This window comes from Limibacillus halophilus (genome assembly GCF_014191775.1).
GTDB lineage: Bacteria > Pseudomonadota > Alphaproteobacteria > Kiloniellales > CECT-8803 > Limibacillus > Limibacillus halophilus.
Map to the genome: position 1 here is coordinate 1 of NZ_JACHXA010000004.1, position 57402 is coordinate 57402.

Genomic DNA, 57402 nt, shown 5'->3' on the forward strand with positions numbered 1-57402 from the left:
GGTGAAACACCCGATCCCATCCCGAACTCGGACGTGAAACCCTTCAGCGCCAATGGTACTGCGTCTTAAGGCGTGGGAGAGTCGGTCGCCGCCAAGCCTTCCAAGAACAGGCTCAAAGCAAAACAACAACACAACCGCCACAAAGACAGCACAATAAACAAGCAAACCCTTTAAACCTCTGACGCGGGCTGAGCCAAGCGAAGAAAGCTCCGGAGCTCTCTCGCCTCGCCGAAGAGTTCAAAGCCTCCGGCCCAACGGCCGGACCAAAGCATTAACGCGGGGTGGAGCAGCCCGGTAGCTCGTCAGGCTCATAACCTGATAGGCTGAGGCGACCAAGAGACTTCCAGTGGAAGTCTCGCCTCGCCGAAGAGTTCAAATCCTCCGGCCCAACGGCCGGACCAAAGCATTAACGCGGGGTGGAGCAGCCCGGTAGCTCGTCAGGCTCATAACCTGAAGGTCGTAGGTTCAAATCCTACCCCCGCAACCAATTATATCAAGGGCTTAGCCAAACAAGGCTAAGCCCTCTTTGCATGTCCGGAAGCATACTGGAAGCAGGCGGGGAGGAAAATAAACAGGAGCGGAGCTAGACAATACCCACCAGTGCGTCAAAGCGGGCATGGGTTAGTGTTACGCTGTCCGGAAATGATCCGCTGCAGAATTTCGGCGATCGAAGTTGTTGTGTGGTAAGGCATCAGAGACACTTGAGCTAGCAATGAGGCCAAAGCATGGTCCTACTAGGAGCTAGAGGGGGATAGCGGCAAGGCAAATAGCCTGGTTGTAACTTTCCGATTATTCGCTGATCAGCCACTTGCCAGTGGCCGCGCCACCGCGCAGTACATAGTCGAGACTAAATGCCATGAGATCAGCCAGGTGGTCATTGATTGCAGCCTTAGAAATGCCAGGTTGCACACCAAACACTGAAAATACGAGCTGGTTTGCCGGAGTATTGAGTAATAGCGATTTTGCTCTATCAAGATCGCCGACTATGAAGGTCGAAGGCTTTTTGTGCCGCTTTGGATTAATCCGATGTTCAATGTGGTCTGCAAGGATTGCAGCGTCGCAATAAACTACAGACTTGAGTAGTTGGCATGTAACTTCATAGACATCGTTTACTCGCCCACCGCTCGGCAAACCGCCTGCACCCTTGCAATGATAGAGAGATACAACTACGCGATTATCAGCTTCTAGAGTTATAGCTATAAAGTCTGCTGCTTCCCCGCTCCGATGATCATAAATCAGCGCTTCGGTGTTGGGTTGATCCCGAAGGCGATTGGCAAGGAACTCGTGAACGGTTGGGCGGCCATTAGCATTTTTAGTTTCAAACTCAACGGTGATGGCACAACCATTCCAGTCTGCGGTCTCCACATTCTCATCTGCCAGTGTCGAAGCAACGATCAGCGGCGGAGGGAACAAATTGATTCCCTGGAACGACGATTTGTCTGAAGCATAAAATACTGGTGGGTGAACCGAGAGCCAGATCGCCAAGTCATCCCAATCGTCTTGATGGGTCATCACTTCGCTTTCCCAGCTCGGTTCAGCAGAACGAAAAAGCGGGCCACCACCAAGTGAGAATATGAAGGGCAGGCTGTCATCATCGTTTTCGATGTTAAAAGACAACTCTTGTCCGGCAGTCGCAAATGCTCCTAGCTCGAGATCGGTAATTTGCGTGAACCTCCATTCAGACTGCCCGGCTCGCCGATATCTGACACGCAGTGCATGTCGATAGGCTGTCTTATGCCAACTCCCGCCGATGATGGCAGGTGGAATCGCTTTCAATGAACGAGAGTGCTGAACGAGATCAAGTTGAGAAGCCGAAATTCCGACCGTGCTGTTAAGCCGCCCGTTGATTTTAGTAATCCAATCCAAATATTCAGACACAGTTAGCCGCTTATTGCTCCAGACGCGGGAACTGCTGCTTGCACCAATTGTCTCTCGGTCGCCTTCATCCAACCCGCTTCCAAAAAAATGGCCTTGAACAAATGCCCGACTGTCACCTTCGGTGACCGCACGCTCTGCACGCGGTCCAGTGAGAACGCGATAGGATTCAGCCTGAGCGTTTAAGGCAGTGTTCTTGAGCCCCACATTGTAGAATCTGAGATCGCCTAAACCAGCAACCGCACGCCGAGTGGTCTCGAAGCTAATCGGCCGATGCTGGTTTTTGCATACTGTTTGCATCAAATCGATGTAAAGGCGGTCGGTCCTCCGCGTTGACCCGATAAAGCAGAGCTGGGTTGTCGCGTTGAAAGCGAGCAAGAATGCATCATGACGAACGTTGACCAGAACGTCAGATGTCGCCCAATTTGGCGGTTCGTGATCTACTGTGAGAAGAAGGGAGATTAGTCCATCATCGGAAATCCACTGTTTCGCCAGTTTGAGCTTGCGGCCAATGATAGCGCTAAACTGGTTAAAGTTCGGGGGAGTAGCGCACTCAAATATCCGAGTATGGGCATAAAGCTTTAGCGACAGAGGAGACACCGCATCGTAGTCCGACTCTGCCTGAATTTTGGTTTTCAGGACTTCCAAAATCTTACGATCTATCGCACCTTCGGCAATCTTTTGCTGGGCGGCATCATCGATGAGCGTCGCTATATCGACACCATCTTCGAAAAGCTTGGATGTTGCATCTCGCAACCTACTTGTTGGCGCAATTAGTGTTGCGTCACCCGTTGCAACATCGGTTGTCCTGGCAAATCTACCAATAAATTGCAGTGTCGGAACGAGAGAACGATGTGGCGAGTGGAGCGCTGCAATCTTTAATTTTGGGAAGTCATAGCCTTCGCCAAACATATCGACACAAACAATGCCATCCAGATCGCCTGCGAGAAGGTCAGCTTCGATTTGATCCTGGCGACGTTTTGCAGTCTGGCTGTCGATTGCCGCAACTTTAGCGCCTTCTTCTGTATAAATATCGACCAATTTTCGAGCTGACTTGATTGAGGATGCACGTGCAAAAAGGCGATGGTCGTAGCTCGCTTGGCGATCGTCACGAAGTTGTTGTATGGCAGCACGCGCAATTGCCCTGTCAACTCCATCCTCGTCTTGATCGTTTTCTACAATTGCTGGTCGGAAACTTACGCGGCCGAAAGCTTTTTCCCGTGATGCTCGCGATACCGGGTAGGAATAAGCGAGCCGGCCGGGAATCGTTTTCTTGTCACGGCGGAAGGGTGTCGCTGTAACAAATACGAAACGTGCGTCCCGATAATGATCGATGTATGCAGCCCATGTATTGGCAGGAGCGTGGTGCGCCTCGTCGAAGACTATCAGGTCGAAAAGATTGTTTGTGCTACGTGGCTCGTTCACCGGCGACGTGCTAGCTGGCGTCGAAACAACGACATCTTTGGACTCAAGTCGCTTCCACTCGGCCGCCGTGGTAGGTCGCCCTTTCTGGCCTAATACTGCCGGGTTTGGGAAAGCGTCATTGATGATCCTAAGTTTGCGCAGTGTGGAAAGAGTGGTGAAATGTGCGGCCGTCTGACGACGCAACACATCGGACGGTTCGACGACCAGAAGCTGACGCGCTCCGAGTACAAATGGCAGAGCCATGATGACAGCTGTTTTTCCATAACCAGTTGGGAGGGACACAATGGCGGGTTCATCATAGACAGAGAAGTGGGAAACAACCGAATGAAGGGCACCAAGTTGCCCCGGTCGAAATCCAGTATTTGGAGCCGTCAACCGACGCAACGGCAAGTCTACGGAGTGGTCCAAAAAATAATTAGTCATTACTCCTTTTTCTCCCAAATGCTGGCGATCCAGTGAAATTCACTAGTTATGAGAAAGTAACAAGAGATGAAAAAATACTTAAGAGGGTATGACTGTTCAAGAGCTGAGGAGCCAATGTAGGGGTAGAGCTTCAACTCGGACAGGTTGCTATGGCTTAGCGTTCGTCACTCTAAAAACACCAAGCGATCACGAGTGCGCTTGATGGCGGCTCGGAGCTCCTCGCCCTTCGCTCGAAAGTGGCGTGCAATAGATTCTCTTAGAAGTATTGGCAGCTGAGTCTGTATTTCATTGTCGCTCAAGCCTTTAGAGACCCCAAGGCCGATAGCGTTTCCTATGCAAAGAGCCAGATAGGTTTCCTGAGCTGCTGCCCGTTCAACCTTCTTTATCTGCCCTGGCGTGAGACCGGCGCGCAAAGCCAGTAGATTACGATTGGCGACCTCCTGGGCTGCGGTCCAGAGTGGGTGTAGGGCTTGCCGCGTCACATTGCTGTCTGATTGCCAATCATCCAGATAGCGCACCTCATCCAGCGCGTTGACGATTACATCGCCTATGGCCGTCTCGAAGTCATGGAAGGTGCGTATCTGGTACTTGTCTTTGAGCTCTTTCTTACCGGCGCGCGCCTCGACACGCCAAACTTCCAAGTCCGGGTTGTGGCGGTCTTCGCCCCAAGCTTTAAACCAGAAGTGCTTTTGCTTCTCGGTGGCTTCGCGCCGCTTGTCATAGACGATAATTTGACGGCCTGGCTGTTTGCCAACGGTCATGGATTCCAGACGGCGGCCGCGTAGGACAGCGCTCGGTTGCGAGCGATCTTTGTGGTCTTGCTTTTCTCCCCAATGGGGCGAGACCTTGGTGTGAGAATGGGCGACAAACTGATCTTGATGCAGTTCAAAGCCTTTGGTGCGGAAGTCCATGGCGAAATCGACACGGTTGATGCTGTGATTCGTGACCTTCGCGCCCATCGCTTCTAGCTCAGCATAGAGCTTATCGCGGGTGCCTTGATAACCATGACTGAGGAGCAACGTTGCGCGGGGAGAGGCAAAAAGGTTCCACTGCTGGATATCGTTGTTCTTCTTCACCTTCCAGATGATACCAGTGGGGCCAGTGTCCATCACATAGGCATAGCCACCCTTGGAGCCATAGCCCTTTACATGCATGTCGAGCTTACCGGGGCCAAGCCTTAGCAAGCTGTCTTCTTGGCTCTCCTGGGCTTTCAGGCGGGCTTGCTCCAGTTCTTCCAGGGCTTCTATCGGCAGGGCTCCGGCAAAGGCCACATCGAGGCTGTCAAACCCGGCATAGAGAAGATGATACATTTCGTACGCTCCACTACGTTGGAGTAATTGAAGGGAGGGGTGTTACAAGGACCCCTCCTTACAGGCTTCGCCTGTCGTGCTGGTCTAGCTTTTTGGTAAGAGACGCGCCCTTGCGGGCGCTTTATTCCGGCCCTAGCGGGCCGGGGCCGCATTATGTTTTAGGGGTGGGTAGGAAAGGACGAGGGCGGGTACATCCCCGCCCTCGCTTTTGAGTGAGTTTGGAACGGTTGGAGCAAGCTGCAAGCTTTTTCTTCCCGATCCGTTCTCCCACCCCCAAAATCCCTGGCAGCGCGGCCAGCCCTGCCAGGGCAAAAGCTGTCGGGGCGCTCACACATCAGAGGTCGAGAGACGGCTGCGCTCATCGGCCCAGGTGATGAGGTCACGCCGGCGATAGCGAATGGAGCGGCTGGAAATCCGAATGAACTTCGGCCCGCCACCGCGTACGCGCCAATTCTGCAAGGCGCGGGTTGTGTAAGAGAGGAAGTCTGCCGCCTCGCTCTCAGTCATCAGGCGGTCGAGATAATCCGGGTCGTGCTGTTCTATGGTCATTTTTGTATCCTTGTTGCTTTGGAGTGATTGATGACAACAAGGTGACGGCAGGAATGAGGGCTTAATAGCCTGCACAGAAAAGAATAATCGGCACGCAAAATCGGCGCTCGGCGTTACGGTTTAATGCAAGGAAAAACAACAGGTTAGAAGGTTGGCGTCAGAACCGTAACGCATTGCTGCGATGGGTGTGACGGTTTTGAGGCGCGCTACTTCTTGCGGCGGCCGCCCTGTTTCCAGCTGTCCGGTACGATCTCGGTCCAGAGCTGGCGGAAAAGCCGGATGGAAAGTCCCTCGATCAGGGATAGGGCTTCTTCCTGGTAGTCGTCCCGGCTTTTGGTTTTGCCCTTGGAAACCTCTTCTTTCAGGTAAGCCCGGCAGCGCATCTCAGGTGTCATCTCTTCTAGGCGCTCCAGCGTCTTGGGCTCGATGCCGTCAAGCCAGGTCTGGAAAGTTGCTCGTGGCAGGAAGACCGGCGCCCGCCGCAGGTTGCTGAGCTCTGGTGAGACCGTGGCAAGGGATAGCGCTATGTCGAGCCGGAACCAGGGTTGGTTCTTCCAGTCTTGCCAGGCGAAAGGCTGATTAGGGCCATAGATTGCTGTGAGCTCGCCCTTATCCAATGCACCTTTGATGAGACCTTCTGCCACCGCGCGGCGCTCATAGGCGGCACTGTCGCGGATATGGCTACCGGTTAGGCTCGGTAGGTCACGCAGACGATTGCGCGTCTCATTGAGCGCTTGGCGCGTGGCGGTGATCTCCGCATCAAGGGCGCGCTGCTCGTCGTGGTCGAGGACGGCATTATAGCGGCGGGTGAGGGCGTCCAGGGCGATCGTGCTTTTCTCAATCTCTGCCAAGAGCGCCTCACGCTCTTGGCGTATCTCCCGAGTAGAGCGTTGCGGCCGCGCCCAGGCTTCCAAGCCCGTCCAGTCATCGCCGTAGAGGTGCCGCCCGAGCAGGTCAAAAGCCTCTAACAGAAGGTAGTTTTGTGCCAGGTCCAGTTGCCGTCCCACCTATTATACCTCGCTCGCGAATCGTCCGTGCCCGTCAGCGTAGAGCGAGCCTAATAGCCCGAGAGTTACTTGTGACCCCCTGGGAGTCGCATGGCAGGTTTTCGCTATTATAGATGGTGACAAAACGGCGCTATGACACGGATGAGCTAAGCACCGCATTGGGTTCGGCGAGAGCTCAACCAGAGCAAGCGGTATTATCAATTGAGGCTATCGATCGCTGCATCCTGCTCCAAGACTTGCGCGAAGTGCTCAAACATGCGGCGCGTTGCCTTATCAGAGAGGTCCACGACTCCCTTTTGGCCTTCGGCCGTTATGCTAACCTTTGAGGTGGCAACAAAGACCGCCACCTGGGCGCCGGCGTGCAGCTGTTCAGTGAGAAACTTGTTGATGCGCAGAGAGGTGACTTGTGACTTTCCAGGCGTGCGATAGCCATGGAAGCGCGATCGCAGGCTCGCCGCTTCCCCAATGTAGCGTGCCTCTGTGCCTTCGTGAGTGATGCAAAAGCGATAGATGCCTAGCTCGATCGGCATGGTTAGGAAAACGAGCCGGCCATCTTGCCCAAGCCTGACGGCTCCTGATGCTTCCCATTCCAAGCTGAGAGAGGCAACGAGGGGAGCCGTCCCAAATAGCATTCGTGGTCGGTGAGCTTAAATAATAAATTTTTATACGCTAGTAGAAGATAAGTATAAAATTGCTATTCTTGTTTACACAATAAAAATATTTCAACATTTTGATTTTTATACTCTGCATTTACACTAGATAATGTAATAACACATTTAAGATTATTCTCTTTAAAGGGAAATTGTTCTCCTACGTCCAGAGTAACATCTTCATTTTTTACTTTTAAATTTGCCCAGCCATTAAAAACATTAAGAACGCCAACTGTCAATAATCCATCCATAAAAGTGTATGAGTTCCCAGCGTCAATCTTAACGATTTTATCTGGTGTATATTTTATCAAAAGCTTTTCTTTTAGTAGTTTAATATCATTTCTCAGGGCAGTATTTTCTTCCAATGTAATTTTTATTTTTAACTGAGAGTTAGTTACGTTGTAATTTAATTTTTTTATTTCTTCTTCTAGTTTGCTATTCTCTTTTTCCAGTTGAGATATCTGATCTGCAAGAGATCCGAACTGAAACAGCGTCTCATTGTAGGTTTTTAGGTCAGACAGGAACGAAATTAGCCCTTCTGTATTGACTGCTGCTTTAAGAACATCAAGCTCTCGCTCCAGCTGTTTTGTTTCTGATGAAGCGCTGTCGCGACCGTAATAGTACCCCGCAACCGCGAACGCAGCCACGGCGGTCAAGCAAACTGCGATGCAGGACAGGATTCTTAGCCACATCCACATGACATTTACCTCCGCAGCCTAGTCAACTGCTATCAATGGGTTGCGATTACTATAAGTAGAGTATGAACTTGCGAATTTGTCCAATTCTTGTTGGTGGCCGCAAGTTAGGGCGCCGCAGGTGGTGATGTAGAGGGCGTTTACCGATGCCGTCGTGGTGTCATTGATATTGATATCTTGGCTGATACACGATCCGCGGCCGCCTTCATAGGATCATCTGCTAGGTGCGCATAGCGGGCCGTGGTCTGGACTTGAGAGTGGCCTAGGAGCTTCCCGATCATTGGCAGGCTTTCGCCCATGCCAACGGCGCTTGATGCGAACGAGTGTCGCAGATCATGGATACGGAGGTCCGGTAGGCCCGCTTTAGCTCTGATGCGTCGCCAGGGCTTTTGCATGTCGGTTAGGTGCGCGCCGGGTTTAGTTCCGGCAATGACATAGGGATTATCGGGCAGGCGCTTGATGGCCCCCAGGACTTCCAGGGCGGCTCCGCCAAGATAGACCCGCTTGGCTCCGGTCTTTGAATCTGGGAGCCAGATAGAGTCGCCCTGTATGTACTCCCATTTGAGGGTTTGTATCTCACCCAGGCGGCAACCGGTGAGGATCAAGAGCCGGATAGCATCGATCGCCGCTTGTGATTCCTCGCCGCTCGCTTCCAGTTCGGTGAGTGTTGCACCCAGGCGCTCTAGCTCATTGCTGTTCAGGAAACGCTCGCGTTTCTTCTCAGCGTACTTGCGAACATGGCGGCAGGGGTTGGAGCCATCCGGGCGCAAGCCCCATACCTCGGCTAGATTGAACATGATGGAGAGCACGCCCAGGGTCCGGTTAGCCTGATAGGGTTTATCGTGGTAGCGGGCATGGAGGGCTGCGACCTGAGCCCTGGTTACGTCCTCGACTTTGCAACGTCCCAGGGCAGGAATGATGAAAAGATCAATGTTGCGCCGGTATTCCTTCTGCGTGCTCGGCTTGCAGCGGTGGGTTACGTGATCGCGCATGAAGAGCTCGCACAAGGTATCGACAGTGGAGGCCATTGCTCTACGGCGTTTTTCTTCAGCCGGGTTACTGCCTTGCGAGATAGCAGCCAATTGCAGCCGCGCTTCTGTCCTGGCCTCGTCAGCCGTCACCACGCCATGCTTGCCAAGTCCCTTGCGTCGGGTCCGCCGTCCATCGTCACGGTATTGTATGAGGTAGCCTTTACGGCCCGAGGGCATCACCCGAACGCCAAAGCCCGGCAGTTCGCTATCCCATAAGAAGTAGTCTTTATCTTTGACCTGGAGGGCATCGACGGTACGCTTAGTGAGCTTCGGCATATTGCTTCCTAGATTCGATTCTGGAAGCATATTGGAAGCAACAGACGGCGAAATGCAAGGCCCAATGATGATAGGTGAGCGGAGTAGAGTATCAGAATCATCAAATAATATGAGCATGTTAGAACATATCAGCGCCTTACAGCGTTCTCGGTGATAAGCCCCAGAAGCTATCTCATAACCTGAAGGTCGTAGGTTCAAATCCTACCCCCGCAACCAAATACAAAAGCCCCCGGGAAGAACCCCGGGGGCTTTTTTTCGTCGTCGATCGGCTGCGAGAGAGGGCGTCAGATGCCTTTGATGCTGCCACCGTCGACAGCGATAAGTGACCCGGTCACATAACTGGCTTTCTCGCTGACCAGGAAGGCGGCGACGGCTGCAAACTCCTCGACGCGGCCATAGCGACCAGCGGGGATGGCGTTGCGGGAGGCCGTGGCGACCTCTTCCACCGTCTTGCCGGTTCGGGCGGCGGCGGCGGCGTCGAGTTCGTCGACCCGCTCGGTATGGATACGGCCTGGCAGGATGGTGTTGACGGTCACGCCATCGCCTGCGACCTCCGCTGAAAGAGTCTTCGCCCAGCCGACAATCGAGGCACGGAGGGCGTTGGAAATCCCCAGGTTGGGGATCGGCTGGCGGACGCCGGAGGAGGCGGTGTTGAGGATGCGGCCCCAGCCTTGCGCGCGCATGTCGGGCAGGACCAGTGCCGTCAGGTCGAACACACGACCGACCATGCTGTCGAACTGCTGGCGCCAGACCTCGGCGGGTACGGCGGCAATGCTGCCCGGCGGCGGACCGCCGGTGTTATTCACCACGATATCAATCGAGCCCCCCAGCGCCTCCTTTGCTGCGCGGTAAAGCTCCTCGGCGCTATTGTCCGCCGAAAGGTCGATGACCACAGGGTAGGCGGTGCCCTCATAAGCGTCGTTGAGCCGCCGTGCGGCAGCGTCGAGCTTGTCCTGGGAGCGCCCGCAGATGACAACCTTCGAGCCTTCCGCGCAAAGCGCTTCGGCAATTCCGAGGCCGAGGCCGCGACTCGACGCCAAGACGAGCGCGCGCTTTCCCTTCAATCCAAGATCCAATGTATTTCCTCCAAACGGTTGGGTGTTGTGACGGTTTACTCTCCGTCAGGTGGCTTGCGGTCGGATGCCGCAATTCGCGTCGCGGTGATGCGTGCGTGATCAAGATGCTCGTGCATCAATTGTGAGGCCTTTACGCGGTCACCTTGTTCCAGCGCCACGATAATAGCCAGATGCTCGCGCGACCAATCGGTAATGCGGCGACGGTTGTCGTAACCGCGATACTCCAACATGCGCCGCAAGCGGTTTTGCTGCTGGATGGCCTGCAGGAACATCGGATTGCCGGTGAAGCCGGCGATGGTTTCGTGAAAGCTGGTGTCGACGCGGTAGATTTCCTCGCTGCTGACCCAGCGCCGGCCTTCCTGCTCGATCAGAGCTTCGTGGTCGCGTCGCAGACGCGTCAGGGCGATGGGGTCGATGGTGAAGTTCGGCAGCAGGATGCCTTCCGGCTCCAGAATACGGCGAAACTCATAGCTGGCCCGCCGTGCCTGCTGGCTGTCCAGCGTGGGCAGGAAGGTCCAACCCTGCCCCGGATTGCGGACCACAAGGCCTTCGTCCGTCATCTGGCTGAGAACCTGGCCCAAAAGAGCGCGATTAACATCATAGAGCCGCAGCATCTCGACCTGGGTGATGCTGTCGGGCAACCGCCCGGAGATCCGATCATTGACGATCCGTAGATAAAGTTGCTCCGCGTTGGAAGGGGGTAGGGCAAGTTCGATTTCGTAAAGATCGGCCACTGACTTGGCGACGAAGAAACCCAGATTTGGAACTGATGTTACTGCGCCTCGGCGTTCCAGCAGCATCAGGGCATTGCGGATCGGTGTTCTGGAAACCGAAAAATGCTGCGCCAGTTGCTGCTCAACAAGGTGGCTATCAACCTTCAAACCCTCCTGACGGATATAGCCCAGGATGCGCAATGCCATCTCTATCTGGCGGCGGCTTTCCGGCTGCCCTTGGGCGGATGCCTTGGATTTCCGGGCGGCAACGCTCCGCGAAGATTGCGCAGGTTCCTTCATGTTTTCTGGTCTCTGAGATCGGGGTGCCATGATGATCGAAAAACCGTATGTCGAATGTGTTGACAGCAAGATTGTATAAAACGTAGCATAAAACGCAACGCGGGGAAAGATAGGAGAGCCCAGCGTTTGCTCAGATCTAACAATGGAACGGGAGAGGGTAGAATGTTTACAAAAAAATTGGCTTTGATGGGATTTGCCGCCGTGCTGTTCGCCGGCGGTGCCATGGCGCAGGATGTTATGGCGCCGAAGAAATTGATTAATCCTGGCAAACTCACTTATGGGACGGCTGCGACATTTGCGCCATTCGAGTATACGGAAAACGGCAAACTGGTTGGGTTCGATATCGAGCTTGGCGAAATGCTTGCCGAGAAGATGGGGCTTGAGACAGCGCCACTTAACATGGAGTTCAAGGGCCTGATCCCGGCGCTCCAGGGCACGCGTATCGATATCATCAACTCGGCGATGTACATCAACGAGGAGCGCGCCAAGCAGGTTGAGTTCGTGCCATATCTCAAGATCGGTAACGAGATCATCGTGAAGGCCGGAAATCCGCATGGCATCAAGAGCCGCGCTGATGTCTGCGGTCGCACCATCGCCGTGACCCTGGGCGGTATCCAGGAAAGCTATGCCCGTGAGGACGCCACCCGCTGTGAAGGCGAGGGTAAGCCGACAGTTACGGTTTTGACCTTCCCAACAGCCCAGGACTCTGCTTTGGCGGTTCGAGTCGACCGCGCCGATATCTTCTACAATTCGACGCCAGGTGCCGTTAAGCAGCTTAGCGAGCTTCCCGGCATCTATGAACTGGCGGGCGAAACCTTTGAATCGAACACGAGGATCGGCATTGCGTTGCGCAAGGACGACATGGATGGCAAGCGGGCCATCGAGGAGGCCTTGGCCGCCCTCGTCGCCGACGGCAGCTATGATGCTCTCATCGAGCGTTACAACCTGCCCAAGTCCGTCGCACTTTTGTCCCAGTAACACACCTGGAACGGACCCGGTAATACGGGAGTTTCCGACAGCACCGGCAAAATGGATGGTGGTAGATGTTTGATTCACCGGAACTCATAATCGAGTACCTGATATCTCCTGTTTTTCTGAATGCAGCCTGGTTAACCCTGGTGATCACGGTCGTGTCCATGACTTGTGCCATGATCATCGGGCTGTTCATCGCCTTGCTGCAGGAGACTAACTGGCCCTTCGTCAATGGGTTCGTAACGGTTTATCTGTGGCTTTTCCGAGGGACGCCCGTTCTTTTCCAGATCATCTTCATTTTCAATGTGCTGCCAGTGTTTGGCATCCTTCTTTCAGGGTTCTTGAGCGGTGTCATCGCTTTGGCCCTGAATGAAGGTGCCTACATGGCGGAGATCTATCGTTCGGGTATTCAATCGGTTGGCCGCGGCCAACGCACCGCAGGCAAATCTCTTGGCATGAAGGAATGGCAGGTAATGCGCTATGTCGTCATTCCACAGGCGCTGCGCGTGGTGATTCCACCCACCGGCAACCAATTCCTTGGAATGCTGAAACTTTCGGCATTGGTCTCGGTTATCGCCGTTGAAGAGCTGCTTCTGGTGGCTAATCAGACAGCGAGCGCAAATTTCCGCTACCTCGAGGCGCTGACAGCGGCCGGCATCTATTACCTCACAATGACCACGGTCTTTATGTTCATTCAGGCCAGAATTGAGCAGTGGGTCGGTGCTCGTCAGGGCGCGGTGGCTAAGCCGCGAACATGGACGCAGCGCCTCCTTGGCATGACCTCAAACGCAGGAGCCTGACATGACCGCCGAATTGCAAGGGGGCGCAGGCCCCAAGGAGTTGATCCGCGTAAGGGGCCTTCATAAGTCCTTTGGCTCGCTAAAGGTCCTGCAGGATATCGACATGACAGTCGAAACCGGAAAGACGGTTGTGCTGATCGGCCCGTCCGGGTCGGGAAAATCGACCCTACTGCGGTGCATGAACCTGCTGGAAACCATCGAACAAGGCTCCATTACTTTTGATGGCCAGGAGATTGCTAATCTCACGCAACAAGCCCATCGCATCCGGCGTGATATAGCGATGGTCTTCCAAAACTTCGAGCTATTCAAACACCTGAGCGCGGCGGAGAACATCATGCTGGCGCCGATGAAGGTGAAGGGTGTTCCACGTCTGGAAGCCCATGACCGCGCCCTGGAGTTGCTTGAGAAGGTGAAGATACCCGATAAGGCGGACACCTATCCCGAGCAACTTTCGGGCGGGCAACAGCAGCGCGTGGCAATCGCGCGCGCACTTGCGATGGATCCGAAAGCGATTCTTTACGACGAGCCGACCTCGGCCCTGGACCCGGAGATGATTCGCGAGGTTCTGGATGTGATGCTGGAGTTGAGTAACGCCGGTATGACCAGTGTGGTCGTCACACATGAAATGAGCTTCGCCAGACGCGCTGCAGATCACATGGTCTTCATGGACAAGGGCCTTATCGTTGAGAGCTGCGCAACTGATCAGTTTTTCGATGGCGAGGTCAGTGCCCGGACTAAGCAGTTCCTGGATCAAATTCTTCACTAAGTCCACGCGCCATCAGCGCGATCAACCTAGAGGTCACGTAAAATGCCGATCGCACCAGATCCCAGTCGTATGAAGGCCGTCCTGGAGAAGCTTGTTTCTTTCAACACTGAAAACCCGCCGGGGCGTGAGGTGGAAGCGGCGCAATACCTGGCCGAAGAACTCAGGAATGCCGGATTTGATGTCCGTCTGGATCAATTCCTTCCGGGGCGAGCCAACGTCATCGCCACCTTCCGTAACGGCGACGGGCCCAGCTTCGCGTTCAACTCTCATATAGACGTGGTGCCGGCGGGGTCGGGATGGGCGCAAGACCCCTTCACCCTGACGGAGAAGGAAGGCAACCTTTACGGTCGCGGCTCTTGTGACGCCAAAGGTCCCATCGTTGCGATGATCGAAGCGCTTCGCATGTTGATTGCCGAGCCGCAAGCTTGGCGCGGAACCTTGATTGGCGCGTTCGTTGCGGATGAGGAAACCGAGAGTAAGGGAGCCAAGCATTACGTCGCCCAGGATGCGCCAAAGGTCGATCTGGTCGTCGTGGGCGAGCCGACCTCCAATACGACCGTTACGGCACATAAAGGGAGCCTACGCCCCATCATTCGAGTGATCGGTGAAACCGCGCACTCGGGAACCCCCAATCTGGGTGTCAATGCGATCTTCAAGGCGGCCCGCCTATTGGGCTTGTTGGAAGACCACCATGCGGAGGTTGCTAAGCGTTGCCACCATCTTGTAGGGGGCGCCAGCTTGACCGTGACCCGGGTCGGCGGCGGGCACGCCGACAATATCGTACCCGATGCGTGTGAGTTCCTTGTCGACCGGAGGATGGTCCCCGGCGAAGACGAGGAAGTTGCCAAGAAGGAAATCATGTCTCTTCTGGAAACAGCGCGTAGTGAATTCGGTATTCAAGCGGAAATCGTTGGTTACAAACCGACGACCGGCGGCCCTACGGAGACCGCACCGGAGCATCCCATCGTCAAGGCATCGCTCGAAGCTGGCCATGCTCACGGTGTTGCCGACAAGGAGCTGCATGGATTCCAGGGCGGTTGCGACCTCGTGCATTTCCGGTCGATCGGTGCCCAGGGTACCGTGATCGGTCCAGGTTCGCTTGCCGTAGCGCACAAGCCCAATGAGTTTGTTCCGATTCAAGAGTTCGTCGATGCGAGCCGCATTTACTGCGACGTTGCACGCCGCATGTTGCACGAGAGCGGCGCAGGCAACTGATGACACGGCACATACGCCTCCTGACGGGCCGGTTGCATTACGGGCCGGAGGTCAAGTTACACACGGCCACCTCCGGCCCGGTTTCGCAGCTCGATGAGACCTATCTGCTGATTGAGCAGGAAGGGCGTACGCTCGGCGTTGGCGGCGTGCGCACGAATATCGCCTATCTAACCGGGATCACTGGGGACCGTATCAACAGGGAACTTGTTGATTGGGTCAATCGGATCGATTGGAGCCAATCGGTCGAGGCCCTGGCCGAGGAGGTCGTTGCGAGCAGGGAATTCCCGGGGCCAGTCAAGGCGCTCTTGGACCAGACGCTGCACGACGCCCTGGCGCGTGAAAGCGGCCTCACACTCTGCGAATGGCTTGGTGGTGCCTGGAAAGGTGCCGCCAGTACCAATCAAACCTTATTCTGGGGTGATAACCAGTCGCTTCTGAACCAGGCCGAAGCTTATGTGGCGCGTGGCTTCTGCAGTTTGAAGCTGCGGGTGGCGGTAGAGACTTTCGAGCAGGACTTTGCGCGCTTGAAGCTGCTCCGTGACCGCTTCGGCCATGAGATAAAGCTGGCTGCCGATGCAAACGGCCGTTGGACAGGAGAGTCAGCCAGACGCAACGTCGCGGCACTTGATGCGTTTTCGCTTGATTACATTGAGCAGCCGGTTGCAGCCGAGGACTGGGAAACATTACGGCTCCTATCCAGGGAAGCGCCGATGCCGGTCATGCTCGACGAATCATTGGCGGAACCATCCGCTGTCCGACGCCTTATCGAGATCGGCGGGAGCCTCGCCGGGCATTTGAAGTTGGTCAAATTTGGCGGCGTTGCGCCCTTGATGGAAGCGGCCGATGCGCTCGTCAAGGCGGGGGTCAGATGCATGGTTGGCCAGATGAACGAGGGATCGCTTGCCACAGCCGCTGCCGCTCATTGTGCGATGGCCCTCGGGGCGGAGGGTAACGAACTCTATGGCGCCGACGGCATCCTCGACGATCCTGCACACGGCCTTTCCTATGGCTCCGGTATGGTCTCGCTGCCGAAGAGCCCGGGTCTAGGTATGACATTCAACACTTTAAATTTAACGCCGATTTGGGAGCGCAAGATATGAACGCATCTTTCGTCAAACAGGGCCAGGAAGCGGCTTTTTCAAAAGAAGAGCTGGCCAGCCGTGTCGAAGCAGCACGCCGCAGTCTTTCGGCCAAGAATATTGATGTGATGATCGTCACCGGGCCGGAGAACATCTTCTACCTGACCGGGCAGCAGACGCCCGGGTATTACACCTTTCAAGCATTGGTGCTCCCTGTGGAAGGCGAGCCGCGATTTGTCGTGCGGCGGCTGGAATCACAAAACTGCATCGCCAACACTTACCTGGAGAATCTGGAGGTTTATGACGATGGAATAGATCCGTTGGACCTTCTGGTGGGAGTGGTCGCTAAGACCGGTGGAGCAAATCAGCGTGTTGCGATCGATAAGCGCGGATGGTTCCTGCCGATCACGGCGTTTGAGAAACTTCAGGAAAAGCTTGGCGTACTCGCCGATGGCGCGGGGATTGTCGAGAGTCTGCGCGCAGTCAAGTCACCGAGCGAAGTAGAGAAGATTTCCAGAGCCGCAAGCTATGTTGATGCCGGGATGGCGGCGGGGCTAGCGGCAATCCGTGAAGGGGCTAGCGAGAACGATCTAGTCGCGGCCATGATGGAGAGTGCGATCCGCGCCGGGTCTGAGTATGTCGGAATGGAACCTTTGGTTTCCAGCGGCCGTCGTACGGGTGTTCCGCATGGCACTTGGAAGCGTCGCAAAATCCAAGGCGGGGAGCCGGTGTTCCTTGAGATGGCGGCTTGTCATGATCGCTATCACGCGGTTCTGATGCGCTCCGCCTGGATGGGCCAACCCAACGATGTGGCGCGTCGTATGATGGATGCCTGTCTGGAAGGACTAGACGCGGCGCTCGCCACTCTCAAGCCCGGCAACACCTGCGAACAAGTGCATCAAGCCGTTCAGGCGGTAATCGACAAAGCGGGTTACACCGAGAACTACCGGAAACGGAGTGGATACAGCGTCGGCATTTCTTTTGCGCCCGATTGGGGCGAATGGCAGGTCGCCAGCCTCTACGATGGTATCAAGAGGGAACTTGTCCCCGGCATGGTTTTCCATATCCCGCCTGCATTACGCATCTATGGCGATTTCACCGTTGGCGTCAGCGAGACCGTGGTTGTCACTGAGAACGGCAATCGCGTGTTGGGTAAGACAGCTCGCGACTTGGCAATTTACTAAGGACCAACCGTTGTGAATGTTCCGCTGATCCTAGTCGAGCATCATACGGGCGATCCGTCGGACGACTGCGTGGTGGCCGCTGAGCTTCACGCAGTCCTCCAGGGCATTTTTTCTGGGGGGGCCGCTTTTTCGAGGATTGTCGGCCCACAGACGGACCAAGACCCGAATGCCTATCAGCACGTCTCTGCGTGTGGGACGTTGATGGGAAACCAATGGCTCTGGCCCGAGCGCTTAAGCGATCTATCCGCCGATCCGGCGTTGGAGTTCTCGGAAACGGGAGTGAGCGGGCCGGGTGGGGGGATCATCGCCTGCAACAACGTCGTCGCGCCAGGCCTTTCAGTTGATCGCCTGATGCATGGATTGCAGCAGAAACATCACGTCTTGCACGTCCGCGTGGAAAGCCAAGGGCGGGGCCTGACGGCGTACCTGCAACGAAGCGGCCTACAGCTGTCGGTTGACGTTATTGGACGTTGGACATTCGATGATTATTGCCGCCCCCGATTGTCGTTTCTCGATCTGTCTCCACTGGAACTGCCGACAAACGTTTTCTCGAAGATTTACCAGGCCGGGGATGTCGCGCCTGAGAATCGGCGGGCACGCCCATCTGTCCTGATCGTGGGCGAAGAGCAGAGATTGCGAAGGCAGTATCCGGCATTGCTGGCGGCCATTGGCGATGCCGGCGACCTGCTCAAGATGAAACCGCATGTGGAGATTGTCTCGCCGCGCAATCTCGAGGCCGCGGAAGCGGAGGAAGCCGTCCATGCGACCGATGCCGTGCTTCTACCGGGTGGATGCGACAACAGTCAGGTTGACGGCCAAATTCGAATTGCAGCGGCAGCTCTGCGGGGCAATACGCCAACTCTTGGCTCCTGCTTCGGCATGCAGACGATGGTGACCGCCTTTGTCAGAGAGAGATTAGGGAACGCTGGTGCACACCTGCAGGAAATAGAGCCCTCGGCGCGTCCCTTGACCTTTGTCCAAAACCCCGGCCCAAACGGGTCGATCCGGCATCGTTTGGGCGCGAAGACCTTCACCGTTTTACCGGGAACGCAAGCGCGATCGATCTACCAGTCGAGTCTGGGGCGCGAACGCATGCATCACCGCCACAGCCTGGCACTCGATCTCTGGCAACCGCTTTCAGAAGCGGGCCTGATTATCTCCGGCAGGTCCGAGGAGGATCGTATCGCTGATGTGATCGAGCTTCCGGGGCATGCTTTCTATCTCGGAATACAAGGGCATCCTGAGTTGAGCAGTAGCGCGGCACGGCCACATCCAGCATTCATCGCATTCTTGGCCGCCGCCGCTGCGAATTCTCTTTCCTAACTGCCTATAATCGATGGGAGACACCCAATGAAATCTATGGACGAAGCACGTGAACGTACACAAGGCCTCTATAATATATGTGTAACGCCGTTCAGCGAAGACGGCACACTTAAGAAGGCTGCGCTTGAGGCAAACCTGGAGCGGGTTATCGGGTTGGGGTTCGACGGTATTCTGATTGGCGGGACCTATGGTGAGTTTCCCGCTATGTCGACCGAAGAGCGGGCCACGCTGTTCCGGGCTGCGGTCGAGGTGGTCGGCGATCGCGTGCCGCTGCTCCTCTGCTCGGCTGCGGCCGACCCGCGTGCGGCGGTGGAGTTGACGCAACTGGCAGCCGATCTTGGCGGCCTGCCGATGGTAACAGCGCCTTATGTATCGGAAATTACCGACGCGCAGATCGTGAGCTATTTCAAGGAAATCGCGAAGGTCTCTCGTACTGGAATCATGATCTACAACGCTCCGGGAATCGGCATTACGTTATCAGCGCCGCTAATTGAAGAACTGTCGGATATAGAGGGCATGATCGCATTGAAGCAAGGCGACCTATCTCCCACGGTAGTCGATCGCCTCGTAGGGCGCTTGAAGGGGAAACTAAAGATGTTGGCGGCTTCGGATCTTGCAATGTTGGGACCGATCATGACCGGTTTTGACGGCTTGAGTTCGACCAACAGCTGTGCGTTGCCGGAAATCATCCATGGCACCTACAAAGCCGTGCTAGAGGGTGATGTCGGCCGGGCGACAAGTCTCAATCAGCTCTGGTACCCTGTGCGTGAAGCTTGCCGCGCATACGGTCAGCCGCAGACAACAAAAGCGATGATGGCTTTGCGCGGCTGGGACGGCGGCGTGGTACGTGCTCCTCTCCGTAGTTTGAGCCGCGCGCAACACGAAAGCCTCGCGGAAACACTTAGGCAGGTGGCCGCCAATACCGACGAGCGACTCCTAAAGCTGGCGGCTTAATTTATAGATGTGCCGTAATGCCTGTGGGTGGCTAGTTAAGCCGCCCGCAGGCCGCACGGATTCGGCGGCATCCTTCAACCAGATCCCGGTCATCGAGGCCGTAGGCGATACGAAGATAGGGCGATAAACCGAAGGCTGTCCCCGGCACGACGCCGACCTTAGCGTCGTCCGCCAAGTATTTAGCGACATCCGTATCGCTCTCGAGGATCGCGCCATCCGCTGTCTTCCGCCCCAGCAAGGCCTGACAGTTCACGTAGACATAAAAGGCGCCGGGCGGGGTATCACACCGCAAACCTTGGGTCTGGTTCAATGCCGCAACCACCAGATCGCGACGTGTTCTTAATCGCTCCAGTCTTTCCGCCATAAAGTCCTGTGGGCCGACCAACGCCGCGCGCGTCGCTTCTTGGCACATTGCCGCCGCGTTGGTTGTGCTCTGGGACTGAAGAACCTGCATGGCGGAAATGAGCCAGGAAGGGCCCCCAGCAAAGCCGATACGCCATCCTGTCATGGAATAAGCCTTGGAAACGCCGTTGACGGTCAAAATCCGGTCGGCAAGGTCAGGGCGAACGGCTGCAGGAGTTGCGAACGCGCCTTCATAGACGATGTGTTCGTAAATATCGTCCGACATCACCAGAATACCGGGGTTGTCCGCAATCACCTCCAAGAGCGCATCAAGTTCCTGGGCGGAATATAAGGCGCCGGTCGGGTTGTTTGGAGAATTCAGTACAAGCCATTTGGTCGCGGGTGTAATCGCTTTGCTTAGCGCGGCGGGCGAGATCTTAAAGCCATTCCTGTCTTCCCCGGGAACAATGACAGGAGTTCCGCCTGCCAGACGAACAATATCGGGGTAGGACACCCAGTAAGGGGCGGGAATGATAACCTCGTCTCCGGCACTTACAGTTGCGAGGATCGCGTTGAAAATAAGCTGCTTTCCGCCAGTGCCGACGATCAATTGGTCGAGCGAAAAGTCGAGGCCGTTGTCGCGCTGGAACTTCGTCTGCACGGCTTTCTTGACCTCTATGGTGCCACCGACGGCCGTGTAACGCGTGATACCGCCCTCGATAGCTGAGATGCCAGCCTGCTTGATGAACTCCGGCGTTTCAAAATCGAGTTCACCTTCGCCAAAGTTAATGACGTGTTCGCCCTTGGCGGTCATTGCCCGAACCAAATCTGCTACGACGGCTGTCGGGGACTCGCGAAGCTGTCCCATGCGAGGCGCCAAAAGGCTCCTGGAATTCATGTGCTCTTCCTCCATTTTCATCTATTGTATAAAAAGAAACATAAAACGCAATAATCGTTTTGTGAGTATCGAAGAACTCTGAAATAGAAACTCTGAGGGTGAATTGGAGCAGTTGTTAGAAATCCGTGAATATAATCACAACCTAGAATTAACTGCTCGAATTCAATTTAATATATTGAATTTTATATAAATATTAAAAAATCGTATTAAGTTTTGCGACTTAAATGTACAATTCTACAACCTGGGAGAGATCAAAATTTTGGGTTGAGAAAAAACTTTTAGTAGCGCTGCGCAGTTACGCGAGTAGGTTAATGATCGGATTTTTGCAGGGCAAAGCGTCCACTGTTTACTCAGGTGGCATTTTTCGGCGTGCCGCAGTGATTTTTTTATTGCTTGCGTCTGCGGTTGCCGGGGTCATGTTCCTGCTGTTCCATGTGCAATGGGGTGCCGCACTTGCGGTAACTCGTGCGAATGAGGAGAAAGCCGCTGAAATCGCGCGGCAAAGAATCGTCACGGAGTTGGACTCGGTTCTCCTGGATATTCGCTATCTAACGCAGCAGCAGTTTCTGAAACGCTGGTTTGAGCGTGGAGACTCAACTTCGCTTATCGATTTAGCGAATGAGTACCGGCTCTTCTCGATGGAAAAGCGCGTTTATGACCAAATTCGCCTGATTGACCTTAGCGGTCGGGAGCAGGTGCGCGTGAATTGGAATGCTGGTAATCCGGAAGTTACTCCAAGGAGCCGGCTGCAAGACAAAGTTGACCGATACTATGTCCATGAAACTTTGAAACTCTCGCCGAACGAAGTTTACATCTCTCCCTTTGATCTGAACCTGGAAGAAGGCGCAATAGAACAGCCAATCAAGCCAATGATTCGCTTTGGCGCGCTTGCTCATGATGCCGACGGCAACCGCAAGGGTATGGTCATCTTGAATTACTTGGGGAAGCGTTTGATCAGCCGTATCAAGGCGTTAACAGATCAAACATCGGGCCACCTCTGGCTGCTCAACCAAGAGGGCTATTGGCTTATCGGCCCAACGCCGGCGGATGAATGGACATTCATGTACCCGGACACACGCGGCCGCTCGTTTGCGAACAGTCATCCAACAGCTTGGGCGCGGATCAAAGGCTCTGATGTCTCTGGACAACTTATGGACGGAGGTAATCTCTTTACCTACTCGAAGATAGTATCTCTTGCCAGCAACCTGCCACCGGCGAAGCCGGACTCAAATCCAACCTTCACGACCACAGAGCAAAATTGGTTCGTCGTGACGCAGGTGTCATCGGACGGGTTGGCGAACCGGCGGCTGGAATTGCTTGAGTACTTTGTGCTCGCATTTTTTGCGCTGGCGATTTTGCTGATCTTGGTGGCGGCCTTGGTTGCCAGGCATGCACAGCGTCGCAAGGAAGCGGAGCAACACTGGCGTGACAGTGAAAAACGCTTTCGCAGCCTTTTGGAATCCGCGCCGGACTCGGTGGTTATCACCGACACCGAGGGAAAGATTGTGCTGGTGAACGCACAATCGGAAATGCTGTTCGGTTATCAGCGCGAAAGTCTCGTCGGTCAACCGGTAGAGATGCTTTTACCTGATCGTTTCAGAGAGCAGCACGTCGGTCACAGACGCGGTTATCTATCGGGTGCAAAAGCCCGTCCGATGGGGCTTGGCCTTGAACTTTTTGGGCTCCGTTCGGACGGTGGTGAGTTTCCTGTAGCGATCAGCCTCAGCCCGGTTGAAACAGATGAGGGGAAGCTTGTCATCTCCTCCATTCGTGACGTCACCGAGATGCATGAAGCCGCGCGCGAGATCAACAACCTGAATAACAGATTAGAACGCGACAATAATGAGTTGCTGGCCTTGAACAAGGAGATGGAGGCTTTCAGCTATTCGGTGTCGCACGATCTCCGCGCGCCGTTGCGTGCGATTGACGGTTTTAGTCAAGCCTTGCTGGAAGACTGTGCCGATGTCCTGACCGAGAATGGCAAGAGTCATCTTGAGCGAGTCAGGCAGGCGGCTCAAAGGATGGGCTATCTGATTGATGACTTGCTCAAGCTTTCGCGGGTAACCAGATCGGAACTGCAGATTGGTACCGTCAACCTCAGTCTGGTGGCGCAGGGCGTTGTGGATGGGCTTCTTGAAAGTGGCGCCAGGCCTGATGTGAATGTCACGATTGCGCCCGATCTGATCGCGCGCGGGGACGCCCGACTTTTGGGAATTGCGCTGGAGAACCTCATCGGTAACGCCTGGAAGTTCACTGGTGACAGACCGTCCGCGCGGATTGAATTCGGGCAACGCATTACCAACGGGAAATCCGCATTCTTTGTTCGGGATAATGGCGTTGGCTTCGATATGGCCTACGCCGACCAATTGTTCAGAGCATTTCAGCGACTCCACGATGCCAGGGAATTCCCAGGGACCGGAATCGGACTGGCTACCGTTCAGCGCATCATCCGCAAGCACGGCGGTGACGTTTGGGCCGAATCCGAGACCGGCAAAGGGGCAGCCTTTTATTTCACGCTACAGCAGGAGAAAGCGTCATGACGATACCGGTCATTTTGCTGGTTGAGGACAACCCGGACGATGAGGCACTGACGCTGCGCGCTTTTGATAAGAACAAAATTCGGAATAGCATCGTCGTCGCGCACGACGGCGCCGAGGCGCTTGATTATCTCTTCGGCGCTGGTTCTTACGAGGGACGCGATGTGGCTGACCAGCCACAAGTCGTACTGCTCGATCTCAAGCTACCCAAAATAAGTGGCCTGGATGTTCTGAAGCGGATTCGCGAGGACAAGAGGACTCGCTATTTACCTGTGGTCATCCTGACCTCCTCAAAGGAAGACCAGGACGTGATTGAAGGCTATCGCCTCGGAGCGAACAGCTATGTTCGCAAGCCAGTAAATTTTGACGAGTTTATCGAAGCGGCAAAGCAGCTAGGGCTCTATTGGCTGCTGCTTAACGAATCGCCGCCCAGGTGATGGGAAAAGACGCAGGAGCTGGAGCCATGCCTAGACCCATAAAAATTTTGATCGTGGAAGACTCTACCGCAGATGCGGCGTTGATTCTGCGTGAACTATCGCGTGGCGGTTATGAAACCGAGCATCGTCAAGTAGCCCAAGCCAGCACCTTTAATGAAGCGCTAAACGAGAACCATTGGGACGTGATTCTCTGTGACTATACCATGCCCGGATTCCGTGGGACCGAGGCGCTCCAGATTGCCCGGAACCGGGGAGTGAACACGCCCTTCATCTTCGTGTCAGGTACGATCGGCGAAGAAACGGCAGTGGCCGCCATGCGGGCGGGGGCTCAAGACTATGTGGTGAAAGACAACCTAAGCCGTCTCGTCCCGGCGATCGAACGGGAACTGCGAGAGACCGAGGTTCGCAAGGACTGGGAACGTTCGGAAAAGGAACGACGCGCAGCAGAAGGGCGTTTTCACAGCCTGCTGGACCTCGCGCCCGATGCGATTGTCGCGACCGATGACACCTTGCAAATCACGATTTTTAACCGTGCGGCCGAGGCCATGTTCGGGTTCGTTGCCGAAGAGGTTGTCGGCATGACCCTGGAGCACCTCTTGCCAACCGAGTGGTCGCATGAGGACCCGTTGCACAGAGCCGTTGATTTCGAGGCCATTTTCGTGACGGGCGACGGTGCGGGCGGGCGCGCCGAGATTTCGGGCCGACGCAAGGACGGCGATACTTTTCCAGCGGAGGTCTCGATCGCCAGGTTGGTGGAGAACGGGCAAACAGGACTAATGCTGGTACTGCGCGACATCAGCGAACGTAAGCGTGCCGAGGCGACGCTGCGAAAGCTTTCGTCCGCGGTTCATCACAGTGCAAGTTTGATCATGATCACAGACCGGGACGGCGTCATAGAGTATGCCAATCCCAGCTTGCTCAGGAAAATGAACTTCACGGAGGAAGAGGTCGTCGGCAAGAAGCCCTCCATCTGGAAGTCGGGAAAGACCAAGGAGGCAACCTATAACCAGTTATGGAAAACGATCCTTGCGGGTATGGACTGGCATGGTGAACTTGAGAACAAATGCGCGGATGGTCGTTCCATCCTGGTTTCCGCGACGGTCTCTCCGGTTAAAGATTCCACCGGGGAAATTACCAACTTCATCAGCATTCAAGAGGATGTCACGGAAACCAGGGCAATTCAGAGGCAACTTCAACAGGCCCAGAAGATGGAGGCCGTCGGCCAACTGACCGGTGGTATAGCACATGATTTCAATAACTTGCTCAGCATCGTCATTGCCAATCTCGATTCCTTGATCGAACGGCTTCATTCGCCTGCTGCCCTGGAACTGGCGACCGAAGCTTTACAAGGCGCTCTTCACGGTGCCGACCTGACAAAGCAGATGTTGGCCTTTTCACGCAGTCAAACGTTGAATTCCGTCACCATAGACGTCAGAACTTTGCTGGAGTCATCCGCCACCATGCTCCAGCGGACGCTGGGTGAACTGGTAGATGTGCGCATTCGGGTTCCAGAGAATTTGTGGCCCTGCGTTGCGGATAGAAGTCAGTTGGAAACGGCCATCCTGAATCTCGCGATCAATGGTAGAGATGCGATGCCTGGTGGCGGGACATTGACCGTCGAAGCGTCGAATGCGTTCCTCGATGAAGCCTATGCAGCACTTCACGCAGAAATACGTGCTGGGAACTATGTAAAGATTTCCATCTCTGATACCGGGTGCGGTATACCCGCCGACGATTTGGCCCGCATCATAGAGCCGTTTTTTACAACCAAGGAACCAGGGAAGGGAACGGGCTTGGGCTTGAGCATGGTCCATGGCTTTGCCAAGCAGTCGGCCGGGCATCTGAATGTGTACAGCGAGCTGGGGCACGGCACGACGGTCAGCTTGTATTTACCGCGCGCCATTGATGAGAGTGATGGTGATACGGAAAGCCTCGCCGCGCCGGTTGGATCCGCGACGGGGAGCGAGTCAATCCTGGTAGTCGATGACAACCCCAGCGTCCGTAAGGCGGCCGTCATGCAACTGACGGAACTGGGGTATCAGGTAATCGAAGCGGTGGATGCAAAGTCGGCGCTGGAAATCATCGAAGCCAACACGCGCGTTGACCTCCTATTCACCGATGTGATCATGCCCGGCGGTTTGACCGGGTTTGATCTGGCCAACGAAGCCAGTCGGCTGCAGCCCGATATCAAGATTATTTTAGTGACGGGCTTTGCAGAGGCTGCGTTTCGCGATCAAATTGGTTTGGAGAACTCGGTTCAGTTACTAACCAAACCATATCGGAAACAGGAACTGGCGTTGCGGGTTCGGCAAATCTTGGACGCGACGTAATGCGCCACCATGCGCTCGTTGCAAGGCGTGCCGCCTAAGGGCCGGGTATCTTTACTTGATTGCAGAAATCGCGGCCGTCATAGCAGCTTTGGTTTCCTCGATGTCGGCGTCGTTATGAGCAGCCGAAAGATACATCAAACCGCGCGGTATGATCTGAACGTTGCGGATGAGTAGCTCTTCTGCAAAAGCCGCTGTTGCCTTCCGGTCCACCAGCGCCGTATCTGCAAGGGATTGTACCTGAGGCGTGTTGACGAACACTTGCAATGCCGACCCGACGCGAGAAGCGCTCAACACAATTCCTTGCTCGGCAGCGGCTAGGCTTAAGTGACTACGGAGATCTTCGGCCATGCTGTCGATTTGGTCGTAAAGCCAATCCTTGTTGTTGCGGAGATATTTGATACAGGCAATGGCCGCTGCGACACACAAAGGATTCCCGTTGAATGTGCCACGATGAAGCAAACGCCCTGTAGCAAGAGGCTCCATGGCGGCAGCCGAGCCTGTGACCGCCGAGATGGGTACGCCGGCACCCATCGCTTTGCCAATCACGGCGATGTCCGGCGTTACGCCATAGGTTTGCTGGGCGCCGCCCAGAGACAGGCGAAATCCGGTGATCACTTCATCGAATATCAGTATAACGCCGTGGCTTTTGGTAATGGCGCGCACTTCTTCCAGGAACCCTGCAGGTGGGGCAATGCACCCGCCGTTGATCGCCGCGGGTTCCAGGATTACGGCGGCATGTTCCGTTGTGATTGCTTCAGCTAGACCTTTGGCATCGCCCCAATCAAGTAAGGTCAAAGATTGCGCGGCCGATGTATCCTGGCCCAGCGTTGCCGGACCGTCGCTGGAAACATCGTTGCCAAAGGAGAGGCTGTCCAACCAACCGTGATAGTTGCCGCGGAACTTGATGACCTGATTCCTGCCCGTGACAGCCCGCGCAATCCGGAGAGCCAGGTGATTTGCCTCCGACCCACTGTTGACGAAGGCGGAAATCTCCGCGCAGGGCAGAGTGTCGCAGAGCAACTCCGCCAACTCTGCTTCACCTTCATGGATGGAGGCGGTACGTAGGCCGAGCGACAATTCATGGGTCAATGCGTCCATGACACAAGCGGGGCTATGCCCAAGAATCAAAGGCCCATAGCCAAGAGCGTAGTCAATGAAACGCACGCCGGTTTGATCTGTGATATGGGCGTTTCTACCTTGCTTTGTCACAATTGGCGCGGGCTTCTGGTTACCGCGCGGCGTCGAAGAGGCGCCGTAGCCTAACGTCTTTAGTGCCCGCTCCCGGTAGGTTTTGCCATAATCGAATGCAGATTTTGAATTGGTCAACGGCGCCTCTGTGGTTCGGCTTTGTGTCTGGCATAATGTCTTAAAGTATTATCATTAATGCAAATCGGAAAACAAGGGCAGCCTCGCTGGTCGCGTTAATGGTCAACAGCGTAGCTGATTCCATCAAACCCCAACAATCCACCGGGGAAACTGTGAGGCTCGGATTAAAATTAAGATTTAGCCGCAGCGGCCTTTTCGATGACCTGCCGGTCATGGTCCATTTGGTCGCGCATGTAGAACATGCTTCCCATGAACTCAATACCACTGGCCATTGCATCCATCACGAGGGCAACCACGTCGGGTGTGCGGAGTCGATTGCCCTCCAGGAGGTACTCGTCGGGAACCTCGATCATACCCAATGTAGCATATGACTTGATGTACTTTTTGAGATGGTCGCAAGACCAGTTCATGGTGAGGTTGAGTGGACATCGAAGATAGGTGCTAGGCGAGGTATGCCAGATGGAAATTCCTTTATCGTCCTTAAGCTCAAACTTAAGGCTGACGGATGAATTGAAGCCAAACTCACTGCGGAAGATTTCATTTGAAATCGACTGACAGCAATCGAGGATATCCGGCATCTCGTTACTTTTGAGAACAACCGAAACCTCCGAAGGCATCCGGCGGCCACTGTAAGAAACGGTAACCAGGCGTCCTTCCGCCTTGTCCGGGGCAGACTCATCAACAGTAATTTTATCAATTGATAGGTTGTAGCTGTCAGTTTCGTACATGCAGTTTTTAACCTTTATGGTATTTCTCAATCATAAACCTCAGGCCATGTTCCGCAAGTTCGATCTCGACAGCCATAAATGTATTTAGTATCATACTAGATACATATTAAGTGCAGGCCGGTACCGGGGCCCGCGCCCACTTTACCGGCGAGGCAAATTGTTCATGACATCAAAGGCTAACTCTCGAGTGCTGATTTGCGGCGCGGGGCCGGTCGGACTGACCGCGGCATTGGTTTTATGTCGACGTGGCGTGCCCTGCATTATTCTCGAACGGCGAGAGCAGCTCAATACCGCCTCCAAGGCATCAACCTTTCATCCCCCGACGCTGGAGATATTGGAAGAACTCGGCTTGCTCGGCCAAATGCTGCAGCAAGGATGCCTTGCGGATCGAATCCAATACCGTCATGTCGACGGCACGGTCTTTGCAGAGTTTAATCAGGGCATTCTCGCGAATGATACGCGCTGCCCCTTTCGAATGCATCTCGAGCAATCGGCGATCACGCCACTGCTCCTTAAGAATGCGTTGGATACCGGGTTGGCGGAGATCAGGTTTGGCGCTGAGGTTGTGAAAGTTGGGACCGACGCAGATGGGGCCTGGGCCGAACTGAAGGATGGTTCAAAGTTTCAAGGTACTTACCTGATTGGCACGGATGGCGCCCATAGTGTCGTGCGCGGCTCGCTTGGGTTATCCTTTGCAGGTGAAGATTATCCGGGTCGGGTGCTCCGGCTTATGGTGCGTGATGACCTGAATGAGTTTTTACCTAGCGTGGCCGGGGTGTCCTATCTCTACACCGACGATCATCGCTCCATAAGCCTATTGGAAATGCCCGATTGTTGGCGGGTTATCATCCGCGTGCCCGACGGGATTAGCGATGAAACCGTCATGAAGCCGGAATGGTACTCACAGGTGCTGGAGGAATTCATTCCCGCGTGTAAAGGCAGGGTCGATGTGATCCGTACGGATATTTACAGTGCCAGCAAAATGCTTGCGGAAACCAATTTGGTTGGCCGGATCGCCTTGGCCGGCGATGCGGTCCATCTGACCAATACCCGCGGCGGGATGAACATGAACTGCGGGATTCACGATGCCTACATACTGGCCGCGGCAATCGAGAATGCGATCCAAACAGGATCCCATAATCAGGTGCAAGAGGCACAGCAGGAGAGATTGCGCGTAGCGCGCGACGAATTGTTGCCGCGAACGGATCGGAACGTGGTGGGCAAGGAAGAGTGGCTTGCCTACATCACCGATGTTGCTGCCGACGAAATCAAGGCGCGGGAATATCTGCTCGGGAGTTCGATGATCGACATTTCGCCCAGCCGAATGAAGGTCAAAGACACGGCGCGAGAGGGGGCAAGGGGATGAGTGTCAGCAGCCCTTCGATCCCTCCGGCCATTATGAATCCTACCCATCGTGTCGCCGTGCTGGTGCCCCCGTCCAACCCCACGGTCGAGCCTGAAACGCGGTTCTTGCTGCCACCCAATGTTGGGGTTTTCTTTTCTCGTTTTCCGCAAATGCCGGACAAGGATTTGGACGGCCGCAACGCCGCCTACTTGGGGCTCTATGACAAACACATTCGGGATTTCGGTGCTATCAACATCGACGCCTTGATGATTGGGCTGACAGGGCCGTCTTACCGTTTGAACCCGGACGGCGATGATGCGCAGTGCCGCCGTCTCTCCGACAGTTTGGGTAAGCCAGTCGGCACGGCGAGCAAGGCGATCTCGGAAGCTTTGAAAGAAACGTCGGCAAAAAGCATCACCTTGGTATCACCCTATCCAGACTGGCTGACGGCGCTTTCCGTCGCATTCTGGGAGGCGCAAGGGTTTGCGGTGGCGAAAACCTTGAAGATGTCAGAGGAGTTTCGTGCTTACGACCTGACAACCGAAGAGGTCGCCGGTGCTTTGACGCGGATTGCGGGTGAGAAGTCAGACGCAGTCGTGCTTAGCGGTACCGGCATGTTAACCATTCCGGCGATCCGCGAGGTTAAGGGTAAGACTGGAAAGCCGTTGCTTTCCTCCAATCTTTGCGCAGCCTGGTGGCTTCTGCGTCGCTTGAAGGTTGCCGAGGCGCCGTGTTTGGCCGAGGTTGCGCCGGAACTGTCGCTCTGAGTGGACGATTTTTCCTGCTCGACTGGCAGGCTATGTCAAACTAGACGGCAGAAATCTTTGGGGATACTGTGCCCGCATGATAAACACGCGTTCCACGAATAACCCCGCAAAAACTCCTAAGGAACGTTCGATTTCGGACGTGATCCCCTTGTATTTCAGCGTCTACCTAGTGCTGCACAAGGACATAACGGAAGGTAAGTATCCCGATGGGGTGGCGCTGCCAAGCGAGCAGGAACTGGCAAAGCGCTTTGGGGTATCTCGTGTGACGATCCGGCGAACGATGTTGCTTCTGGGCGAGGCGGATATGATCGTTCGCCAGCGCGGCCGGGGAACTTTTGCCAACCCGTCTGCGATTAAAAAAACTGAAAGCTCGAACTTCAGCGGCCTGACTGAGAATATAAAGGCGTTCGAGGAAGAAACGTCTGTCAGGATACTGGAGTATGCGCCGGCCGAGCCGCCGGAATGGGTGCTTACGGCCGCGGGAAGCGAGAACGCCGGCCCGATGCTCAAGATTGTGCGCGTACGCAGCACGGCATCGCAGAGTTTTTCCTATTCGGTTTGTTACGTACCCTATCCGGAAGCCAACCTCTTGTCGGTCGAAAGCCTGAGCAACCGCACGATCATGGCGCTTTTGGAGGCAGAAGGAGCTATCGCCAAGCATGTTGATCAGCGTCTGACGGCGGTCGCTGCCACACCGGAGATTGCCGGTTTACTCGGCATCAATGTCGGGGAGCCGCTTGTCACCGTACGACGCCTGGTGCGTGACTCAAGCAATAGGCTTATCGAGGCTATTCAGGTTTTCTATCGGCCGGACAGCTTTGAGTATCAGGTTTCGCTTTCCCGCGAAGCCACTTTGGGAGAAGCGCCGCGCTGGGTGTCCAGTTCGACAGCGTAAACTGCGCCGAAATCCCTGCGCAGCGGTATGTTTTCGGTACCTTCGTTGCTTTTCAGCGCCGCGTGAAGGGGTTGGCAATCTCAACTCCGGTCGATAGCCAAACGCTCTTGAGTTCAAGATACTCCATCATTCCCGCGATACCGCCTTCGCGACCGATGCCGCTCATCTTGAAGCCGCCGAAGGGGGAGGTGGTGCTGGTCGAGCGATAGTTGTTCACCCAAATGGTGCCTGCACGGACGCGCTCTGACATTCGGATGCCGCGGGCGAGATTCTCAGTCCAGATTCCTGCCGCCAGCCCAAATTGTATGTCGTTGGCAATCGCCACCGCATGATCCTCGTCGTCGAAGGGAATGACCGCGAGGATGGGGCCGAAGACTTCTTCCTGGGCAATTCGCATAGAGTTATCGACGTCGGCGAAAATCGTTGGCTCAAAGAACAGACCGTTCGGGTAGCCTTCCACGACAGCGCGTTTGCCGCCACGCACGAGGCGAGCGCCGTCGTTGATGGCGATCTGGACGTAATCCTGAATCTTACGCATCTGAGGTTCCGTGGAAATCGGCGCGATCTGCGTTTCCGGGTCGGACGGATGGCCAAATCGGACACCATCGAGGAAGCGGTCGAGCTCATCCAAAAATGCATCGTGAATGGATCGTTGCAACAAGAGCCGGGAACCGGCGACGCAGGTTTGGCCGGAGGCGGCAAAAATGCCCGCGACGGCGCCTTTTATTGCCTTCGAAAGATCCGCGTCCTCGAAGATGATGTTGGGGGACTTCCCACCGAGTTCCATGGTCACGCGCTTCATGGAACGTGCGGCCTGTTCGTTGATGATCCGTCCGGCCTCCGGGCCTCCGGTAAAGGCAATGCGTTCGACGTGCGGGTGTGAGACCAGGGCGTTGCCCATCTCGTTTCCGTAGCCGGTGACCACGTTCACGACCCCTTTGGGAAAGCCAGCCAATTCGACGAGCTTAACGAACTCCAGAAGCGATGCCGACGTAAACTCCGAGGGCTTCAGAACAACAGTGTTGCCGGCGGCTAGCGCGGGCGCCAGCTTCAGACTGGTCAAGGGGAGGGGGGAATTCCATGGCATGATGCAGGCCACGACGCCGACCGGCTCATAACGGGTGTAGTTCAAGACACCCGGCTTATCCGTTGGAATGGTTGCGCCTTCTATCTTGTCCGCCAGGCCGCCGTAGTAATAGTAGTAGTTGGCCATATAGCGCATTTGGTTACCCAACTCGGCGATCAGCTTGCCGTTATCCTTCATCTCTACGGCAGCCAACCAATCGGCATTCTCGGTAATCAGGTCGCCGAGCTTCCTCATCAAGGCGCCGCGGGCAGATGCGGTGAGGCCGCGCCATGCCTTGTTCTCAAAGGCATCTTTCGCTGCCTGACAGGCGCGATCGACATCATCCGGCGTTCCGCGGGGAATCTCCGCCCAATCCTCGCCCGTCACCGGGTCCTGGCTGCGAATCGCCGCGCCCTTGCATGGTGCGACGAATTCACCGTTGATATAGAGTTGGTAGCTGACGAGCCCATCACTGTTTACCGCCGTGGGCTTGATGTCTGTGTTCGAAGGTGCCGGGAGAGGGGACTGAGCCATGATATCGAATTGGTCCAAATGTTATAAAGTAGCTATTATAATACAATGCGATAAACGCATTGCAACGCCTAACTCGCGCTAGGAACCTCCCCCTTCATACATTTTCCGTCGCATAATGTTGAAAGAAAAATTTGCACCCAAACAAAAAAGTATTAAGGTATTATCATTAATACTAACTGCTAATCATGGTATCGAGATTGGTTGCAAGACCGTCATGTCCCGGGACGCGACCAGAAGCCTTCATAGCAATGACAGGGGAAAGAAGTATGAGAACCATAGCTAAAGTAACAGTTGTCGCCTTGGTGGCGGCCCTGGCTCCGCAGGTGTCTGCGGCGCGCGACCTTATGATCGTGGGTTTCGGCGGCGGCTACCAGGATAGCGCGCGCGAACACCTATTCGAAGCTTATGAAGCCGCTTCCGGCGTTCCAGTCAGCGATGACGTGTACAACGGCGAAATGGCGAAGATCTACGGCATGGTTCAAGCCGGGGATGTAACCACCGATATCATCATGGTTGAGGCGCCTGAGTTGCTTCGTGGTTGCGAGGACGGCGTCTTTGCGCGGATTGACTACAGCGTCATTGATGCGTCGAAGTTCATTGACGGCGCCGTGCACGAGTGCGGTGTGGGCGCAACCGGTTGGGGTGCGGCTCTGTTCTATGATAAGGCACGCCACGAAAACGGCCCATCGACTTTCGCCGAGTTTTGGGACGTAAAGACGTTCCCCGGCAAGCGCGCCATGCGCACAGGGCCGAAAATGACCTTGGAGGCCGCTTTGATGGCTGATGGCGTTCCGGCGTCGGAAGTCTATACGGTTCTGTCAGCGCCCGGTGGCGTTGATCGTGCCTTTGCCAAGTTGGATGAAATCAAAGAGCACATTACTTGGTGGAAATCCGGTGCACAGCCGTTGCAGTTAGTCGGCAGCGGTGAGGTGGATTATGCGTTCGCCTACACGGGTCGTGTCATCAAGGCAAATTCCGAAGGTGCGAACTATTCCATGAGCTGGAATACGTTGCTTTATTCTATCGACTACTGGGCCGTTGTCGAAGGCTCTCCGATGTCGGCGGAAGCGATGAAAATGATCGATTGGATCACGGATGAAAAGCCCTTGCTTTCTCAGGCATCGGTCTGGCCGATTTCTCCGGCGAACGCCAGTGTTAACCAGAATGCCGAGGTGCGTGCAGCCAACCCCGGCATGGTTCTGAATCACAGTGACGAAGGGTTGTTCCTGAACACGGAATTCTGGATCGCCAACGGCGACGATCTTGAAGCCAAGTTCACCGCCTGGGCCGCTCAGTAAACTTGACAAGTCTGGGTCGGGGCACCTTCGTAACGAGGTGCCCCGATTTTTTTGCCTGCAGCATAGGTCTGCCATGTCCCGCAACAACCGCATCTCTTTCCTCTTGATCGCTCCCTTGCTTGCCCTTGTTATGGCGGGATTTGTTCTGCCGATTGGCTATACGTTGCTGAAGGCGATCGATAATCCTCAGGTGACGGCGGCTTTGCCACGAACAACGGCTTTGTTGTCGCAGTGGGACGGCCGCACCGTGCCGGACGAGGGTGTCTTCGTCGCCTTCATGGAAGATATGACAACAAGCCGGGAGAACCGGACGTTTGGTTCAATGACCCGGCGCTTGAACTTCGAGGAGAACGGTGCACGCACCCTTCTTTTGAGCGCGCGCAGGGCGGCTCCGGAATTGAGTGCGCCCTATTCAGTCAGCCTGCCCGAGAGGGTGCCCGAGTTCGGTGAACCGGGGATTTGGCGCCTCATAAAGGCTCATTCGAACCCTTTTACCGCCTCTTATCTTTTGCGAGCGCTCGACCTGCGGATTGCATCGAGTGGCCAGATCGTCTCAGTGGATGACGATCAGGCCATCTTCCTCGACTTGTTCGAGCGCACATTCGTCATCAGCATCTGGGTGACGGTCTTTTGTGTGCTTTTGGGCTACCCAACAGCCTACTTCATTTCCAGCCTGTCTGATCGGGCCGCGAGTTACGCGATGCTTTTCGTGTTGATTCCATTTTGGACGTCCATTCTGGTGCGTACAACCGCTTGGTTCATCCTGCTTCAGCGTGAGGGGCCAGTAAACGCAACGCTCTTGGGTGCCGGGATCGTCAGCGAGCCGGTCGATATGATTTTCACGCGATTTGCCGTCTATGTCGCGATGGTTCACGTCCTGTTGCCATTCTTGATTCTGCCGCTCTACAGCGTAATGAAGCGCCAACGCAGCGAGTATCTGAAGGCCGCAGCGTCCCTGGGCGCTCCCCCGTGGCGGCAGTTCGTCAGCATTTATCTGCCGATGACCATGCCCGGTGTCGCCGCCGGCGCCGTGATCGTATTCATGCTTTCGGTTGGCTTTTACGTGACGCCGGCATTGGTCGGCGGGCTCCAGGACCAGATGGTCAGCTATTACATCGCTTTCTTCGCGAACCAGACGATCAATCTGGGAATGGTTGCGGCTCTTGCTTTCCTGCTGCTTCTTTTCACCGCCATTTCCGTCGCCGTCACGCGCAAGCTCGTTCCTGGGCTTGGCGGCACCATCAAGGCTTGAGGGGGGGCGAGGTCATGATGCGCTTTGCCGTGCCGATATTCGCAGTTCTTGTACTGCTGTTTCTCGTCTCGCCGATTTTCGTGATTTTCCCGCTGTCGTTCTCCTCCGGTAACATTCTGACCTTGCCGACGCCCGGCTATTCGCTCCAGTGGTACGAGGATTTCTTTCTCAGCGAGCGGTGGCTTCTGGCGACCAAGAACAGCTTTGTCGTTGGTTTCGCAACAATGTTTGCAGCGACGTTGTTGGGGACGCTGGCGGCTTTCGGTATCAATATGGCGAAGTTTCCGGGGAAGCAGATCATCGTCGGTACCCTGGCGTTGCCGATGGTCGTGCCGTTGATCGTGACCGCCGCCTCCATGTACCTGGCATTCTCACTGGTGGGGCTGGCGAATTCCCTCTGGGGGTTGGTCATCGCACATACGATCATAGCGTCGCCCTATGTGGTTATTACCGTGCTGGCGTCATTGCAGACCTTCGACATGAACCTGTTGCGTGCATCGCTATCGCTTGGAGCGCCACCAGCCCGGGCCTTTTATGAAATCGTGCTGCCGATGATCCTGCCCGGCGTCGTTGCCGGAGCCATCTTCGCCTTCGCTATATCGTTCGACGAGTTGGTGATTGCCATCTTCATCACCAGCCCCGGTGAGTTCACCTTGCCGCGGCAAATGTTCGCTGGTTTGCGCGAGTTCCTAAGTCCGACGATCACCGCGGCTGCTGTCGTGATGGTCGTTCTGTCGTTCATTCTTTTGTTCATTACCGAGACCGTTCGCCGAGCCGGTGAGCGGACGAAGCTGGGCAAGTCACCGTCCTGAGGGAGTTTTGATGGTCAAGGCCGAAAATGCGCTCGTCGTTTTTGACGATGTCAGCAAAACCTATGACGGCAAAGTGAAGGTCGTCGAAAACTTGAACCTGGAGATTGCCCGGGGCGAGTTCCTGACTCTGTTGGGACCATCAGGGTCCGGCAAGACCACGACCTTAATGATGCTGGCCGGCTTTGAAGTGCCGAGTGCGGGTCGAATCCTATTTGACGGCACGCCCTTGGTCGACGTTCCTACCTACAAACGCAATTTCGGCATGGTGTTCCAGAACTATGCGCTGTTTCCGCATATGACAGTGGAGGCGAACCTCGCGTTTCCATTGCGCATGCATAAGTTTCCCCGCGCTGAGATCGCCGAAAGGGTGCGCCAAACGCTGGATATCGTGAAGCTGGGGCACCTGGCGGACCGCAAGCCGCAGCAACTCTCCGGTGGCCAGCAGCAGCGCGTGGCCTTGGCGCGCGCTTTGGTCTTCAATCCTCGAATGGTCTTGATGGACGAGCCGCTGGGCGCGCTGGATAAACAACTGCGCGAGCATATGCAGATTGAAATCAAGAAGATCCATGATGATCTCGGGATCACCATGCTCTATGTGACACATGACCAGACGGAAGCGCTGACCATGTCCGACAGGATCGCGGTCTTCAACGAGGGACGCATCCAGCATATTGGCCCTCCGACGGAAGTCTATGACAGGCCGCAGAATGCCTTCGTCGCTTCGTTTATGGGTGAGAACAATACTTTCCATGGAGAGGTTCTTGAGCGAAACGGCGACGAAGTAACCGTTCGTTGCGACAATGGAGGCGCTGTTGTGCGTGCGATTGCAAACGAACCGTTACAGCGCGGCGACAGGGTCCAGGTCATGGCGCGCCCGGAACGTATGCATATCGACCGCCAACTGACGGTAGAGAATGGATTCCAAGCCACGGTGGAAGGTGTCATCTTTCATGGCGACCATCTGCGCTTGAGCTTGCGAGTCGAAGCCCTCGGGCCGATTGTATCGAAGTTACCTTTCGAGGAATCCCGTCAGTCTTACAGTGCAGGCGACAGCGTGACGGTCGGTTGGGCCGCAGCAGGCATGCTTGCCTTTCGGGCAGAGGCGTAAAGACACGATTGGATAGGCTCTTAGCCACCGACCTGCCGAGCGCTTGAAGATTCGCACAAGGTAAAACCCGTCGCTCATGCTTATATGATAGACTGTGACCTTGACGAGCCAGATGTTGGCTTGAAAGTTGTCTCTGTTAGTGGTTTTGCCCTCGCACGAGGGCTCGGTATGGGTTGTGAATAGCAAATCCCCACTTGTTGGAATTGAGCCCTGCGATTCGAGCGCTAAGGCGCCGTCGCCTTTGAAGATCGAGCCTGGCGCCGATTTGCGGGCGTTGACCGCGCCCTACGGAACGCCAAAGGTTGTGCGGAGCATTAGCCAGATAGCGAGCTCTTTTGGCGGATTCTTTATCGTATGCGTGGCGATGTATCTTGCATATGGCTGGTTCTTTTGGCTTGTCCCTGCGTTAGCCGTTGTCGCAGCCGGGTTCCTGGTAAGAATCTTCATTATCCAACATGACTGCGGTCATGGTTCTTTCTTCAAATCCAGGCGTGCCAACTCTTTCGTTGGTGTTTGCTGCAGTCTGGTGACCCTGGCTCCCTACGCAAGCTGGCGCCGCCAGCATGCTGGTCATCACGGTATCTGGAACGACCTCGACAGGCGCCAAAGCGGTGCCGATATCTACTCGTCCTGTATCACGGTGGCCGAATACGAGGCGCTCAACAGGCATCAAAGGTGGCTCTATCGCCTTGGGCGGCACCCGATCGTATCCAACATTCTTCTGCCGCCATTTGTCTTTATCCTGCTTTACAGGGTTCCCTTTGATACTGCGAAATCCTGGCGACGGGAGAGGCGAGGGGTCTTCATCACAGACATTGCCCTGGTTGCGGTGGTGCTGGTGTTGGGATTGCTGATCGGATTTGAGCGCGTTGCAGCCGTCCAATTGCCGATAATGGTGATTGCCTCCATCATTGGTGTCTGGCTGTTTTCGGTACAGCATCGCTTCGAGCAGAGCTACTGGGTGCGGCATGATGAATGGAACTTCAACCAGGCGGCGCTTCTAGGTTCATCCCACCTGAAGCTGCCGCGCCCGCTACAGTGGTTTACCGGAAACATCGGATTCCATCATGTGCACCACCTCAATCCGCACATTCCGAACTACCGGCTGCAGGAATGTCACGATGCCAACCCTGTTATGAGCGAGGCCCCGGTTCTTACGTTCTGGAGTGGTTTACGTCAGGGGCGTTTTGCGCTGTGGGACGAGCATTTGAGGCGCATGGTGCCATTCAGGCGCACGTCAGGAGCGGCGTAGTCTCAGCTATTCCTGGACGCGCGCCTATATCATCGCCCGCTCTTATGGACGCCGATCAGTTGTGTTCGGTTGTTGGATCGATGATCCGTAAGATTGGCGTGATCTTGGTTGCGGGAAACCCGGAAAGCTTGGAGTGCTCGTGAATTGCCGCTTCATCTTCGGCGAGATAAACGCAAAAAGTTTTGTTCCCCGCCACGTAAGAATATTGCCATTGAATCTTTGGTTTGAGTTGGCGCAGCGCTTCATTGGATTTGCTTGCAGCACCTTGAAGCTGCTCGCGTTTGAAAGTGCCAACCTCAGGGATTTCACGCTCTATCATGAACATATGCATTGTTCAGATTCCTTGTTACAGGCCGAGTTGAAGGAAAAAATATAGACGAAAAAAAACCCGCCCCCAAACAATATCAAATGAGAAACCGCAGGGCCGACACGGGTACGAGAAATCGAGCCGAAGAAAAACTAGGCTTTGTTCTGATTACTGTCCATGAATGTTTTCGAGCGTAGCACATGACCTGTAGAGGGCAACCAACCTGACGCATCAGAAAAATAGCTTGCGAGCAATTCTTGCCTTGCAGTGAAACCAGCCTCCATTGCGCTCCTCAAAATAACGCTGACCGAGTATCCCGGTTTCGGTTCTGGTTTCGATAGGCGGATTAAAGCTGGCGATGTCTTCCGGCGGAATCAAAACGCAAACAGGCAAGAGAAACCAGGCGAGACTGGCAGTGAAGGCGAAGCAAGCCAGGACCGGCGCTATCCAGCGGCGTCGACGGAAAAAGGAGTAGGACAAGGCAAGTGCGGTCAGCCCAATGACGGTACTTAGGATAATTGCAAACCCCAACCGCGGCTCCTCCTGTTTTTAATGTTCGAGCGTTCCCCGGTTTAGTCATCCAGGCAGTAACAGGTCCTGAAGGCCGTGTGAGAGTCGGGCCCGGGCGCACACAGGCGGTAACCGGCCGCCGCCAAGCCTTTTGGTTCCAGGCGCTTTTGGATTTCGGCCCACTCCGTGGGTTTGCCCTGTAGGATGCTCTCGTGTCGCAAAATCGCATCAAGCTTGCTGCTGAGATCGGCAGTCATGTCGTAGGCGCCGGCGGCTATCCATAACGCCGAGAGGTTCGATCCGAGGTTGTAGATAGGATCAGTGACAGGCGAATAGTTTTTTGAGGCGCAGCCCATCTCCGGCTTTTGGTCCGCGGTGCAAAGCGCAATGCCATAGCTTCTACTGTTGAGGCAAATTTGCTTGGGGTCGGGAAGATAGTCCACGGTTCCCGGAAGCAGAGCATAGGCAAGCGGCGTTACTTCGGTTTCGGAAAAGCGGCGGGATGACAGCCACTTTTCGTTCGGGCTCTCGGCCACCGGGTTCTCGAAGACTTTCTGGAAGAGCACCGACTTTAATAGCGTGAGGTTGCCAAGGGGGCGGTCGAGATAGTTGTTCTTCAGGTACCCGCTGCCGCTCGTCTGGCTGGCGGAAAGCTTTTCTCTTGAGACGCTCAGCTCCGGTCCCATTCTGATTTCAGGGGACAGGATCAAGGCTTTGATTCCGGCAGCGTGATGCAGCTCTAGCGTTACTTCCAGGCCGATCGGGCCATCAAACCCGGGCCATAGGATCGGCGTTTCCTTGTAGTTCCTGATCTCCACCGTATCTGCAAGGCGCCAGCCCTCGTATCGTGCGAGCAGAAGTGACACCATTGCGCTGCCATGCGCGATCAAGGGGATGGAAAGGATGAGCCAACCGATCATCGCCTTGGCCAAGGATCGACCCACAGCCAGCCACCAGCCAAGCCCAAGGAGCAAGGCCACGCCAACCATCCCTGCGAGAATCGGCATGTCGCCCCATGACGAACCCTCTTTTACGAAGGGTATTATCAGGACGAGGCCCAGCGCGGAAACGCAGCCGATCAGGAGTAAGAAGATTACGCGCAAAAGGATCGCCAAGCCGCACCTCGATCCACAAATCCAGCAGGAATGCCAGCCTCCTCAAGCGTCGAGGAAAGGACAGGAATCTTGATTTACTCCGTTCGACTATACCAGCTGCAGCGATCACCGGAACAGCAGGACTGGAATCAGGCAGCTTCGCATCATCACCGTCGTGGTACTGCCCAGAATGAGGCTCCGAAGGGGAGAGTGCCCATAGGCACCCATCACCAACAGGCCAATGTCTTGCTCACTGACATAGCGTCGGATGATCTCTTCCTTAGCGCCGCTTATCCGGCGAATGACCGCCGAGGGGAGGCGCTCGGCAGCCCAAGATAGGTCCACCTGGTTGGTCGACTCAGCAGTGCTTGCCATCACTACATGGCACTCCAGTCCTTTTGCAAGCGGGGAAGCGGCCATGAACTCTACCGCCTTGCGTGCGCTGGGGCCGCCGTCAAAAGCGACCAATGCCTTTTTCGGTTCGGTGAAGGCCCGCGAGGCTACCAGCACCGGGCGCGTGCTCTCCCGCGCAACGCGCTCCACCTTGCTGCCCAGATGCCCCTTGGCAAAGTTCGCTGAGGCACCGCGCTTGCCGATCACGATAATATCGGCGTCGCTTTCGCGCTCGATTACCGTTTCCACGATCCCGCCATGGCGCTGGAGCGTCGCGATCCGGGTCAGTCCCTTGGCGCGGATACGTTCTTCGGCGGCCTGGAGTAACAGGCGGCCGCGTTCGCGCGCCAATCGGGCTTCCGCCTCGTCAATTGAAACCAGTTCTTCCAGAAGCGCGCTCTTGGCGCCCAAGCCGACGGCCCCGCTGAGATCATGACGCGCGGCGACAGCGTCATTGCGTTGAATGACGTGAAGAAGTTCGATAGCAGCCGCAAGCCGTGCAGCAGCCCAGGCCGTGTGATCGCTAACACTGTCCGCATAGAGTGAATCATCGATACAGGCGAGTATCTTTTTCATGTCCGGCATCCCATCAGTGGCTCGCGAATTCATCGACTGCACCCGGCTTTTCATACAAGGAGAAACGGTCGATCATTGCAGCGCTTGCTTCTGTAACGCCGACCAGTTTGACTGTGGTGCCCTCGCGGCGGAATTTCATGACAACCCTGTCCAGCGCCGCAATGGCGGAGATGTCCCAGAAGTGTGCCTGACTGACATCGATGACGACAGCGTCTAGGACTTCCTTGAAGTCGAAGGCACTGGCGAAGCGGTCAACCGAAGCAAAAAATACCTGGCCAGATACCCGGTATCGACGGGTGAGGCCACCAGGAAGAAGTGCCGACTGGATCGCGAAAAGCCGACGGACCTTGCTGGCAAAAAAGATGCCGCTCAGCAACACGCCGGCCAAGACGCCTTGCGCCAGGTTATGGGTCCACACCACGACAACGACGGTAGCTATCATGACGACGGACGAATGCCAGGGGTGGGTCCGTAGATCCTTGATCGAAGACCAACTGAAAGTCCCGATGGACACCATGATCATCACCGCGACGAGGGCAGGCATGGGAATTTGAGCCACCAATGGTCCCAATACGACGATGAGAAACAGCAGGAATACGCCCGCGACAAAAGTAGAAAGGCGCGTGAAACCTCCTGATTTAACGTTGATCACAGACTGGCCGATCATTGCGCAACCGCCCATGCCGCCCAAGAAGCCCGTGAAAAAATTGGCCACACCCTGGCCCATTGCCTCACGCTGCTTATTGCTGGGTGTATCGGTCAGATCATCGACAATCTGCGCGGTCAGCATCGATTCCAGCAGGCCAACAGCCGCCATCGTGATCGAGTAGGGGAGAATGATCTGCAGGGTCTCCAATGTCAGGGGAACATTTGGGAGCAGCAAGTAAGGAATGGACGTCGGAAGCTCACCCATATCGCCCACCCGGTTGACCGGGAGATCTAGCCAGATGACCAGGGCCGACAGGATGACGATGGCGATCAGGGGTGAGGGAACGGCTTTGCTGATCCGGGGAACGCCGTAGATGATGCCCAAGCCGCCAGCCACCAGCACGTAGGTTACCCAGGTCACGTCGGTGAGTTCCGGCAACTGCGCTAGAAAGATCAAAATGGCCAGCGCGTTGACGAACCCGGTGATGACAGATCGCGAGACGAACAGCATCAATCGGTCGACCTTCAGCAAGCCGGCGCCGATTTGCAGCAGGCCCATCAAGATCGTGGCGGCGAATAGATAGTCGACACCATGGTCGCGCACCAACGGGCCTATCAAAACGGCGATAGCGGCAGTTGCTGCGGAGATCATCCCGGGACGCCCGCCTACCAGCGCGGCGATCACTGCAATCGAGAAGGACGCATAGAGTCCGACGCGCGGATCGACACCGGCAATAATTGAAAAGCCAATGGCCTCTGGAATCAAGGCGAGGGCGACGACCAGCCCAGCGAGGATATCGCCGCGCGGATTAGATAGCCAATCGCGGCGAAGCGTAGCTGCGGTTTTCATCAATAGTTTGTTGCCTGCAACGGAAAGGTAAAATGGCCTCCCGGCAAAGGCGATTACCAATGCGGGAACCATAAAGGGTGTGAGGGGCTTGTGCCCAACACGCAATCGAAGCAGGCAGTCCGTAGACAATCAGGCGTTATATTGCAAGTGCGAAGAGATTATTGTGGTGGCATGGCGGCTATGCTCCTTGCAGCAGGCCCTGTCCGATGAAGGTCGTTTCGATGTTTCGAATATTTGCGACATACCAGGGGACGACCTGCTTGCGCTCGCTTCAATCTGCCTGATCCCCCAGGGAGCGATTGATACTATTGGTGTATCACTGCAGGACTCGCTGAAGCGTTACGCAGGCAGGTCGACCGTGCCTACCGAAGGATCAAGCGGCTTTCGCCCACTTCGGCAGGAATTGCGAAAACTGCTCGTTGACAGGTGGTTTGGCCACGTGATTGGCGTAGTTGGTGAGGGTTTTCACCGCTACGCCGAGAATGACATCAAGAACGTTGGCTTTTGTGTAGCCGGCGGCAAAGAAAGTATTGATGTCCGTATCGTCTGCCCAACCGCGTTTGTCGGTCAATGTCTCGGCAAATCGACGGAGCGTTTCCAGCTTCGTATCGTCCAGCGGGGCGCCCTCTTGAAGGTTCTCAATATCGTCGGCGCTCAAGCCGTTCATGCTGGCCAGCATGCTGTGGGCCGCTGTGCAGTACTCGCACCTATTCTTGACGGAGACCGCCAGCATAACGACCTGCCGTTCGGCTTGTGTAAGTCCGATGTCATCGGAATCATAGGCGCCGAGTAGGCCAAGGAGACCGTTCATGGTTCCCGGGGCCTCTGCGAAGACAGCAGCCAAGTTTGGTACGAAACCATACTTCAGCTTGATCTGCTCCAAGGTTGCCCGGGAAGCTTCGGGTGCTGTCTCGAGGGTGTGAATGGCAAAGCGCGACATTAGAAACCTCATAAGTGATTTGGAAACATATTATGTGCAAAGATGTCTAAAAATAAAAGCCGGTCAAGACTATTTTTACTCATAAATGTACAAAAATAATTACTGGCCAATTGACTGATATTCTGCGGTTCTTGAAGGGAACGTTCCCAAGCAAGCAATGGCGTTTGACGCAACATAGGGGTTTTTGTACATTATTGTATGATTTTATAACTGCGTAGGCGGCGACGTTTCGCTGATTCACGATGCCGGACCATTCCACGATAAAGCGCGCGCACCGAGGGCGGGGCAGACCGCTGGAGTTTGATCGGGCAACGGCGGTCCGGCAGGCATTGGACGCGTTCTGGCGCCGTGGATATCAAGGGGTTTCGGTTACAGATCTGGCCGAAGTCATGTCGATCACCCGTACCAGCTTTTACAATTCCTTCGGTGACCGTCAGTCGGTGTTCAAGGAAGCGCTGGACGTTTATCGCCGCGAAGCGCCGGACAGTGCGCTGGCGGACATCCCCGCAGGGGTTGCAGTCGTTCCAGCAGTCAGACAGGTATTTCGGAATATTTGTCGCGCTCGAATCGAAGATCCAGAGGCAAGAGGGTGCCTTGTCGTCAATACGCTTGGACAAATGGGCAACCTCGAGGGCGAGGTCGACAGCTACTTAAAGCGAGCGATCAGCAACGGGACAAAAGTTATTGAGCGGCTCTTGAGCCAAGCAGTGGAGCAGGGGGAGATTCCCCCAATCGCCGACCTCAAGGCTGCAAGCAAATCCTTCGTTGCCTTTCTGATCGGTTTGAACACGCTTTCCAAAGTGGTGCGCGATGAATCGCAGCTTTGGGATCTTTGCGAAAACTTTCTCGAACGATATGGATTCTGAGAATCGCCTTGATGGGTTCATCGGATTGAATTGTGGCTTATGTCGCCTGTGGGGTTTTCTTATGTTTGCCGGGGCCTCGTGATCTTAACCCCAATCCTGGAACGGCGTTTAGAGTTCGTGCTGTCAATGCGTGATTGTTATTGCCATCAAGGGCACTCGAATGCCGTAAAGGTGGTATAAACTGTAGAATCCTTGAATGATTTTCTACGAATCGGCGTGCAAAAATGCGACGAATTATCGCGACTATGGCGCGTAGACTAATTGTGAACCTCCTGTCAAAATGGAAATGCGAAACCCTGGTATCGAATAATAGCATACCTATGTAGGCGAGTTATTAGCGATCGTGCGGGCCACGCTACCACCAAGGCGTTGTGAAAACGGGGGCGGGTTCGGATTGCAAAGAGGAGGAAGGTCCGCTTTGCGTCCTCGTTCGTGTCTGTCGGTCTTTGAGGGAGGGCCGGCCACGTGTTTCAGGAAACGCTGGTGTTACAGGAGGGGGAAAACAGGGGCTTCGGCTTCAAATAAACATTGAGCAGGAGGGTGCCGGGTATTGAGTAACGCCAACGCGGACGATTTTGTTCTCGAGACCGTAGGGCTAACAAAGAGCTTCAAGGGATTCGTCGCAGTCAACAATGTCTCGCTGAAAGTCCGAAGAAATACGATCCACGCACTGATTGGACCGAACGGGGCAGGCAAAACCACAGTCTTCAACCTCATTACTAAGTTCCTTGAACCGAGTGCCGGGCATATCCACTACAATGGCCGCGATATCACGCGGACTTCGCCCGCAGATATCGCGCGTCAGGGCATGGTTCGGTCGTTTCAGATATCCGCCGTTTTTCCGCACCTTACTGTGCTGGAAAACGTTCGCATCGCGTTGCAGCGGCCAGTTGGAGTTTCATTCCATTTCTGGCGTCCCAAAACCATCCTCAACCGTTTGAACGACCGCGCTCTTGAGCTGCTGGAGGATGTCGGTTTGCAGGATGCCGCGGGTTCGCTGGCCGTTGAACTTCCGTATGGTCGCAAGCGGGCCTTGGAGATCGCAACGACGTTGGCCCTGGATCCAGAGGTTATGTTGCTGGACGAGCCGATGGCCGGCATGGGACGTGAGGATATCGAACGTGTTGCCGCTCTGATCAAACGCCTTTCCGCAAACCGCACGGTTCTCATGGTTGAGCACAACCTGGATGTTGTCGCCAATCTGTCGGACTGCATCACGGTTTTGCAGCGCGGCGAGATACTGACAGAAGGCAAGTACGAAGCCATTTCAGAAGACCCGCGGGTCCGGGAAGCCTACATGGGGAATGTCGATGCCTGAGGCCGCAAGCGAAACAGCCACGATCCAAACTAGTCCCAAGCACACCCTGCTAAGCGTTGCCGACTTACATGCCTTCTATGGCGAGTCACACATTTTGCACGGCATGAATTTTACCGTGAATCGGGGTGAAGTCGTGACCTTGCTCGGCCGCAATGGGGCCGGAAAGACTACGACCTTGCGCGGGATCATGGGCATGGTCGATCAACGCAAGGGCCGTGTTGAATTTGACGGTACGGAAATCATTGATCTTTCATCCGACAAGATTGCGCGCCGTGGCATAGCTTACTGCCCGGAAGAGCGCGGCATCTTTGCTAGCTTGGATGTGGAAGAGAATCTAATGCTGCCGCCAAAAATTCGGGATGGTGGCATGTCGGTGGAGGAGATCTACGAGCTCTTTCCCAACCTGAAGGAACGGTTACGTAGTTCTGGAACGAAGCTGTCCGGCGGCGAGCAGCAGATGCTGGCGATTGGTCGCATTCTTCGTACAGGGGCAAAGCTCTTGCTGTTGGACGAACCAACGGAAGGACTGGCGCCCATTATCATTCAGCAGATTGGCGAAGCTATTCGGCGCCTGAAAGCCCGAGATTTCACCATTCTGCTGGTTGAGCAGAATTTCCATTTCGCAGCGACCGTGGCTGATCGCCATTACGTCGTCGAGCACGGTCGCGTCATCGACGAAATCGCGAATAGCGACGTCAAAGCAAACCTGGAAAAACTGCACGACTATCTCGGGGTCTAAGACCACGGTCTCGATGACCTAATTATCAATCATTCAAGGAGGCATTCTCATGAGACTAGGAAAGACAGCATTGTTGGGCGCGGTATTTGCCCTGGCGGCAGGCTCGGCGCACGCCGATATTTCCGATGGCGTGCTCCGAATCGGCGTTCTCAACGATCAATCCGGTCTCTACACGGACTTGGGCGGCCCGGGATCGGTAGAAGCCGCAAAAATGGCGGTAGAGGACTTCGGTGGAACGGTCAACGGCATGCCGATTGAGATCGTCTCCGCCGACCACCAGAACAAGCCGGACATTGGATCCAACATCGTGCGTCAGTGGATCGACGTTGACGGCGTGGACGTAATCGTAGACGTGCCGACATCATCTGTCGCTCTGGCGGTCCAGAAGGTGACGGCTGAAAAAGATACGGCGTTCTTGATGAGCGGCCCGGCGAGCACGCGGCTGACTAATGAGGATTGCGCGGCAACGGGTGTGCATTACTCCTACGATACCTATGCCCTGGCGATCGGTACCGGCAAGGCGATGGTTCAGGAGGGCGGCGACACATGGTTCTTCCTTACCGCCGACTACGCTTTCGGTCATTCGTTGGAGCAGGATACTTCGAACGTTGTTGAGGAAAACGGTGGCAAGGTCCTCGGTGTGGTCCGTCACCCGCTCAGCAGCTCTGATTTCTCTTCCTACCTGCTGCAGGCACAGGGTTCGGGCGCCAAGGTTATCGGACTGGCGAATGCCGGTGGCGATACCACCAACTCCATCAAGCAGGCCAGCGAGTTCGGCATCACGCAAAGCGGGCAGCGTCTGGCGGCTTTGCTGATGTTCATCACTGACGTTGACGCTCTGGGGTTGGACGTGGCCCAGGGCCTGACTCTGACCACCGGTTTCTACTGGAACATGAATGAAGAGACCCGCGCCTTCGCGGATCGTTTTGCTGCTCGCATGGACGGCCAGCGGCCGACCATGGTCCAGGCCGGCGTCTACTCTGCCGTGGCGCACTACCTCAAGGCTGTGGCTGAAGCCAATGACGATGGCGGTAAGGCCGCTGTCGATCAGATGAAGAAATTGCCGATCAACGATTTCTTCGCAACGAACGGTACCATCCGCGACGACGGCCGCATGGTGCATGATATGTATCTTGCACAGGTGAAGACTCCTGCTGAGTCGACCGGTAAGTGGGATTACTACAACATCTTGAGGACGATCCCCGGGGATCAGGCTTTCCAGCCGCTGTCCGAAAGCCGTTGCCCGCTCATCAAAGGCTAATCAGAGCGAGGAAATGAGGGGCTCCCGGGATGACAGACAGTCGTTCCGGGGGCTGCTTTTCCAGTAGAGGAACGATGGAATGCAAGAATTGCTGGGCGTGCCCGCCGCCGTACTCTTCGGACAGCTATTGCTTGGCTTGATCAACGGCTCTTTTTACGCGTTGCTGAGCCTTGGTCTTGCCGTGATTTTCGGCATGCTGAACGTTATCAATTTTGCACACGGCGCTCTTTATATGACGGGGGCGTTCGTAGCCTGGATGCTGCTCAACTATCTGGGAATTGGTTATTGGCCGGCTTTGGTCTTGGTGCCTATCGCCGTGGGGGCGCTGGGCGTTCTCATGGAGAAAACCATGTTGAGCCGCCTTTACAAACTGGATCACCTATACGGGCTATTGCTCACATTCGGCCTTGCGCTGATTATCGAGGGCCTTTTCCGCAATGGGTACGGCGTTTCCGGTCAGCCTTATCCTATCCCCGATATTCTCAGCGGCGGCTACAATCTCGGGTTCATGTTCCTGCCGATTTACCGAGGCTGGGTTATCATTGCCTCGCTTATTATCTGTTTCGGGACCTGGTTCCTGGTAGAGCGCACCCGTTTTGGCGCCTACCTGCGGGCCGCTGTCGAGAACCAGCAATTGGTGCGCGCCTTTGGCATCAACGTGCCTTTGCTGATGACGATGGCGTTTGGGTTTGCCGTCGCACTGGCCGGGGTCGCGGGCGTTCTCGCCGCGCCGATCTATCAGGTTAGTCCGCTGATGGGGCAGCAGGTGATTATCGTTGTCTTCGCCATCGTCGTAATCGGTGGATTAGGGTCTATTATGGGGTCCATTATCACAGGCTTGGGAGTCGGTATCATCGAAGGCTTGACCAAGACCTTCTACCCTGAAGGGTCTGCGGTGGTGGTCTTTGTGCTTATGGCAATCGTCTTGGTGTTGCGTCCGCATGGACTTTTTGGGAGGCCTCGGACATGACCGATATAGCGTCGTCTAAGCAGGACACCGGGATGGGGGCGAATAAGATTCGCAAGGCATTGATAGCGCTGGGTATCTTGCTGTTGCTGCTGGCCCCTTTCATTGGCATTTATCCCGTGTTTGTGATGAAGCTGTTGTGTTTCGCGCTGTTTGCCTGCGCCTTCAATTTGATGCTGGGGTATGTCGGGTTGTTGTCATTCGGGCACGCCGCCTTCTTCGGGATGGCGGCCTATGTAACCGGCCATTCGGTCAAGGTGTGGGGATTGACACCAGAGGTTGGGATCATAGCAGGGGCTCTGGTTGCCGCTGTGTTGGGGTTGGTGATCGGTTCTCTGGCAACGCGACGCCAGGGCATCTACTTTGCGATGATCACGCTCGCACTGGCACAGATGGTGTACTTTTTCAGCATTCAAGCACCGTTCACCCACGGCGAAGATGGAATTCAGGGAATTCCGCGGGGATTTCTCCTGGGATTGGTGGATTTATCCGACACTCTAAACATGTACTACTTCGTGGTTGGGGTGTTTCTTTTCGGGTTCCTGGTTATCTACCGCACGATCAACTCGCCTTTCGGTCAAGTCCTGAAGGCGATCCGCGAGAATGAGAATCGCGTTATCTCCCTGGGATATCGCGTAACGCATTACAAGATCGCAGCCTTCGTCATATCGGCCGCTTTTACCGGCGTTGCCGGGGGCACAAAAGCGATCGTCTTCCAGGCCGCAACGCTGACGGATGTGCATTGGCAGATGTCCGGCGAGGTCGTGTTGATGACATTGGTTGGCGGCGTGGGGACGATATTCGGCCCGGTGATTGGGGCCGGCTTGTTGGTGGTGTTACAGAACTATCTAGCCAGCGTAGGCTCCTGGGTTACCGTGATCACAGGTGTGATATTTGTGGTTTGCGTGTTGGCCTTCCGGCGCGGAATCGTCGGCGAGATCGCGGAACGCCTCAAGCGATAGCCCCGCAGCCAACATCGCTATAAGAGAAAACGGGCGCTTCTCAAACACAGAAGCGCCCGTTTTCTTTAGCTAGCTATCGCCTATCTATTTGTTCACTTGAACAGCGAATGTGATGCTCGACGACGCACCACTTTGATCCGTCGCAGAGATGGTGACATTCTCGGTAATCGAGGCACCTTTAGGACCGGTCACATTTGGCGTTGAAAGATTCAGAGTAGAGCCACTGACCGACGCCCACGACGGCCCACTCGTCATGCTGAGTGAGAAGGAGTCTCCGGCACTATCTTCAAACCAACCGGACATATCGATAGACCCGCTGGTTTGCCGTGGCATCTCGACGATTCCATGATTGGCTAGCGGGAAAGGCGCGTTTCTCATACAAAATGGTTGCAGGCTTAGATGCCGAAATGATCTTGTCAGAAAGGTAACCTTGCGCGGTAGAATTGTTATGTTATAACAATTCGTGAGAAGCAATTTACGCCAAGGGATACTTTTTGATGTTCAGGCCTTTAGCCATCTGTGTCGTTGCTGCGGCAATATTTCTGACAGCAAGCGTTTTCCCCAGACAGTCACGTGCCGAGCCGGCCGTAGTGGTCTCGATCAAACCGATTAACTCATTAGTTGCGGCCGTGATGGAGGGCGTGGGGGAGCCCTATCTTCTCGTGCGCGGTGGCGGGTCACCGCATAGCTTCAACCTGAGCCCATCGGACGCTCGCGCCCTTGAGGGAGCGGATCTCCTGATTTGGGTGGGACGAAACCTTGAGCAGTTCTTGGAAGGACCTCTTGAGGCACTGCCGCATTCTGCCGCGGTGGTTTCGCTGGCGGCCTCGGACGGTATTGGGCTGCTGGCCTATAGAGAGCACGCCGAAGCCCACGATGCACATAACTTGGGGTCCCAGGGCAGTGATTCTGCCCCAGAGGGGCATGATCATCATAATGAGGACGATTACGACCCACATCTTTGGCTTGATCTGGGCAATGCCCGGGCGATTGTGAGTCTTGCCGCAACGTTGCTTTCGCAACACGACCCGTCGAATGAATCACTCTACGCAGACAATGCACAGAAAACGCTGGTTCGGCTTGATGCTTTGGAACGGTCGATGGAAAGTCGGTTGGCGCCAGTCAAGGACAAAGGCTATCTGGTGTTTCACGATGGTTTCCAGTATCTGCAACGTGCGTTCGACTTGAACGAGGTGGGTGTCGTGATCTTGTCACCGGATCGCCAGCCGGGCGCCCGGCGCGTACGTGAAGTGCGCGAGCTTTTGAAAGCCAGTGGCGCAGGTTGCATTTTTGTCGAGCCGCAGTTCAAGCCGGAGATTGTCTCCATTATCACCGAAGGCCTGCAAGTGAAGGTGGCGGAAATCGACCCGCTGGGCGCTGATTTGGAGGATGGGCCGGAGCTGTACTTCACCTTGATGGAGCGTAACGCTGCCGCTCTGGCAAAATGTCTGGGCGGGAACCAGTGATGACCTTGCGCGGCCCGCTGTTTGCTGTCTAGGGTTTCAGCCTAGGACATCCCTCTATAGGAGTGGCTGCATGTCGGATGCAGACCGCGGTATCAATTGGCCGCAGGAAATTTATGCGTCGTTCAAAGCCTGGGATATTCGGCAAGTCGGCTATGTGCCGGACGCTGGACATAAACAGTTGATAGCGGCTTGCCTGGACGATCCGGAGATCACAACGAGCGTACTGACGACCGAAGAGGAAGGCGTTGGTTTGCTTGCGGGCGCCGATCTCGGTGGACAGCGCGGCGCGCTCCTCATGCAATCCAGTGGTGTTGGCAATTGCATCAACACCTTCTCACTTCTGAGCCTTTGCGGATTTCCCTTCTTGGCTTTAGTCACAATGCGCGGTGAGTGGGGAGAGGTGAATGCCTGGCAGATGCCGATGGGCCAGGCAACGCCGAAGGTTCTGGGTGAGATGGGGTTCTTGGTTCTTCGCGCTGATCAAGCGACCGAGGTAGCAGAGACACTACAATCGGCCTTGGCTTTGGTTTTCGAGGGGAAACAACGGGTCGCGGTTTTGCTGGGACAACGCCTGCTTGGAGCCAAAAGGTTCTAACCCGCATTTTCGGATGGCAGCGGAACGCTGACTACATACGAACCAGGGGAAGGCATTTGCTAGGGACGCTGCCTACTGCGACTGTACGTTCAAAGGAGGCATGTCATATGGGAACGATGGTAAACGACAGGAGGCCAAAATGAACCGCGGCGAGAAAGTTCAAGCCTTTCGGGCACTCCATGTGCCCGGCGTGCCGCTGGTGATGCCCAATCCGTGGGATATTGGGTCGGCAAAGCTGCTGGTAGCGTTGGGGGCGAAGGCGATTGCCACCACGTCATCGGGATATGCCTTTACGCTCGGCATTCCCGACGGTGGGGCAATGGACCGGGCGACGGCAATCAACCATGCCGCAACGCTGGCCGCTGCTGTCGATGTGCCGGTCAGCGGTGATTTCGAGAATGGATACGGCGACGATCCTGAAGTTGTGGCTGAAACCGTGCGCCTGGCGGCCGCGGCAGGATTGGCCGGGGCGTCGATCGAGGATATCGCGTTGCCAGCCGAGGATGCCTATCCGTTCGATCTGGCTGTTGCCCGGATCGAGGCGGCTGTTTCGGCGGCGCTGGATGTTGACATCGTGCTGACCGCCCGGGCGGATGGATGGCTGCGTCGATCCTATGACCAGGACGAGGCCGTGCGCCGGTGTGAAGCTTTTGCGGCAGCAGGTGCCGAAGTGATCTACGCCCCCGTTGTCGATGAGGCTACGACCCGGCGGCTGACGGCGATTGGCCCGGCGGTCAATGTGCTTGCAGCGCCCCCGATGCTCGACCGCCCGGTGTCTGAAATCGGCGCCATGGGGGCGGCACGGATCTCGATCGGCGGTTCGCTGGCTCGTGTAACACACCGAGCCATAGTCGTTGCTGCACGGGCGATGCTTGACGATGGAGACCTGCGACGGCTCAAAGCGACGATCGGCGCGGCGGAACTCTCGGCGCTGATTGACGGCTGAACTGGTGCTAGAGTTGTTTCCAGGCAAAAGGTGACTGGTCATAATGCGCTTCACACCTTTTCAACTCCCGCAGAACGACGGCGCGGAATTGATAGATGGTCGTTTAACGAGGCAGGGCGATGTCAGATGACATGATCTATACAGTCGATCGCCGTCAAGCCGTCGCTCGGATTCTTGAGAATCGTCCAGCGGACTTGGCTGTTGTGACGGGGCTTGGAACACCGACTTATGACGTGGCTGCGGCCGGCGATCATCCATTAAACTTTTATCTTTGGGGAGCAATGGGCAGCGCCGTGATGATTGGCCTGGGCTTAGCTCTGGCTCAGCCCAAACGCCGAATTCTCGTTGTCACCGGAGATGGGGAAATGCTGATGGGGTTAGGGTCTCTCGCCAGTGCTGCGGTGAAGGGCCCCGAGAACCTGGGAGTTCTGGTCCTGGATAACGAGCGCTACGGCGAAACCGGAGGGCAAAAAAGTCACAGCGGCAATACCGTGAAGATTGCCGATGTTGCGAAGTCCTGCGGTTTCCCAGCAGCCGGCACTTATAGCCAGCCTGGTGAGCTGTCCGACCTGCGAAAGAAGTTGCTGCTTGAAAAGGGGCCGGTCATGGCGGTGCTGAAGGTGGCTGCCGGTGAACAGGCCAGGGTTTTGCCGGAGCGAGACGGCGCCACCCTGCGTTTGCGCTTTCGCGCAGCAGTCATGGCGGCGTGACAGGCACAAGGCGCTGATTGCTCGACGATCCAGAACTTGACTGCCTTTAACGGTTACAACCATAGCGAGTTTTCAAAAATCAAATTTCGACTGACGACCAAGGTAGTCGCGGCGGTCTGGCTTGTTGACGCCCCCACCGTCACCCGTTAGCGTTTCCGCGCAGGTTTTCCTGTCGGTCGTGGGACTGTAGCTCTCAACCGACGGTGGGGTATTTCACAAGAGCAGAATAGGGAGATAATCAAAATGCGTAAAATTCTGGCCGTCGCATTGATGGCAGGAGGGCTTTCCACCTATGGCGTCGGTGCTTCGGCGGAAACGACCTGGGACATGCCCACGCCTTATCCGGATGGTAACTTTCTGACGCAGAACGTGCGGCAATTCGCGGCGGACGTTGAGAAAATGTCCGGTGGAGAGTTGAAGATCACGGTTCATAGCGGTGCTTCGCTTTTCAAGATGCCGGAGATCAAGCGGGCAGTTCGCACCGGTCAAGCCCAGATCGGTGAAATCCTCCTGTCTGCTTATGGCAATGAGAATGCGATTTTCGAAGTCGACGGCGTTCCGTTCCTGGCAACCGGATATGACAACGCCTGGAAGCTTTGGGAGGCGCAAAAGCCCGTGCTGACAGACGTGTTGGCGGAAGAGAACTTGATGCCGCTGTTTAGCGGGGTATGGCCGGGTCAGGGCCTCTACAACCAAGAGGAAATTAGCTCTACCTCGCAGATGCAGGGCGTGAAATTCCGTGCGTACAACGCGGCAACCTCTCGTCTTGCAGAGCTGATGGGCGCCGTTCCCACGACAGTGCAGTATGCCGAGGTGCCCCAGGCTTTCTCAACAGGTCTCGTTAGCGCGATGCTGACGTCAGCGACCACGGGGGTCGACGTCAAGTCATGGGACTTCTTGAAGGTGTTTTACAAGACCGATGCCATGCACCCGAAGAACCTCGTATTCGTGAACAAGGATGCTTTTGCGGCCCTCGATGACAAAACCAAGCAAGCCGTGCTCGATGCCTCAGCAGCGGCCGAGAAACGCGCTTGGGAGCAGTCCAAGGTTGAAGCCGCCAATGCCGTCAAGGAACTTGGCGACAACGGTATGGCGGTCTTGGATCCGCCCGCTTCATTGATCGCTGACCTGGAGAAGATCGGCGCTCAGATGACCAAGGAATGGCAGGAAAAGGCCGGCGAAAACGGTCAGCGCCTGCTTGACGCATACAAGGCGATGTAAAATAGTCGTTGAAGATCGGCCGGTTAGCCTGGGCTAACCGGCCGTTTCTCATTTCTGCGTGCCGAGAAATTTGGAGCTGTCGAAAAGGAATGTCCTTGATCAGAACTTCGCTTGATCGGCTTTACCGCGTGTGTGGATATATCGCCGCAATACTGCTCGCCGGTATTGCTATTCTTATTCTGGCTCAGATTGTCGGACGCTTTTTTGGCGTCCTGGTACCCGCTGCAAATGAGATGGCGGGCTTCTTCATGGCCGGTTCGACATTCTTGGCTCTTGCTTACTCCTTCCGGGCTGGGAGCCATATCAGGGTTACGCTCGTACTCTCGGTCCTACCGCTGAAACTGCGCCGTTTCTTCGACATTCTGGTGCTGGTCGCAGGCGGAGCTTTGCTTGCTTACTCGACCTGGTACACCGCACTGCTCGTGAAGGATTCGCTGAGGTTTGGTGAGGTGTCGGACGGGCTCCTCGGAATTCCGTTGGCAATCCCTCAGTCCGCAATGTTGTTCGGTTTGGCGATGTTGACGGTTGCCATCGTCGACGAGCTGGTAAATCTGCTGCAGGGCAATACGCCAAGTTTTGAAGACAGCGCCGATGTCGTATTGGCTAAACCCGACGCGACGACGAAGACGGGGCACTGAGGATGGAACTCATAACGGAATCCATCCTGCTGGTCGTGTTGCTGTTCTTCTTCCTGGGGGCAGGGTTGTGGGTCGCCATGTCCCTTGCCGGAATTGGGTTGATTGCCATCCTACTTTTCTCCAGTGCGCCGCCCGGCCTGATCATGGCCACGACGATTTGGGGGAACAGCGCCAGTTGGACGCTGACAGCCCTACCGCTTTTCGTTTGGATGGGCGAGATTCTGTTCAGGACCAAGCTTTCCGAAGACATGTTCCAAGGTTTGGCGCCTTGGGTGGCGAAGCTACCCGGCAGCCTCTTGCATGTGAACATCTTGGGGTGCGCCGTCTTTGCGGCCGTTTCGGGCTCGTCTGCGGCGACGGCTATGACGGTCGGAAAGATGTCGGTGCCAGAATTGGCGGGCCGTGGTTACGATGAACGTATGTCCATCGGATCTCTGGCAGGCTCCGGCACCTTGGGCCTGCTCATTCCACCCTCGATCATACTGATTGTTTACGGCGTGTCGGCGGAGGTCTCGATTGTCCGGCTTTTCCTGGCGGGTGTGTTACCGGGGATTGTTCTGGCGGCGTTGTTCATGGGGTACACCGCTATCTGGGCCCTGCTCAATCCCAGCAAAACGCCAACTGCGCATATCGTCATGAGCTTCCGCGAAAAGATTTGGGCCTCGCGGCGTTTGATACCAATCCTGATGATCATCGTTTTTGTCATCGGCTCTATCTATTTTGGTTGGGCCACGGCGACCGAGGCAGCAGCGATCGGCGTTCTCGGCGCACTTTTACTGTCATGGCTGACGGGTTCGCTGAATTGGCCGACCTTTCTCGACAGCCTGATGGGGGCGACACGAACCTCTTGCATGATCGCCTTCATCTTGGCGGGTGCAGGCTTCCTGTCGGTGGCGATGGGCTTTACGGGATTGCCGCGGACCATGGCGGAGTTCATCAACGAGATGAACCTGTCGCCTTATCTTCTGTTGGCGGCCTTAACCGTCTTCTTTGTCGTTCTGGGATGCTTTTTGGATGGCATTTCAGTCGTGGTGCTGACAACGTCGGTAATTCTGCCAATGGTGGAGGCGGCCGGAATAGACCTAATCTGGTTCGGCGTTTATGTCGTTCTGGTGGTGGAAATGAGCCAAATCACGCCGCCGGTCGGGTTTAACCTTTTCGTCCTTCAAGGATTGACCGGAAGAAATATTCTCTACATCGCCTGGGCAGCGTTCCCCTTCTTCCTGCTCATGGTTTTGGCCGTCGGTATCCTCATTGCCGTGCCAGAGCTGGCCACTTGGTTACCGCAAGCAGCGACTGCTCGGAACTAAATGGGGTAGGGTGGGGGCTGCGGCGCCCCGACTATTATTCTGCAGCGGCGCTGGAGCGGAGTTTCAGGCTGGCCGCTTCGTCCAGATGGCCGTCGACACGGACGATAACCCCGTAGCTGCGGCGCGCTTCTTCAGGAGACACAAAGCCGCTGCGCACGTCCGCCGCGACCTCTTCCAAGGGGCGCGCAAAAGCATCTCCAAGTCCACCGCCGCCGGGCATTTCCATGATCAGCTTACGCCCGGCGGGAATGGGTTGGCGTCCCTTCCCGCGCATCATGGTTCCGTCATCCTGGCGTAGCTTGCCAATCATTCCATTCGCACCGCCCTGGCGTCCGCGTGGCGGGTGTATGCACCTGTCAAACATCGCTGAGATCGCAAAGGGGGCCCCCTCCAGATGACTGATCTCCATGACTTGCCCCAGGCCGCCGCGATACCGTCCCGCGCCGCCTGAATCCTCGCGATACTCCTTACGCCATACGATCAAGGGACTGATCGTCTCGGTGACTTCGACCGGTGTGTTCCTTACCCCCGAAGG

Annotated in this window: 53 protein-coding genes, 2 tRNA genes and 1 rRNA gene (1 of these 56 only partly in view); 35 read left to right on the plus strand and 21 right to left on the minus strand. The window is 55.6% G+C overall.

Annotation, left to right across the window (positions count from 1 at the left end; all coding sequences use genetic code 11):
• From rrf to FHR98_RS08090, 3 genes are all read left to right on the plus strand, one after another.
• Positions 1–97, plus strand: a 5S ribosomal RNA gene (gene rrf, locus FHR98_RS08080); the annotation flags it as partial.
• Positions 98–277: 180 nt separating this feature from the next.
• Positions 278–397: transfer RNA gene (locus tag FHR98_RS08085), tRNA-Met, on the plus strand.
• Positions 398–410: 13 nt separating this feature from the next.
• Positions 411–487 (plus strand) — tRNA-Met (locus FHR98_RS08090).
• A gap of 302 nt (positions 488–789) precedes the next feature.
• Here FHR98_RS08090 and FHR98_RS08095 read toward each other — a convergent pair.
• The 9 genes from FHR98_RS08095 to FHR98_RS08135 all read right to left on the minus strand — a co-directional run bounded on the left by FHR98_RS08095 (position 790) and on the right by FHR98_RS08135 (position 11330).
• Positions 790–3723: a DEAD/DEAH box helicase gene (locus FHR98_RS08095; protein WP_183416187.1), complete on the minus strand. Its 2934-nt coding sequence runs from the start codon at positions 3721–3723 to the stop codon at positions 790–792.
• A 164-nt stretch (positions 3724–3887) separates the two neighbouring features.
• Complete coding sequence (locus FHR98_RS08100; protein ID WP_183416188.1) at positions 3888–5033, minus strand: hypothetical protein; 1146 nt, start codon at positions 5031–5033, stop codon at positions 3888–3890.
• Between the two features lie 327 nt (positions 5034–5360).
• Positions 5361–5582 carry a helix-turn-helix domain-containing protein gene (locus FHR98_RS08105; RefSeq protein ID WP_183416189.1) on the minus strand — a complete coding sequence of 74 codons (222 nt, stop codon included), beginning with the start codon at positions 5580–5582 and terminating at the stop codon, positions 5361–5363.
• A gap of 206 nt (positions 5583–5788) precedes the next feature.
• On the minus strand, positions 5789–6589 hold the full coding sequence (locus FHR98_RS08110) for a hypothetical protein (RefSeq protein ID WP_183416190.1): 801 nt from the start codon (positions 6587–6589) through the stop codon (positions 5789–5791).
• A 197-nt stretch (positions 6590–6786) separates the two neighbouring features.
• Positions 6787–7119, minus strand: coding sequence for a GIY-YIG nuclease family protein (locus tag FHR98_RS08115; protein ID WP_183416191.1), 333 nt, complete (start codon positions 7117–7119; stop codon positions 6787–6789).
• A 164-nt stretch (positions 7120–7283) separates the two neighbouring features.
• Positions 7284–7937, minus strand: coding sequence for a hypothetical protein (locus tag FHR98_RS08120; RefSeq protein ID WP_183416192.1), 654 nt, complete (start codon positions 7935–7937; stop codon positions 7284–7286).
• 137 nt (positions 7938–8074) lie between these two features.
• On the minus strand, positions 8075–9241 hold the full coding sequence (locus tag FHR98_RS08125; RefSeq protein ID WP_183416193.1) for a tyrosine-type recombinase/integrase: 1167 nt from the start codon (positions 9239–9241) through the stop codon (positions 8075–8077).
• A 284-nt stretch (positions 9242–9525) separates the two neighbouring features.
• Positions 9526–10317 (minus strand): SDR family oxidoreductase, encoded by a 792-nt coding sequence (locus FHR98_RS08130; protein WP_183416194.1) that lies wholly within the window; start codon positions 10315–10317, stop codon positions 9526–9528.
• A 35-nt stretch (positions 10318–10352) separates the two neighbouring features.
• Positions 10353–11330 carry a GntR family transcriptional regulator gene (locus FHR98_RS08135; RefSeq protein ID WP_246377635.1) on the minus strand — a complete coding sequence of 326 codons (978 nt, stop codon included), beginning with the start codon at positions 11328–11330 and terminating at the stop codon, positions 10353–10355.
• 162 nt (positions 11331–11492) lie between these two features.
• Between FHR98_RS08135 and FHR98_RS08140 the strand changes: the two genes are divergently transcribed.
• The 8 genes from FHR98_RS08140 to FHR98_RS08175 all read left to right on the plus strand — a co-directional run bounded on the left by FHR98_RS08140 (position 11493) and on the right by FHR98_RS08175 (position 19623).
• Entirely contained in the window at positions 11493–12308 is an 816-nt protein-coding gene (locus FHR98_RS08140; protein ID WP_246377637.1) for an ABC transporter substrate-binding protein, read from the plus strand.
• A gap of 65 nt (positions 12309–12373) precedes the next feature.
• Positions 12374–13102: an amino acid ABC transporter permease gene (locus FHR98_RS08145; protein ID WP_183416195.1), complete on the plus strand. Its 729-nt coding sequence runs from the start codon at positions 12374–12376 to the stop codon at positions 13100–13102.
• Between the two features lies 1 nt (position 13103).
• A complete protein-coding gene (locus FHR98_RS08150; protein ID WP_281369929.1) occupies positions 13104–13868 on the plus strand; it encodes an amino acid ABC transporter ATP-binding protein in 765 nt (254 codons plus the stop codon).
• 42 nt (positions 13869–13910) lie between these two features.
• On the plus strand, positions 13911–15083 hold the full coding sequence (locus FHR98_RS08155) for a M20 family metallopeptidase (RefSeq protein ID WP_221205803.1): 1173 nt from the start codon (positions 13911–13913) through the stop codon (positions 15081–15083).
• Positions 15083–16183, plus strand: a complete 1101-nt coding sequence (locus FHR98_RS08160; protein ID WP_183416196.1) for a mandelate racemase/muconate lactonizing enzyme family protein — start codon at positions 15083–15085, stop codon at positions 16181–16183. The genes FHR98_RS08155 and FHR98_RS08160 overlap by 1 nt, the downstream gene beginning before the upstream one ends.
• Positions 16180–17346 carry a M24 family metallopeptidase gene (locus FHR98_RS08165; protein ID WP_183416197.1) on the plus strand — a complete coding sequence of 389 codons (1167 nt, stop codon included), beginning with the start codon at positions 16180–16182 and terminating at the stop codon, positions 17344–17346. The genes FHR98_RS08160 and FHR98_RS08165 overlap by 4 nt, the downstream gene beginning before the upstream one ends.
• A gap of 12 nt (positions 17347–17358) precedes the next feature.
• Positions 17359–18669 carry a glutamine amidotransferase-related protein gene (locus FHR98_RS16790; protein WP_183416198.1) on the plus strand — a complete coding sequence of 437 codons (1311 nt, stop codon included), beginning with the start codon at positions 17359–17361 and terminating at the stop codon, positions 18667–18669.
• A gap of 27 nt (positions 18670–18696) precedes the next feature.
• On the plus strand, positions 18697–19623 hold the full coding sequence (locus FHR98_RS08175) for a dihydrodipicolinate synthase family protein (RefSeq protein ID WP_183416199.1): 927 nt from the start codon (positions 18697–18699) through the stop codon (positions 19621–19623).
• Positions 19624–19654: 31 nt separating this feature from the next.
• Here FHR98_RS08175 and FHR98_RS08180 read toward each other — a convergent pair whose 3' ends face one another.
• Positions 19655–20863, minus strand: a complete 1209-nt coding sequence (locus FHR98_RS08180; RefSeq protein ID WP_183416200.1) for a pyridoxal phosphate-dependent aminotransferase — start codon at positions 20861–20863, stop codon at positions 19655–19657.
• A 311-nt stretch (positions 20864–21174) separates the two neighbouring features.
• Here FHR98_RS08180 and FHR98_RS08185 point away from each other — a divergent pair, with 311 nt between their 5' ends.
• The 3 genes from FHR98_RS08185 to FHR98_RS08195 are packed head-to-tail and all read left to right on the plus strand — an operon-like array spanning position 21175 to position 26167.
• Entirely contained in the window at positions 21175–23403 is a 2229-nt protein-coding gene (locus FHR98_RS08185) for a sensor histidine kinase (RefSeq protein WP_183416201.1), read from the plus strand.
• Positions 23400–23837, plus strand: a complete 438-nt coding sequence (locus FHR98_RS08190) for a response regulator (protein WP_183416202.1) — start codon at positions 23400–23402, stop codon at positions 23835–23837. The genes FHR98_RS08185 and FHR98_RS08190 overlap by 4 nt, the downstream gene beginning before the upstream one ends.
• 26 nt (positions 23838–23863) lie before the next feature.
• Positions 23864–26167 (plus strand): PAS domain S-box protein, encoded by a 2304-nt coding sequence (locus tag FHR98_RS08195; RefSeq protein WP_183416203.1) that lies wholly within the window; start codon positions 23864–23866, stop codon positions 26165–26167.
• Positions 26168–26218: 51 nt separating this feature from the next.
• Here the strand turns inward: FHR98_RS08195 and FHR98_RS08200 are convergent, their stop codons facing one another.
• Both FHR98_RS08200 and FHR98_RS08205 read right to left on the minus strand, forming a co-directional pair.
• On the minus strand, positions 26219–27493 hold the full coding sequence (locus tag FHR98_RS08200; protein ID WP_183416204.1) for an aspartate aminotransferase family protein: 1275 nt from the start codon (positions 27491–27493) through the stop codon (positions 26219–26221).
• Positions 27494–27663: 170 nt separating this feature from the next.
• Positions 27664–28221: a hypothetical protein gene (locus FHR98_RS08205; RefSeq protein ID WP_183416205.1), complete on the minus strand. Its 558-nt coding sequence runs from the start codon at positions 28219–28221 to the stop codon at positions 27664–27666.
• 163 nt (positions 28222–28384) lie between these two features.
• Between FHR98_RS08205 and FHR98_RS08210 the strand changes: the two genes are divergently transcribed.
• The 3 genes from FHR98_RS08210 (at position 28385) to FHR98_RS08220 (ending at position 31228) form a co-directional block, all read left to right on the plus strand.
• Complete coding sequence (locus FHR98_RS08210) at positions 28385–29587, plus strand: FAD-dependent oxidoreductase (RefSeq protein WP_183416206.1); 1203 nt, start codon at positions 28385–28387, stop codon at positions 29585–29587.
• Positions 29584–30333 (plus strand): maleate cis-trans isomerase family protein, encoded by a 750-nt coding sequence (locus FHR98_RS08215; RefSeq protein WP_183416207.1) that lies wholly within the window; start codon positions 29584–29586, stop codon positions 30331–30333. The genes FHR98_RS08210 and FHR98_RS08215 overlap by 4 nt, the downstream gene beginning before the upstream one ends.
• 76 nt (positions 30334–30409) lie before the next feature.
• Positions 30410–31228, plus strand: a complete 819-nt coding sequence (locus FHR98_RS08220; RefSeq protein WP_183416208.1) for a GntR family transcriptional regulator — start codon at positions 30410–30412, stop codon at positions 31226–31228.
• Between the two features lie 52 nt (positions 31229–31280).
• On the opposite strand, the gene FHR98_RS08225 is transcribed toward FHR98_RS08220, so the two are convergent.
• The gene (locus tag FHR98_RS08225; protein ID WP_183416209.1) at positions 31281–32828 is read right to left on the minus strand and encodes an aldehyde dehydrogenase; all 1548 of its coding nucleotides are present in this window, start codon (positions 32826–32828) and stop codon (positions 31281–31283) included.
• 266 nt (positions 32829–33094) lie between these two features.
• On the opposite strand from FHR98_RS08225, the gene FHR98_RS08230 reads away from it, so the two are divergent.
• The 5 genes from FHR98_RS08230 (at position 33095) to FHR98_RS08250 (ending at position 38550) form a co-directional block, all read left to right on the plus strand.
• Positions 33095–34126 carry an ABC transporter substrate-binding protein gene (locus FHR98_RS08230; protein WP_183416210.1) on the plus strand — a complete coding sequence of 344 codons (1032 nt, stop codon included), beginning with the start codon at positions 33095–33097 and terminating at the stop codon, positions 34124–34126.
• A 73-nt stretch (positions 34127–34199) separates the two neighbouring features.
• On the plus strand, positions 34200–35378 hold the full coding sequence (locus FHR98_RS08235) for an ABC transporter permease (protein WP_183416211.1): 1179 nt from the start codon (positions 34200–34202) through the stop codon (positions 35376–35378).
• Between the two features lie 14 nt (positions 35379–35392).
• Entirely contained in the window at positions 35393–36190 is a 798-nt protein-coding gene (locus FHR98_RS08240) for an ABC transporter permease (RefSeq protein ID WP_183416212.1), read from the plus strand.
• A 10-nt stretch (positions 36191–36200) separates the two neighbouring features.
• On the plus strand, positions 36201–37298 hold the full coding sequence (locus tag FHR98_RS08245; protein ID WP_183416213.1) for an ABC transporter ATP-binding protein: 1098 nt from the start codon (positions 36201–36203) through the stop codon (positions 37296–37298).
• Positions 37299–37539: 241 nt separating this feature from the next.
• The gene (locus FHR98_RS08250) at positions 37540–38550 is read left to right on the plus strand and encodes a fatty acid desaturase (protein WP_221205804.1); all 1011 of its coding nucleotides are present in this window, start codon (positions 37540–37542) and stop codon (positions 38548–38550) included.
• 55 nt (positions 38551–38605) lie between these two features.
• Here FHR98_RS08250 and FHR98_RS08255 read toward each other — a convergent pair whose 3' ends face one another.
• From FHR98_RS08255 to FHR98_RS08280, 6 genes are all read right to left on the minus strand, one after another.
• Positions 38606–38875, minus strand: coding sequence for a DUF4242 domain-containing protein (locus tag FHR98_RS08255; RefSeq protein WP_246377639.1), 270 nt, complete (start codon positions 38873–38875; stop codon positions 38606–38608).
• Positions 38876–39088: 213 nt separating this feature from the next.
• Positions 39089–39388: a hypothetical protein gene (locus FHR98_RS08260; RefSeq protein WP_183416215.1), complete on the minus strand. Its 300-nt coding sequence runs from the start codon at positions 39386–39388 to the stop codon at positions 39089–39091.
• A gap of 41 nt (positions 39389–39429) precedes the next feature.
• Positions 39430–40482, minus strand: coding sequence for a hypothetical protein (locus FHR98_RS08265; RefSeq protein ID WP_183416216.1), 1053 nt, complete (start codon positions 40480–40482; stop codon positions 39430–39432).
• A 105-nt stretch (positions 40483–40587) separates the two neighbouring features.
• Positions 40588–41430 (minus strand): universal stress protein, encoded by an 843-nt coding sequence (locus FHR98_RS08270; protein WP_183416217.1) that lies wholly within the window; start codon positions 41428–41430, stop codon positions 40588–40590.
• 13 nt (positions 41431–41443) lie between these two features.
• Positions 41444–42928: a SulP family inorganic anion transporter gene (locus FHR98_RS08275; RefSeq protein ID WP_183416218.1), complete on the minus strand. Its 1485-nt coding sequence runs from the start codon at positions 42926–42928 to the stop codon at positions 41444–41446.
• Between the two features lie 373 nt (positions 42929–43301).
• On the minus strand, positions 43302–43868 hold the full coding sequence (locus FHR98_RS08280; protein ID WP_183416219.1) for a carboxymuconolactone decarboxylase family protein: 567 nt from the start codon (positions 43866–43868) through the stop codon (positions 43302–43304).
• Between the two features lie 242 nt (positions 43869–44110).
• On the opposite strand from FHR98_RS08280, the gene FHR98_RS08285 reads away from it, so the two are divergent.
• The 6 genes from FHR98_RS08285 to FHR98_RS08310 all read left to right on the plus strand — a co-directional run bounded on the left by FHR98_RS08285 (position 44111) and on the right by FHR98_RS08310 (position 49981).
• On the plus strand, positions 44111–44734 hold the full coding sequence (locus FHR98_RS08285) for a TetR/AcrR family transcriptional regulator (protein WP_183416220.1): 624 nt from the start codon (positions 44111–44113) through the stop codon (positions 44732–44734).
• Positions 44735–45284: 550 nt separating this feature from the next.
• The gene (locus tag FHR98_RS08290; protein ID WP_183416221.1) at positions 45285–46052 is read left to right on the plus strand and encodes an ABC transporter ATP-binding protein; all 768 of its coding nucleotides are present in this window, start codon (positions 45285–45287) and stop codon (positions 46050–46052) included.
• Positions 46039–46791 (plus strand): ABC transporter ATP-binding protein, encoded by a 753-nt coding sequence (locus tag FHR98_RS08295; RefSeq protein WP_322091231.1) that lies wholly within the window; start codon positions 46039–46041, stop codon positions 46789–46791. Before FHR98_RS08290 ends, FHR98_RS08295 begins: the two co-directional genes overlap by 14 nt.
• Before the next feature lie 49 nt (positions 46792–46840).
• On the plus strand, positions 46841–48052 hold the full coding sequence (locus FHR98_RS08300) for an ABC transporter substrate-binding protein (protein WP_183416222.1): 1212 nt from the start codon (positions 46841–46843) through the stop codon (positions 48050–48052).
• Between the two features lie 79 nt (positions 48053–48131).
• Positions 48132–49022: a branched-chain amino acid ABC transporter permease gene (locus FHR98_RS08305; RefSeq protein ID WP_183416223.1), complete on the plus strand. Its 891-nt coding sequence runs from the start codon at positions 48132–48134 to the stop codon at positions 49020–49022.
• A gap of 32 nt (positions 49023–49054) precedes the next feature.
• On the plus strand, positions 49055–49981 hold the full coding sequence (locus FHR98_RS08310; protein ID WP_322091239.1) for a branched-chain amino acid ABC transporter permease: 927 nt from the start codon (positions 49055–49057) through the stop codon (positions 49979–49981).
• 84 nt (positions 49982–50065) lie between these two features.
• On the opposite strand, the gene FHR98_RS08315 is transcribed toward FHR98_RS08310, so the two are convergent.
• Entirely contained in the window at positions 50066–50314 is a 249-nt protein-coding gene (locus FHR98_RS08315) for a hypothetical protein (RefSeq protein WP_183416225.1), read from the minus strand.
• Between the two features lie 164 nt (positions 50315–50478).
• Between FHR98_RS08315 and FHR98_RS08320 the strand changes: the two genes are divergently transcribed.
• The 7 genes from FHR98_RS08320 to FHR98_RS08350 all read left to right on the plus strand — a co-directional run bounded on the left by FHR98_RS08320 (position 50479) and on the right by FHR98_RS08350 (position 56867).
• Complete coding sequence (locus FHR98_RS08320) at positions 50479–51447, plus strand: zinc ABC transporter substrate-binding protein (protein WP_183416226.1); 969 nt, start codon at positions 50479–50481, stop codon at positions 51445–51447.
• 70 nt (positions 51448–51517) lie between these two features.
• Positions 51518–52042 (plus strand): phosphonopyruvate decarboxylase, encoded by a 525-nt coding sequence (locus FHR98_RS08325; RefSeq protein ID WP_183416227.1) that lies wholly within the window; start codon positions 51518–51520, stop codon positions 52040–52042.
• Between the two features lie 139 nt (positions 52043–52181).
• On the plus strand, positions 52182–52988 hold the full coding sequence (locus FHR98_RS08330; RefSeq protein ID WP_183416228.1) for an isocitrate lyase/PEP mutase family protein: 807 nt from the start codon (positions 52182–52184) through the stop codon (positions 52986–52988).
• A gap of 131 nt (positions 52989–53119) precedes the next feature.
• The gene (locus FHR98_RS08335) at positions 53120–53698 is read left to right on the plus strand and encodes a thiamine pyrophosphate-dependent enzyme (protein WP_183416229.1); all 579 of its coding nucleotides are present in this window, start codon (positions 53120–53122) and stop codon (positions 53696–53698) included.
• 243 nt (positions 53699–53941) lie between these two features.
• On the plus strand, positions 53942–54919 hold the full coding sequence (locus tag FHR98_RS08340) for a TRAP transporter substrate-binding protein (protein ID WP_183416230.1): 978 nt from the start codon (positions 53942–53944) through the stop codon (positions 54917–54919).
• Positions 54920–55008: 89 nt separating this feature from the next.
• On the plus strand, positions 55009–55557 hold the full coding sequence (locus FHR98_RS08345; protein WP_221205805.1) for a TRAP transporter small permease: 549 nt from the start codon (positions 55009–55011) through the stop codon (positions 55555–55557).
• A 2-nt stretch (positions 55558–55559) separates the two neighbouring features.
• Positions 55560–56867 carry a TRAP transporter large permease gene (locus tag FHR98_RS08350; protein ID WP_183416231.1) on the plus strand — a complete coding sequence of 436 codons (1308 nt, stop codon included), beginning with the start codon at positions 55560–55562 and terminating at the stop codon, positions 56865–56867.
• 34 nt (positions 56868–56901) lie between these two features.
• On the opposite strand, the gene FHR98_RS08355 is transcribed toward FHR98_RS08350, so the two are convergent.
• On the minus strand, positions 56902–57402 hold the end of the coding sequence (locus tag FHR98_RS08355) for a hydantoinase B/oxoprolinase family protein (protein ID WP_183416232.1). It continues 1233 nt past the right edge of the window; the window shows 501 of its 1734 coding nt (coding positions 1234–1734); the start codon falls outside the window, past its right edge — the gene reads right to left on this strand; it ends in the stop codon at positions 56902–56904.

What these genes read in the sequence shown, in the direction of transcription:
- FHR98_RS08345 (WP_221205805.1), top strand. Translation starts at nt 55,009, where the DNA reads ATGTCCTTGATCAGAACTTCGCTTGATCGGCTTTACCGCGTGTGTGGA.
- FHR98_RS08275 (WP_183416218.1), bottom strand. Translation starts at nt 42,928, where the DNA reads ATGAAAACCGCAGCTACGCTTCGCCGCGATTGGCTATCTAATCCGCGC.
- FHR98_RS08340 (WP_183416230.1), top strand. Translation starts at nt 53,942, where the DNA reads ATGCGTAAAATTCTGGCCGTCGCATTGATGGCAGGAGGGCTTTCCACC.
- FHR98_RS08325 (WP_183416227.1), top strand. Translation starts at nt 51,518, where the DNA reads ATGTCGGATGCAGACCGCGGTATCAATTGGCCGCAGGAAATTTATGCG.
- FHR98_RS08215 (WP_183416207.1), top strand. Translation starts at nt 29,584, where the DNA reads ATGAGTGTCAGCAGCCCTTCGATCCCTCCGGCCATTATGAATCCTACC.
- FHR98_RS08235 (WP_183416211.1), top strand. Translation starts at nt 34,200, where the DNA reads ATGTCCCGCAACAACCGCATCTCTTTCCTCTTGATCGCTCCCTTGCTT.
- FHR98_RS08285 (WP_183416220.1), top strand. Translation starts at nt 44,111, where the DNA reads ATGCCGGACCATTCCACGATAAAGCGCGCGCACCGAGGGCGGGGCAGA.
- FHR98_RS08220 (WP_183416208.1), top strand. Translation starts at nt 30,410, where the DNA reads ATGATAAACACGCGTTCCACGAATAACCCCGCAAAAACTCCTAAGGAA.
- FHR98_RS08190 (WP_183416202.1), top strand. Translation starts at nt 23,400, where the DNA reads ATGACGATACCGGTCATTTTGCTGGTTGAGGACAACCCGGACGATGAG.
- FHR98_RS08310 (WP_322091239.1), top strand. Translation starts at nt 49,055, where the DNA reads ATGGGGGCGAATAAGATTCGCAAGGCATTGATAGCGCTGGGTATCTTG.
- FHR98_RS08185 (WP_183416201.1), top strand. Translation starts at nt 21,175, where the DNA reads ATGATCGGATTTTTGCAGGGCAAAGCGTCCACTGTTTACTCAGGTGGC.
- FHR98_RS08230 (WP_183416210.1), top strand. Translation starts at nt 33,095, where the DNA reads ATGAGAACCATAGCTAAAGTAACAGTTGTCGCCTTGGTGGCGGCCCTG.
- FHR98_RS08335 (WP_183416229.1), top strand. Translation starts at nt 53,120, where the DNA reads ATGATCTATACAGTCGATCGCCGTCAAGCCGTCGCTCGGATTCTTGAG.
- FHR98_RS08330 (WP_183416228.1), top strand. Translation starts at nt 52,182, where the DNA reads ATGAACCGCGGCGAGAAAGTTCAAGCCTTTCGGGCACTCCATGTGCCC.
- FHR98_RS08180 (WP_183416200.1), bottom strand. Translation starts at nt 20,863, where the DNA reads ATGAATTCCAGGAGCCTTTTGGCGCCTCGCATGGGACAGCTTCGCGAG.
- FHR98_RS08115 (WP_183416191.1), bottom strand. Translation starts at nt 7,119, where the DNA reads ATGCCGATCGAGCTAGGCATCTATCGCTTTTGCATCACTCACGAAGGC.
- FHR98_RS08205 (WP_183416205.1), bottom strand. Translation starts at nt 28,221, where the DNA reads ATGTACGAAACTGACAGCTACAACCTATCAATTGATAAAATTACTGTT.
- FHR98_RS08320 (WP_183416226.1), top strand. Translation starts at nt 50,479, where the DNA reads ATGTTCAGGCCTTTAGCCATCTGTGTCGTTGCTGCGGCAATATTTCTG.
- FHR98_RS08165 (WP_183416197.1), top strand. Translation starts at nt 16,180, where the DNA reads ATGAACGCATCTTTCGTCAAACAGGGCCAGGAAGCGGCTTTTTCAAAA.
- FHR98_RS08120 (WP_183416192.1), bottom strand. Translation starts at nt 7,937, where the DNA reads ATGTGGATGTGGCTAAGAATCCTGTCCTGCATCGCAGTTTGCTTGACC.
- FHR98_RS08245 (WP_183416213.1), top strand. Translation starts at nt 36,201, where the DNA reads ATGGTCAAGGCCGAAAATGCGCTCGTCGTTTTTGACGATGTCAGCAAA.
- FHR98_RS08160 (WP_183416196.1), top strand. Translation starts at nt 15,083, where the DNA reads ATGACACGGCACATACGCCTCCTGACGGGCCGGTTGCATTACGGGCCG.
- FHR98_RS08100 (WP_183416188.1), bottom strand. Translation starts at nt 5,033, where the DNA reads ATGTATCATCTTCTCTATGCCGGGTTTGACAGCCTCGATGTGGCCTTT.
- FHR98_RS08145 (WP_183416195.1), top strand. Translation starts at nt 12,374, where the DNA reads ATGTTTGATTCACCGGAACTCATAATCGAGTACCTGATATCTCCTGTT.
- FHR98_RS08295 (WP_322091231.1), top strand. Translation starts at nt 46,039, where the DNA reads ATGTCGATGCCTGAGGCCGCAAGCGAAACAGCCACGATCCAAACTAGT.
- FHR98_RS08315 (WP_183416225.1), bottom strand. Translation starts at nt 50,314, where the DNA reads ATGCCACGGCAAACCAGCGGGTCTATCGATATGTCCGGTTGGTTTGAA.
- FHR98_RS08270 (WP_183416217.1), bottom strand. Translation starts at nt 41,430, where the DNA reads ATGAAAAAGATACTCGCCTGTATCGATGATTCACTCTATGCGGACAGT.
- FHR98_RS08105 (WP_183416189.1), bottom strand. Translation starts at nt 5,582, where the DNA reads ATGACCATAGAACAGCACGACCCGGATTATCTCGACCGCCTGATGACT.
- FHR98_RS08140 (WP_246377637.1), top strand. Translation starts at nt 11,493, where the DNA reads ATGTTTACAAAAAAATTGGCTTTGATGGGATTTGCCGCCGTGCTGTTC.
- FHR98_RS08280 (WP_183416219.1), bottom strand. Translation starts at nt 43,868, where the DNA reads ATGTCGCGCTTTGCCATTCACACCCTCGAGACAGCACCCGAAGCTTCC.
- FHR98_RS08195 (WP_183416203.1), top strand. Translation starts at nt 23,864, where the DNA reads ATGCCTAGACCCATAAAAATTTTGATCGTGGAAGACTCTACCGCAGAT.
- FHR98_RS08350 (WP_183416231.1), top strand. Translation starts at nt 55,560, where the DNA reads ATGGAACTCATAACGGAATCCATCCTGCTGGTCGTGTTGCTGTTCTTC.
- FHR98_RS08095 (WP_183416187.1), bottom strand. Translation starts at nt 3,723, where the DNA reads ATGACTAATTATTTTTTGGACCACTCCGTAGACTTGCCGTTGCGTCGG.
- FHR98_RS08125 (WP_183416193.1), bottom strand. Translation starts at nt 9,241, where the DNA reads ATGCCGAAGCTCACTAAGCGTACCGTCGATGCCCTCCAGGTCAAAGAT.
- FHR98_RS08210 (WP_183416206.1), top strand. Translation starts at nt 28,385, where the DNA reads ATGACATCAAAGGCTAACTCTCGAGTGCTGATTTGCGGCGCGGGGCCG.
- FHR98_RS08255 (WP_246377639.1), bottom strand. Translation starts at nt 38,875, where the DNA reads ATGTTCATGATAGAGCGTGAAATCCCTGAGGTTGGCACTTTCAAACGC.
- FHR98_RS08175 (WP_183416199.1), top strand. Translation starts at nt 18,697, where the DNA reads ATGAAATCTATGGACGAAGCACGTGAACGTACACAAGGCCTCTATAAT.
- FHR98_RS08135 (WP_246377635.1), bottom strand. Translation starts at nt 11,330, where the DNA reads ATGAAGGAACCTGCGCAATCTTCGCGGAGCGTTGCCGCCCGGAAATCC.
- FHR98_RS08300 (WP_183416222.1), top strand. Translation starts at nt 46,841, where the DNA reads ATGAGACTAGGAAAGACAGCATTGTTGGGCGCGGTATTTGCCCTGGCG.
- FHR98_RS08150 (WP_281369929.1), top strand. Translation starts at nt 13,104, where the DNA reads ATGACCGCCGAATTGCAAGGGGGCGCAGGCCCCAAGGAGTTGATCCGC.
- FHR98_RS08240 (WP_183416212.1), top strand. Translation starts at nt 35,393, where the DNA reads ATGATGCGCTTTGCCGTGCCGATATTCGCAGTTCTTGTACTGCTGTTT.
- FHR98_RS08305 (WP_183416223.1), top strand. Translation starts at nt 48,132, where the DNA reads ATGCAAGAATTGCTGGGCGTGCCCGCCGCCGTACTCTTCGGACAGCTA.
- FHR98_RS08155 (WP_221205803.1), top strand. Translation starts at nt 13,911, where the DNA reads ATGCCGATCGCACCAGATCCCAGTCGTATGAAGGCCGTCCTGGAGAAG.
- FHR98_RS08225 (WP_183416209.1), bottom strand. Translation starts at nt 32,828, where the DNA reads ATGGCTCAGTCCCCTCTCCCGGCACCTTCGAACACAGACATCAAGCCC.